Annotated in this window: 62 protein-coding genes (1 of these 62 running past the window's edge); 23 read left to right on the top strand and 39 right to left on the bottom strand. The window is 58.5% G+C overall.

Translation table 11 applies throughout. The features are described from left to right. Both ACM110_RS27075 and ACM110_RS27080 read left to right on the top strand, forming a co-directional pair. A partial coding sequence (locus ACM110_RS27075) for an RHS repeat-associated core domain-containing protein (RefSeq protein ID WP_416130167.1) occupies positions 1–1,637 on the top strand: 1,637 nt, incomplete at its 5' end. Further along, positions 1,621–1,920: a contact-dependent growth inhibition system immunity protein gene (locus ACM110_RS27080; protein WP_416130168.1), complete on the top strand. Its 300-nt coding sequence runs from the start codon at positions 1,621–1,623 to the stop codon at positions 1,918–1,920. The genes ACM110_RS27075 and ACM110_RS27080, both read left to right, overlap by 17 nt. A 106-nt stretch (positions 1,921–2,026) precedes the next feature. Here the strand turns inward: ACM110_RS27080 and ACM110_RS27085 are convergent, their stop codons facing one another. Then, the gene (locus tag ACM110_RS27085) at positions 2,027–3,817 is read right to left on the bottom strand and encodes a bifunctional diguanylate cyclase/phosphodiesterase (RefSeq protein ID WP_416130169.1); all 1,791 of its coding nucleotides are present in this window, start codon (positions 3,815–3,817) and stop codon (positions 2,027–2,029) included. 119 nt (positions 3,818–3,936) lie between these two features. After that, a complete protein-coding gene (locus ACM110_RS27090; RefSeq protein ID WP_416130170.1) occupies positions 3,937–6,018 on the bottom strand; it encodes a carboxy terminal-processing peptidase in 2,082 nt (693 codons plus the stop codon). A 138-nt stretch (positions 6,019–6,156) separates the two neighbouring features. On the opposite strand from ACM110_RS27090, the gene ACM110_RS27095 reads away from it, so the two are divergent. Next, entirely contained in the window at positions 6,157–7,119 is a 963-nt protein-coding gene (locus ACM110_RS27095; RefSeq protein WP_416130171.1) for a zinc-binding dehydrogenase, read from the top strand. 93 nt (positions 7,120–7,212) lie between these two features. On the opposite strand, the gene ACM110_RS27100 is transcribed toward ACM110_RS27095, so the two are convergent. The 6 genes from ACM110_RS27100 to ACM110_RS27125 form a co-directional block, all read right to left on the bottom strand. Next, positions 7,213–7,866 (bottom strand): HAD family hydrolase, encoded by a 654-nt coding sequence (locus ACM110_RS27100; RefSeq protein WP_416130172.1) that lies wholly within the window; start codon positions 7,864–7,866, stop codon positions 7,213–7,215. A 34-nt stretch (positions 7,867–7,900) separates the two neighbouring features. Next, on the bottom strand, positions 7,901–8,890 hold the full coding sequence (locus ACM110_RS27105) for an ABC transporter ATP-binding protein (protein WP_338585449.1): 990 nt from the start codon (positions 8,888–8,890) through the stop codon (positions 7,901–7,903). Then, complete coding sequence (locus tag ACM110_RS27110) at positions 8,887–9,687, bottom strand: ABC transporter permease (RefSeq protein ID WP_416130173.1); 801 nt, start codon at positions 9,685–9,687, stop codon at positions 8,887–8,889. Before ACM110_RS27110 ends, ACM110_RS27105 begins: the two co-directional genes overlap by 4 nt. Next, the gene (locus tag ACM110_RS27115) at positions 9,674–10,519 is read right to left on the bottom strand and encodes an ABC transporter permease (RefSeq protein ID WP_416130174.1); all 846 of its coding nucleotides are present in this window, start codon (positions 10,517–10,519) and stop codon (positions 9,674–9,676) included. Before ACM110_RS27115 ends, ACM110_RS27110 begins: the two co-directional genes overlap by 14 nt. Further along, on the bottom strand, positions 10,516–11,322 hold the full coding sequence (locus tag ACM110_RS27120; RefSeq protein WP_416130175.1) for an alkaline phosphatase family protein: 807 nt from the start codon (positions 11,320–11,322) through the stop codon (positions 10,516–10,518). Before ACM110_RS27120 ends, ACM110_RS27115 begins: the two co-directional genes overlap by 4 nt. A gap of 139 nt (positions 11,323–11,461) precedes the next feature. Next, the gene (locus ACM110_RS27125) at positions 11,462–12,526 is read right to left on the bottom strand and encodes an ABC transporter substrate-binding protein (protein WP_416130176.1); all 1,065 of its coding nucleotides are present in this window, start codon (positions 12,524–12,526) and stop codon (positions 11,462–11,464) included. A 362-nt stretch (positions 12,527–12,888) separates the two neighbouring features. On the opposite strand from ACM110_RS27125, the gene ACM110_RS27130 reads away from it, so the two are divergent. Next, positions 12,889–13,602 carry a UTRA domain-containing protein gene (locus ACM110_RS27130; protein WP_416130177.1) on the top strand — a complete coding sequence of 238 codons (714 nt, stop codon included), beginning with the start codon at positions 12,889–12,891 and terminating at the stop codon, positions 13,600–13,602. 71 nt (positions 13,603–13,673) lie between these two features. On the opposite strand, the gene ACM110_RS27135 is transcribed toward ACM110_RS27130, so the two are convergent. The 7 genes from ACM110_RS27135 to minC form a co-directional block, all read right to left on the bottom strand. Further along, positions 13,674–15,839 carry a mechanosensitive ion channel family protein gene (locus ACM110_RS27135; protein WP_416130178.1) on the bottom strand — a complete coding sequence of 722 codons (2,166 nt, stop codon included), beginning with the start codon at positions 15,837–15,839 and terminating at the stop codon, positions 13,674–13,676. A 77-nt stretch (positions 15,840–15,916) separates the two neighbouring features. After that, the gene (locus ACM110_RS27140; protein ID WP_338585456.1) at positions 15,917–16,093 is read right to left on the bottom strand and encodes a hypothetical protein; all 177 of its coding nucleotides are present in this window, start codon (positions 16,091–16,093) and stop codon (positions 15,917–15,919) included. Positions 16,094–16,245: 152 nt separating this feature from the next. Continuing rightward, positions 16,246–17,535, bottom strand: coding sequence for a M18 family aminopeptidase (locus ACM110_RS27145; protein ID WP_150772629.1), 1,290 nt, complete (start codon positions 17,533–17,535; stop codon positions 16,246–16,248). A gap of 219 nt (positions 17,536–17,754) precedes the next feature. Then, positions 17,755–18,390, bottom strand: a complete 636-nt coding sequence (locus ACM110_RS27150) for an RluA family pseudouridine synthase (protein ID WP_046027121.1) — start codon at positions 18,388–18,390, stop codon at positions 17,755–17,757. 181 nt (positions 18,391–18,571) lie between these two features. Next, positions 18,572–18,826 carry a cell division topological specificity factor MinE gene (minE, locus tag ACM110_RS27155; RefSeq protein WP_007974947.1) on the bottom strand — a complete coding sequence of 85 codons (255 nt, stop codon included), beginning with the start codon at positions 18,824–18,826 and terminating at the stop codon, positions 18,572–18,574. 3 nt (positions 18,827–18,829) lie between these two features. After that, positions 18,830–19,642 carry a septum site-determining protein MinD gene (minD, locus tag ACM110_RS27160; protein ID WP_218436028.1) on the bottom strand — a complete coding sequence of 271 codons (813 nt, stop codon included), beginning with the start codon at positions 19,640–19,642 and terminating at the stop codon, positions 18,830–18,832. Positions 19,643–19,841: 199 nt separating this feature from the next. Beyond that, positions 19,842–20,579, bottom strand: a complete 738-nt coding sequence (gene minC, locus ACM110_RS27165) for a septum site-determining protein MinC (protein WP_416130179.1) — start codon at positions 20,577–20,579, stop codon at positions 19,842–19,844. A 118-nt stretch (positions 20,580–20,697) separates the two neighbouring features. Between minC and ACM110_RS27170 the strand changes: the two genes are divergently transcribed. Together ACM110_RS27170 and ACM110_RS27175 are read left to right on the top strand one after the other, a co-directional pair. Beyond that, positions 20,698–21,630, top strand: coding sequence for a lipid A biosynthesis lauroyl acyltransferase (locus ACM110_RS27170; RefSeq protein ID WP_416130180.1), 933 nt, complete (start codon positions 20,698–20,700; stop codon positions 21,628–21,630). Between the two features lie 35 nt (positions 21,631–21,665). Then, a complete protein-coding gene (locus ACM110_RS27175; RefSeq protein WP_416130181.1) occupies positions 21,666–22,820 on the top strand; it encodes a patatin-like phospholipase family protein in 1,155 nt (384 codons plus the stop codon). Between the two features lie 88 nt (positions 22,821–22,908). Here ACM110_RS27175 and ACM110_RS27180 read toward each other — a convergent pair whose 3' ends face one another. From ACM110_RS27180 to puuE, 8 genes are all read right to left on the bottom strand, one after another. Then, positions 22,909–23,694, bottom strand: a complete 786-nt coding sequence (locus tag ACM110_RS27180) for an outer membrane protein OmpK (protein WP_416130182.1) — start codon at positions 23,692–23,694, stop codon at positions 22,909–22,911. Between the two features lie 373 nt (positions 23,695–24,067). After that, positions 24,068–24,853 carry an outer membrane protein OmpK gene (locus ACM110_RS27185; RefSeq protein WP_416130183.1) on the bottom strand — a complete coding sequence of 262 codons (786 nt, stop codon included), beginning with the start codon at positions 24,851–24,853 and terminating at the stop codon, positions 24,068–24,070. 94 nt (positions 24,854–24,947) lie between these two features. Beyond that, positions 24,948–26,306 (bottom strand): nucleobase:cation symporter-2 family protein, encoded by a 1,359-nt coding sequence (locus tag ACM110_RS27190; RefSeq protein WP_338585464.1) that lies wholly within the window; start codon positions 26,304–26,306, stop codon positions 24,948–24,950. A 156-nt stretch (positions 26,307–26,462) separates the two neighbouring features. Further along, complete coding sequence (locus ACM110_RS27195) at positions 26,463–27,767, bottom strand: urate hydroxylase PuuD (protein WP_416130184.1); 1,305 nt, start codon at positions 27,765–27,767, stop codon at positions 26,463–26,465. Between the two features lie 50 nt (positions 27,768–27,817). Next, complete coding sequence (locus ACM110_RS27200) at positions 27,818–28,321, bottom strand: ureidoglycolate lyase (protein ID WP_007960046.1); 504 nt, start codon at positions 28,319–28,321, stop codon at positions 27,818–27,820. A 144-nt stretch (positions 28,322–28,465) separates the two neighbouring features. Beyond that, complete coding sequence (gene alc / locus ACM110_RS27205) at positions 28,466–29,461, bottom strand: allantoicase (RefSeq protein WP_416130185.1); 996 nt, start codon at positions 29,459–29,461, stop codon at positions 28,466–28,468. An 86-nt stretch (positions 29,462–29,547) separates the two neighbouring features. Then, complete coding sequence (gene uraD, locus ACM110_RS27210) at positions 29,548–30,063, bottom strand: 2-oxo-4-hydroxy-4-carboxy-5-ureidoimidazoline decarboxylase (RefSeq protein WP_416130186.1); 516 nt, start codon at positions 30,061–30,063, stop codon at positions 29,548–29,550. Further along, a complete protein-coding gene (puuE, locus tag ACM110_RS27215; protein WP_416130187.1) occupies positions 30,060–30,986 on the bottom strand; it encodes an allantoinase PuuE in 927 nt (308 codons plus the stop codon). The genes uraD and puuE overlap by 4 nt, the downstream gene beginning before the upstream one ends. Before the next feature lie 420 nt (positions 30,987–31,406). Here puuE and uraH point away from each other — a divergent pair, with 420 nt between their 5' ends. Continuing rightward, the gene (gene uraH / locus ACM110_RS27220) at positions 31,407–31,760 is read left to right on the top strand and encodes a hydroxyisourate hydrolase (RefSeq protein ID WP_003223171.1); all 354 of its coding nucleotides are present in this window, start codon (positions 31,407–31,409) and stop codon (positions 31,758–31,760) included. A gap of 188 nt (positions 31,761–31,948) precedes the next feature. Here uraH and ACM110_RS27225 read toward each other — a convergent pair whose 3' ends face one another. Further along, entirely contained in the window at positions 31,949–32,575 is a 627-nt protein-coding gene (locus ACM110_RS27225; protein WP_416130188.1) for a LysE family translocator, read from the bottom strand. 72 nt (positions 32,576–32,647) lie between these two features. Then, on the bottom strand, positions 32,648–33,997 hold the full coding sequence (locus ACM110_RS27230; protein WP_015096117.1) for an NCS2 family permease: 1,350 nt from the start codon (positions 33,995–33,997) through the stop codon (positions 32,648–32,650). Positions 33,998–34,121: 124 nt separating this feature from the next. On the opposite strand from ACM110_RS27230, the gene ACM110_RS27235 reads away from it, so the two are divergent. Then, positions 34,122–34,376: a hypothetical protein gene (locus ACM110_RS27235; RefSeq protein WP_416130241.1), complete on the top strand. Its 255-nt coding sequence runs from the start codon at positions 34,122–34,124 to the stop codon at positions 34,374–34,376. Between the two features lie 182 nt (positions 34,377–34,558). Here ACM110_RS27235 and ACM110_RS27240 read toward each other — a convergent pair whose 3' ends face one another. From ACM110_RS27240 to ACM110_RS27285, 10 genes are all read right to left on the bottom strand, one after another. Beyond that, positions 34,559–34,930 (bottom strand): glutathione S-transferase N-terminal domain-containing protein, encoded by a 372-nt coding sequence (locus ACM110_RS27240; protein ID WP_104449810.1) that lies wholly within the window; start codon positions 34,928–34,930, stop codon positions 34,559–34,561. A gap of 105 nt (positions 34,931–35,035) precedes the next feature. Next, the gene (gene folE, locus ACM110_RS27245) at positions 35,036–35,581 is read right to left on the bottom strand and encodes a GTP cyclohydrolase I FolE (RefSeq protein WP_032832746.1); all 546 of its coding nucleotides are present in this window, start codon (positions 35,579–35,581) and stop codon (positions 35,036–35,038) included. A 22-nt stretch (positions 35,582–35,603) separates the two neighbouring features. Beyond that, on the bottom strand, positions 35,604–36,809 hold the full coding sequence (locus tag ACM110_RS27250) for a tyrosine-type recombinase/integrase (RefSeq protein WP_416130189.1): 1,206 nt from the start codon (positions 36,807–36,809) through the stop codon (positions 35,604–35,606). Between the two features lie 230 nt (positions 36,810–37,039). Beyond that, complete coding sequence (locus tag ACM110_RS27255; RefSeq protein ID WP_416130190.1) at positions 37,040–37,471, bottom strand: hypothetical protein; 432 nt, start codon at positions 37,469–37,471, stop codon at positions 37,040–37,042. A 50-nt stretch (positions 37,472–37,521) separates the two neighbouring features. Beyond that, positions 37,522–37,845: a hypothetical protein gene (locus ACM110_RS27260; RefSeq protein WP_416130191.1), complete on the bottom strand. Its 324-nt coding sequence runs from the start codon at positions 37,843–37,845 to the stop codon at positions 37,522–37,524. 135 nt (positions 37,846–37,980) lie between these two features. Then, positions 37,981–38,412 (bottom strand): hypothetical protein, encoded by a 432-nt coding sequence (locus ACM110_RS27265; protein WP_150733419.1) that lies wholly within the window; start codon positions 38,410–38,412, stop codon positions 37,981–37,983. Between the two features lie 51 nt (positions 38,413–38,463). Continuing rightward, the gene (locus tag ACM110_RS27270) at positions 38,464–39,354 is read right to left on the bottom strand and encodes a hypothetical protein (protein ID WP_416130192.1); all 891 of its coding nucleotides are present in this window, start codon (positions 39,352–39,354) and stop codon (positions 38,464–38,466) included. 74 nt (positions 39,355–39,428) lie between these two features. Then, on the bottom strand, positions 39,429–39,956 hold the full coding sequence (locus ACM110_RS27275) for a hypothetical protein (RefSeq protein WP_416130193.1): 528 nt from the start codon (positions 39,954–39,956) through the stop codon (positions 39,429–39,431). Continuing rightward, entirely contained in the window at positions 39,953–40,549 is a 597-nt protein-coding gene (locus ACM110_RS27280; RefSeq protein ID WP_416130194.1) for a hypothetical protein, read from the bottom strand. The genes ACM110_RS27275 and ACM110_RS27280 overlap by 4 nt, the downstream gene beginning before the upstream one ends. A 248-nt stretch (positions 40,550–40,797) precedes the next feature. Next, positions 40,798–42,603, bottom strand: a complete 1,806-nt coding sequence (locus ACM110_RS27285) for a DNA cytosine methyltransferase (protein WP_416130195.1) — start codon at positions 42,601–42,603, stop codon at positions 40,798–40,800. Between the two features lie 48 nt (positions 42,604–42,651). Here ACM110_RS27285 and ACM110_RS27290 point away from each other — a divergent pair, with 48 nt between their 5' ends. Beyond that, on the top strand, positions 42,652–43,305 hold the full coding sequence (locus tag ACM110_RS27290) for a hypothetical protein (protein WP_416130196.1): 654 nt from the start codon (positions 42,652–42,654) through the stop codon (positions 43,303–43,305). Between the two features lie 106 nt (positions 43,306–43,411). Further along, the gene (locus ACM110_RS27295) at positions 43,412–43,633 is read left to right on the top strand and encodes a hypothetical protein (protein ID WP_416130197.1); all 222 of its coding nucleotides are present in this window, start codon (positions 43,412–43,414) and stop codon (positions 43,631–43,633) included. A 10-nt stretch (positions 43,634–43,643) separates the two neighbouring features. Here ACM110_RS27295 and ACM110_RS27300 read toward each other — a convergent pair whose 3' ends face one another. The 3 genes from ACM110_RS27300 to ACM110_RS27310 all read right to left on the bottom strand — a co-directional run bounded on the left by ACM110_RS27300 (position 43,644) and on the right by ACM110_RS27310 (position 44,659). Further along, the gene (locus ACM110_RS27300; RefSeq protein ID WP_416130198.1) at positions 43,644–43,985 is read right to left on the bottom strand and encodes a hypothetical protein; all 342 of its coding nucleotides are present in this window, start codon (positions 43,983–43,985) and stop codon (positions 43,644–43,646) included. 81 nt (positions 43,986–44,066) lie between these two features. Continuing rightward, positions 44,067–44,381: a hypothetical protein gene (locus ACM110_RS27305; protein WP_416130199.1), complete on the bottom strand. Its 315-nt coding sequence runs from the start codon at positions 44,379–44,381 to the stop codon at positions 44,067–44,069. Then, positions 44,378–44,659: a hypothetical protein gene (locus ACM110_RS27310; protein WP_416130200.1), complete on the bottom strand. Its 282-nt coding sequence runs from the start codon at positions 44,657–44,659 to the stop codon at positions 44,378–44,380. The genes ACM110_RS27305 and ACM110_RS27310 overlap by 4 nt, the downstream gene beginning before the upstream one ends. Before the next feature lie 820 nt (positions 44,660–45,479). Here ACM110_RS27310 and ACM110_RS27315 point away from each other — a divergent pair. Beyond that, the gene (locus ACM110_RS27315; protein ID WP_416130201.1) at positions 45,480–45,800 is read left to right on the top strand and encodes a DUF1654 domain-containing protein; all 321 of its coding nucleotides are present in this window, start codon (positions 45,480–45,482) and stop codon (positions 45,798–45,800) included. A 49-nt stretch (positions 45,801–45,849) separates the two neighbouring features. Here ACM110_RS27315 and ACM110_RS27320 read toward each other — a convergent pair whose 3' ends face one another. Beyond that, complete coding sequence (locus ACM110_RS27320) at positions 45,850–46,695, bottom strand: S24 family peptidase (RefSeq protein WP_416130239.1); 846 nt, start codon at positions 46,693–46,695, stop codon at positions 45,850–45,852. A 111-nt stretch (positions 46,696–46,806) separates the two neighbouring features. Here ACM110_RS27320 and ACM110_RS27325 point away from each other — a divergent pair, with 111 nt between their 5' ends. The 12 genes from ACM110_RS27325 to ACM110_RS27380 all read left to right on the top strand — a co-directional run. Next, the gene (locus tag ACM110_RS27325; RefSeq protein ID WP_416130202.1) at positions 46,807–47,043 is read left to right on the top strand and encodes a hypothetical protein; all 237 of its coding nucleotides are present in this window, start codon (positions 46,807–46,809) and stop codon (positions 47,041–47,043) included. A 72-nt stretch (positions 47,044–47,115) separates the two neighbouring features. Next, the gene (locus ACM110_RS27330; protein WP_416130203.1) at positions 47,116–47,538 is read left to right on the top strand and encodes a phage regulatory CII family protein; all 423 of its coding nucleotides are present in this window, start codon (positions 47,116–47,118) and stop codon (positions 47,536–47,538) included. 491 nt (positions 47,539–48,029) lie between these two features. Beyond that, complete coding sequence (locus ACM110_RS27335) at positions 48,030–48,731, top strand: helix-turn-helix domain-containing protein (RefSeq protein ID WP_416130204.1); 702 nt, start codon at positions 48,030–48,032, stop codon at positions 48,729–48,731. Then, positions 48,724–50,103 carry a replicative DNA helicase gene (dnaB, locus tag ACM110_RS27340; RefSeq protein WP_416130205.1) on the top strand — a complete coding sequence of 460 codons (1,380 nt, stop codon included), beginning with the start codon at positions 48,724–48,726 and terminating at the stop codon, positions 50,101–50,103. Before ACM110_RS27335 ends, dnaB begins: the two co-directional genes overlap by 8 nt. Next, on the top strand, positions 50,103–50,312 hold the full coding sequence (locus ACM110_RS27345) for a hypothetical protein (RefSeq protein WP_416130206.1): 210 nt from the start codon (positions 50,103–50,105) through the stop codon (positions 50,310–50,312). Before dnaB ends, ACM110_RS27345 begins: the two co-directional genes overlap by 1 nt. Further along, a complete protein-coding gene (locus tag ACM110_RS27350) occupies positions 50,309–51,604 on the top strand; it encodes a tyrosine-type recombinase/integrase (RefSeq protein ID WP_416130207.1) in 1,296 nt (431 codons plus the stop codon). Before ACM110_RS27345 ends, ACM110_RS27350 begins: the two co-directional genes overlap by 4 nt. A 5-nt stretch (positions 51,605–51,609) precedes the next feature. Beyond that, positions 51,610–51,921 carry a hypothetical protein gene (locus ACM110_RS27355; protein WP_416130208.1) on the top strand — a complete coding sequence of 104 codons (312 nt, stop codon included), beginning with the start codon at positions 51,610–51,612 and terminating at the stop codon, positions 51,919–51,921. A 3-nt stretch (positions 51,922–51,924) separates the two neighbouring features. After that, positions 51,925–52,488: a hypothetical protein gene (locus ACM110_RS27360; protein ID WP_416130209.1), complete on the top strand. Its 564-nt coding sequence runs from the start codon at positions 51,925–51,927 to the stop codon at positions 52,486–52,488. A gap of 571 nt (positions 52,489–53,059) precedes the next feature. Next, the gene (locus tag ACM110_RS27365; protein ID WP_416130210.1) at positions 53,060–53,389 is read left to right on the top strand and encodes a phage holin, lambda family; all 330 of its coding nucleotides are present in this window, start codon (positions 53,060–53,062) and stop codon (positions 53,387–53,389) included. Further along, positions 53,389–53,727: an HNH endonuclease gene (locus tag ACM110_RS27370; RefSeq protein WP_416130211.1), complete on the top strand. Its 339-nt coding sequence runs from the start codon at positions 53,389–53,391 to the stop codon at positions 53,725–53,727. Before ACM110_RS27365 ends, ACM110_RS27370 begins: the two co-directional genes overlap by 1 nt. 130 nt (positions 53,728–53,857) lie before the next feature. After that, on the top strand, positions 53,858–54,334 hold the full coding sequence (locus ACM110_RS27375; protein WP_416130212.1) for a terminase small subunit: 477 nt from the start codon (positions 53,858–53,860) through the stop codon (positions 54,332–54,334). A 3-nt stretch (positions 54,335–54,337) separates the two neighbouring features. After that, positions 54,338–55,685, top strand: the 5' portion of a protein-coding gene (locus tag ACM110_RS27380; protein ID WP_416130213.1) for a terminase large subunit. The gene runs 329 nt beyond the window's last position; the window shows 1,348 of its 1,677 coding nt (coding positions 1–1,348); its start codon is at positions 54,338–54,340; the stop codon falls past the right edge of the window.

Genomic DNA, 55,685 nt, shown 5'->3' on the forward strand with positions numbered 1-55,685 from the left:
TCGATGACGGCCAGGACCATCCGCTGGAGTTCGAATACGACGTTCATGACCGACTGATCACCGAGCACCAAGGCTGGGGCACCTTGCGTTATGGCTACGACGTCAGCGGCCAGCTCAAGCATTTGCGTCTGCCGGACAACAGCCGTCTTGAATACCACCGCGCCGATGGTGGAGCGCTGACGGCCATCGACCTCAATGGCTCACGGCTCACCGGCCATCATTTCGAGTTCGGTCGTGAAAAAAGCCGCCAACAAGGCCTGCTGCACAGCGACTATGCCTACGACGACCAGGGCCGTTTGCAGGCCCACGCCGTCAGGCAAAACCAGCGTCCGCTGTACCGTCGCGATTATGCCTACAGCGCCAACGGCAACCTCGCACAGATCAGCGACACGCGCCACGGCCCACGGCGCTACCAGTACGACCCGCTCGACCGCCTGACCGGCGTGCGCCACGGCCGTGAGCAAGCCCCGGAAAACTTCACTCACGACCCGGCCGGCAACCTGCTGATCCACGACCGCCCCGGCCCTTGGCAGCTCAAGGGCAACCGCCTGCGCCGTCACGCCGACCGGCATTACGACTACGACGCCTACGGCAACCTGATCCGCGAACGGCGTGGCCACGACATCACCGCCTACACCTACGACAGCCAGCACCGCCTGACCGGCCTGACCTTGCCCGACGGCCGCACGGCGAGCTACCGCTACGACGCCTTCGGTCGCCGCATCAACAAAACCGTCGACGGCCACTGCACACAGTTTTTCTGGCAAGGCGACCAACTCGTTGCCGAAAGCAGCCCCAGCCACTACCGCAGCTACCTCTACGAACCGGGCAGCTTCCGGCCCTTGGCCATGCTCGACGGCAAAGGCCCGAAAAAAGCCTGCCCGTTTTACTACCAACTCGACCACCTCGGCACCCCGCAGGAACTCACCGACTACGGCGGCGAGATCGTCTGGTCGGCGAATTACACCGCCTACGGCAAAGTCAGCCAAATAACCCACGGTGGCGGCGAACAGCTGGAACAACCGCTGCGCTTCCAGGGCCAATACTTCGACGCCGAAAGCGGATTGCACTACAACCGCCACCGCTATTACCACCCGGATATCGGACGCTATCTGACGCCGGATCCGGTGAAGCTGGCGGGTGGCTTGAACAGCTATCGGTACACGCCGAATCCGGCGGGGTGGGTGGATCCGCTGGGACTAGCGTGTCAATGTCCGGGCGATTCAGATGCCGATGGGCCGTTCAGTGAAATTGTTCCGGGTGGTGGATTAGCTGCGCATGAAGCTCAGGGAGGTCATCTTATAGAGAAGCATATTGATAGGTCCGAAGCACAGTTGCGGGAAAGGCTCAAGGCTGAACCCCATATACCAATTGCGTCGACATTTCCTAATCGGACTGCTGCAGAAACCACAGTTTCAAGTGTTATTAGTAAAAATAAAAAGTTGATCGATGAGTTCATGAAAGGGAAAGCACAGAAGCTCGTTATTACCCAGCCTATGCCGGCACCCGTTGGCGTTGGCGTCGTTCGCGATAGTGGAAGGCTCGAAGCTTTGTCTACAGTAAAGTTGATACTTAAGAAAACTCCAAGCACGTCGTCTGGCCACTTTATATTAACGGGGTATGCAAGTGATAAATGACTCGTTTTGGAAGCTTTATCAGTTCTTGGGAGCCTATTTTAATGAGGACTGGATGTGTGAGTGCGAGGTGGCTGACGATGTTGTTAGGTCGTTCATGAACGACTCTACAGCTGAGACAATATCAGAAGTGAAAGGTGAAATTGTCGCTCTACTGCACATGCGTATGGCTGAGTTCGAGCTGAGAGAGTTTTTACTTAAAGATATGAGTTGTTCTTATTGTTATTGGCATGAGTGGGAGTCAGGGGAGGTATGGCTGAATCATCTTGTTGAGATGCTTGGTTAGTGAGGTTATCTGATTGATCGGCGGTTGGGGGGGCAGCCTACTTGAATGGGCTAGGTGAGAATCAATTCGAGATTTGGATTGTTTGGTCCGCCATCATCGCGAGCACTCACCGCTGCCCCATCAACCAAGCCCCCTCAGGCTCCGGCACCGCCAAGCTATCAATCACATGCACGCTATACCCCGGTACATTCTTCGCGTGGTGTTTAGCCTGTGAGGCCATCTCCGCCAATTGGCTGGCATCGATTTCCTCGCAGGCTTCCGGGTGCAGGTGCACCACGCCGATGGACAGCGACAGCAGCGGAAATTCCTGGCGTACGCCCTGGCGGTTGGGGGCGATGAAGCAGCCGGCTTCCAGGTGTTCGGCGCGGTAGAAGCGTCGGCACTGGCTCTGGAAGTCGTCCAGTAGCTGGTTCAAACGTTTGCCCCAGTCTTCCGGGCCGAGCACCAGCAGGAAGTCGTCGCCGCCGATGTGGCCGACGAAGTCGCGGGACGGGTCTACGCGGTCGTTAAGGCATTGCGCCAGGCACAGCAGGACTTCGTCGCCACGGCCGTAGCCGTAGATGTCGTTGAAGGGTTTGAAGCTGTCGATGTCGACGTAACAGATCACCGATTCGCGTTTCTGTTGCAGCAGTCGCGTGAGGCATTGCTGGATCGGCACGTTGCCCGGCAGCAGGGTCAGCGGGTTGGCGTAGCGGGCCTGCTGGATCTTCAGTTCGGTAATCAGCTTGAGTACATCGATTACCCGGCCAAGGCCCAGGTAGCTGCCGTTGAGGGTGATGATGAAGTCTTCTTCGATGCGTTGCCGGGCCCGGCTGGTGATCAGGCGGCTGACCTGTTGCAGCGACTGGCTCATCTCGACGGCGAGGAAGTCATCGCTCATCAAGCGGCTGATGGGTTTGCGGGCGAACAGGTCAGTGGCAAACGGCTTGAGCAAGGCGTCCGAGAGCGAGTGCCGGTGGACGATACCGCATGGCTGGTCTTGTTCATCCAGCACTGCCAGCGAGTTCAGATTGGCTTGGCGGCGGAAGGCCTCCAGAACGGTGGCGGTCGGCGTGTTGCGACCCACCGCAGGCTGGTCGTTGAGCAGGGCGCTGAGGTCGCTGGCTTCATCGTTCAGCGCCACGGCAGTGTTGTCCTGTCGCGGCATCAGGGTCCGGGCATCCCGTGGCGGATGTTCTTGCGGACGGCAGAGCAAATAGCCCTGAACCAGATCGATACCCATCTCGGTCAACACCGCCAGTTCTTCCGGCAACTCGATGCCCTCGGCGATCACTTGTGCCCGCGAAGCCTTGGCGATTTGCAGGATCGAGCCGACGAATTCGCGCTTGAGGGCATCCTGATGGATGCCGTCGATGAAATGGCGATCGATCTTCACGTAGTCTGGACGTAGCTCGGACCATAGACGCAAACTCGAATAGCCCGCACCCAGATCATCCAGGGCGATGGAAAAACCCATCGCCCGATAGTGATGCAGTGCGGTCTGCAGCAACTGGAAGTCGTCGATCGGCGTCTGTTCGGTGAGTTCGATCACCACCTGACTCGGCGGGATGCCGAAGTCCTGCAGCAGTTGCAGGGTACGACCTGGTTGGTGGGCGGCTTCGAGCAGGGATTCCGGGGACACGTTGAGGAACAACTTGCCGGGCAACTGCTGTTCGTTAAAACGCCGGCAAGCGCTTTGCCTGCAGGCAATTTCCAGCTCGCTCAAACGACCGGCCTGGCGGGCAACCGCGAACAAGGCGATGGGCGAGTGCAGCGGGCTGTTGGAGGGGCCGCGGCTGAGGGCTTCGTAGCCGAAAATTCTTCGCTCAGAGAGGCTGATGATCGGCTGGAACAGACTGTGCAAACCGCCTTGAGTCAGAATCGAGCTCAACGCACTCAGCTGTTCGGTTGTGGTCATGGCGTTCTCTGGCGATAAAAAAAGGACTGGGAGCCTTGGCTCCCAGTCCTCTATTGCACGACAGAATGATGACTGTTTGATGACGCCCAGCTGGGCATCAGCATTAAATTGCCATCATTTTAGTGCTTGGCCACCGCGGTATTGAGTTTGAGGTAGTCCAGCAAGATACGCCCGGTTTCGCTCAGGTAGGCATCGTCTTCCGGCTTGGTCTTGTCTTGCTCGGCCGCGATAGCGTCTTCGTCTTCTTTCTTCAGCTCTTTGAGCGGCTCTTCGCCCTTGGCCTTGCGACGAATGTTCTCCATCGCCAGTTGCTTGGCTTCGATATCGGTGTGTTGCGCGCGACGCTCGGCTTCGTTGAGGCTGACGGTTTTCTCGTTCATCAACTTCTGCGCCAGGGCCAGTTTGTCGCGAATGAACACGAACTCCGCATCTTTGGCTGTACGCACGTCATGCTCGGACTTGAGCTGGGTGATGTACGGTTTGAACGGGTCGACCGCAGGCTTGATCGCCGCGCGGATGGTGTCCCACGGCATGGCTTCCGGCAGGGCGCTTTCGCCGATTTCCTTGGTGTCGATGATCGACGGGTAATCGATGTCCGGCAGCACGCCCTGATGCTGGGTGCTCTGACCGGAAACCCGGTAGAACTTGGCCAGGGTCAGTTTCAGTTCGCCATGGTTCAGCGGCTGAATGGTCTGCACGGTGCCTTTACCGAAGGTCTGGCCACCGATGATCAGCGCGCGGTGGTAGTCCTGCATGGCGCCGGCAAAAATCTCCGAAGCCGAGGCGGACAAGCGGTTGACCAGCAATGCCATCGGACCTTTGTAGAAGGCGCCCGGGTTTTCATCTTCGAGAACGTCGACGCGGCCATCGGCGTTACGCACGAGTACGGTCGGGCCTTTGTCGATGAACAGGCTGGTCAGCTCGGTGGCTTCCTGCAAGGAGCCGCCGCCATTGTTGCGCAAGTCAATAACCACGCCGTCGACTTTTTCTTTCTGCAACTCGGTCAGCAGCTTCTTGACGTCGCGGGTGGTGCTCTTATAGTCCGGATCACCGGCGCGGAATGCCTTGAAGTCCAGATAGAACGCCGGGATCTCGATGACGCCGAGCTTGTAGTCCTTGCCGTCCTGTTTCAGGTTCAGCACCGACTTCTTCACTGCCTGATCTTCAAGCTTCACCGCTTCGCGGGTGATCGGCACGATCTTGGTGGTCTGGTCGTTCGGCGCGTTGCTGGCCGGAATCACTTCCAGGCGCACCACGGTGCCTTTCGGGCCGCGGATCAGCTTGACCACTTCGTCCAGGCGCCAGCCCACTACATCGACCATCTCTTTGTTGCCTTGGGCAACGCCGATGATCTTGTCGGCCGGAGCAACTTGTTTGGTCTTGTCCGCTGGACCTGCCGGCACAAGGCGCACGACTTTCACTTGATCGTTATCGCTCTGCAACACGGCGCCGATGCCCTCAAGGGACAGGCTCATGTTGATGTCGAAGTTTTCCGCGTTATCCGGCGACAGATAGTTGGTGTGCGGGTCGTAGGACATGGCGAAGGTATTGATGTACGCCTGGAAGATGTCTTCCGCGCGGGTCTGGTCCAGACGCGCCAACTGGTTCTTGTAGCGCTTGGTCAGGGTTTCCTGGATCTGCTTGGAATCCTTGCCGGCGATCTTCTGACGCAAAACCTCATCCTTGACGCGTTTGCGCCACAGGTCGTCGAGTTCTGCGGTGGATTTGAGCCAAGGGGCGTCCTTGCGATCGATCAGCAAGGTTTCCTTGGTGGTGAAGTCCATTTTGTCGACGCCCTTGTTCAGCTCGGCAAGGGCGAAGTCCAGACGCGCTTTGACGCGGTCCAGGTAGCGCTTGTAGATGGTGAACCCGGCGTTGAGGTCGCCGCTCTTGAGGAAGTCGTCGAACTGGGTTTTCCACTTGTCGAATTCGGTAATGTCGCTGGCCATGAAATAGCTGCGCGACGGGTCGAGCAATTTCAGGTAACTGTCGTAGATGATCACTGAGCGCGCGTCATCGAGCGGCGGCTTGCTGTAGTGGTGGCGCTTGAGCAGTTCCACGACGTTCAGACTGGCGATGACTTCGTCACGATCAGGTTGAAGCTTGTCCCAGCTATTGGCTGCGAAAGTATTGCCGGACATCGGCAACAGGCCGATGCCGATGAAAAGAGCGAGGGCGGTGCTGGGGAACAAACGCTTCATGTTGATTCGACGCGGGGACAATTGATAACGCATATTAGGCCGTCTTTGAAGTCGCCGGTTCCACATGGGCCGGTCGCATAATGCAAAAAGCCCGGCGCTACAGCTTCGGGCTCAGTCCAGACTCACTATGGAGGCACTGTGAAAGCATTGCAAGGCGTTGACGGTCAAGTGGAGTGGGTTGAAGCGCCGAGTCCTACGTGTGATGTAGGACAAGTTCGCATTCGTGTGGCGGCAGCGGGTCTTAATCGCGCCGATTTGTTGCAGAAGGCCGGCCTGTATCCGCCACCGCCGGGGGCCAGTCAGGTGCTCGGTCTAGAGTGTTCGGGAGTGATCTGCGAGGTCGGTCCGGGCTCGTCGTGGAAGGTCGGCGACCGCGTCTGCGCCTTGCTGGCCGGGGGCGGCATGGCCGAAGAGGTGGTTGTCGACGGACGGCACGTGCTACCGGTTCCCGACGAAATGTCGTTGGCCGAAGCAGCCGCGTTGCCGGAAGTCTATGCAACGGTCTGGTTGAATTTGTTTCAACTCGCAGCGCTCAAACCGGGTCAGAAAGTTCTTCTGCACGCCGGAGCAAGTGGAATCGGTTCAGCCGCCATTCAGCTGTGCAAGGCGTTCGGCAATCCGTGCTGGGTCAGCGTCGGCTCGGCCGAACGGCTGGCGTACTGCGAAGCGCTCGGCGCCCAGGGTGGCGTGGTGCGCACCAGTGATCCGGAGAGCCTGAGCGACCTGGGGCCGTTCGACGTCATCCTCGACCCTGTGGGCGGCAATTACGCGGCGCTGAACCTCAAGCTGATGGCGCTGGACGGTCGTTGGGTGTTGATAGGGTTGATGGGCGGCCGCGAGGCCAAGCTGGATCTGGCGCAGGTATTGGCCAAGCGTGTGCAGCTTTTGGGGTCGACTTTGCGTAGCCGCGACGATCAGTTCAAGGCGGACCTGTTCAGTGATTTGAGCCAGCATGTGTGGCCGTTGTTTGCTGAAGGGCGATTGAGCCCGCAGTTGGCCAAGGCTTTCCCGATCAAGGACGCCGAAGCGGCGTTTGCGGAATTGGCGAGTAATACGGTGGCGGGGAAACTGGTATTGGTGATTGATGCCAGCCTGACCTGATATCGGGTTGGCTTTGAAAAGATCGCAGCCTTCGGCAGCTCCTACATGGAACGCGATCCCCTGTAGGAGCTGCCGCAGGCTGCGATCTTTTTTTTATTTCCAGAGATGGATCGGCCAACCGGCCTTCTCGGCCTGCTCACGCAACACCGGGTCCGGGTTTACCACATGCGGGAAATCCACCTTCAGCAACAACGGCAGATCATTGCGTGAGTCGGAGTAGAAACTCGCGCCTTCCAGGTTTTCCTCTTCCGCATCCAGCCACTCCAGCAATCGGGTGATCTTGCCTTCGCGGTAGGTCAGGGTGCCGACGGTCTTGCCGGTATAAGAGCCGTGAGCCACTTCCAGTTCAATGCCGAGAATCTCGTCGATGCCCAGACGTTCCGCTATCGGTGCGACCAGGTGCGTGCCCGACGCGGAGATCACCAGAATACGGTCACCGGCCTTGCGGTGGGCGGCGATGGTTTTGGTGGCGTCGCTGAAGATGATCGGTTCGATGAAGTCTTCTACCCACGGACCAACCAGGTGCGCTACTTCTTCAGGTGTACGGCCAATCAACGGCTCCAGGCTGAAGGCCATGTAGTCTTCCATCGCCAGATGGCCTCGGCCGTAGGCGTCCATCAGTTCCTTGTCGCGACGCAGGAAAGATTCGCCGTCGACCCAGCCGAGGCGGACCATTTGTTCGCTCCACAGCGAGGCGCAGTCGCCGTGGATCAGGGTTTCGTCCAGATCAAAAATTGCCAGGGCCATCAGTGCAGTTCTCTCTTCAACGTCAGCAAGGTCATCAGGCTACCTCACACAGGGCTGTTGGATCGATGGAAAGTGCCAGGCGCTGACCATCGGGATGCAGGTCGGAGGCCGAACGGTTGAGCACATCCACCACCAGTTCCACACCACGTGCTTCGATGCGGTAGCGAATCACGTTGCCCAGCAGGCTATGGCTGCGCACCTGTGCGTCGAGCTCGCCGTTCAGACTCAATTCGATGGCCTCTGGGCGAATGGCGATGCGGTGGTTGATCGGTCGCTGCAGAAGTTTCGTCGCATTCTCGGCGTCCAGCAGGTTGTAGTTGCCGATGAACCCGGCGGCGAATACATCCACTGGCGCGGTGTAGAGGGTTTCGGCGTCGCCGCTTTGTACGATTTTTCCCTGATTCATCAGGAAAATGCGGTCAGACATGGTCAGGGCTTCTTCCTGATCGTGTGTGACGAATATCGTGGTCAGGCCCAGCTCGCGCTGGATCTGACGGATCTGTTCACGCAGGTGCTTGCGGATCCGCGCATCGAGAGCCGATAGCGGTTCATCCAGCAGCAACAGGCGAGGTCGGGTCACCAGTGAGCGGGCGAGGGCGACTCGTTGGCATTGGCCGCCGGACAGCTGATGCGGATAGCGCGCAGCAAAATCGTGGAGCTCCACCAGTCTCAGGACTTCGGCGACACGCTTCTGACTGTCATCGGCGTTGACCTTTTGCATGCGCAAACCGAAGGCGACGTTCTGTTCCACGGTCATGTTCGGGAACAGCGCATAACTCTGGAACACCATGCCGATCCCGCGCTTTTGCGGGCTCAACGGCACGATGTCGACCCCATCAAGCAGGATCTTGCCGCCGTCCACCGAGGTCAGCCCGGCGATGCAACGCAATAGCGTGGATTTGCCGCAACCGGACGGGCCGAGCAGGGTGACGAACTCGCCTTTCTGGATTTCGCAGTTGATGTCGCTGAACACCGTGGTGCCCGCGTAGTTTTTCTGAAGATGTTGGACGCTGACATAGCTCATTCGCTTTTGTCCCTGTTCAAGATGTTGGCAATCCAGGTCAGAATCAGCACAAAGAGGAAGTAGGAAATCACCAGCGCGCTGGTGAAATGGCCACTGCTGTTGCGCATGTTGTTGAGGTAGACCTGCAGGGTTTCGTAACGGGTGCCGACGAGGATGTTGGCGAAGACGAACTCACCGAACAGGAACGAGAACGACAGCAGCAACGCCACCATCAAGCCCTTGCGCAGGTTCGGCAACACCACCAGGAACGCCGCCTGAAAAGTGCTGGCGCCGAGCAGTTGGGCGGCGTCCATCAGGTCGCGCAGGTTGATCGCTTGCAGGTTGTTGGTGATCGCCCGGTACATGAACGGCAGCGCCACGGTGAAGTAGCAACCGATCAGGATCCACGGCGTACCGACCATCGCGAATGGCCCGGAACCGTAGAGCTGCAACAGCCCCACCGACGACACCACCGGCGGCACGGCGAAGGGCAGCAGGATCAGGATGTTCATCAGCGCATCGAGTTTCGGGAAGTGGTAATGCACCACGAACAGCAGCGGCAGAATCAGTACCACCGACAGAATCAATGCACCGACACACACCAACAGCGATTGGCCAAAAGCGTTCAGGAAGCGCGGATCGCTCCACAGCTGTGCATACCATTTGATACTGAAACCGCTGGGCAGAATGGTGGCCGACCAACTGCTGGAAATCGAGTAGATAAAGGTGCCGAGCAGCGGCAGCAACATAATCGCAAACAGCAGGTAAACCACCACGCGATGGTAAATGCCGGCGGGCCCCAATTCAGCGCGAGACATGGTAGCTCCTCTTCAACAGCAGTTGATGGACGATGGTCACCAGGGTCATTAACGCCACCAGTACCACGGCCAGGGCACTGGCCAGGTTCGGGTCCAGGGAAATGTCGCCCGAGACCATCGCTGCGATCCGGATCGTCAGCACGTTGAAGTTGCCGGTGGTCAGGGCGTACACCGTGGCGTAGGCGCCGAGGGCGTTGGCCAGCAGGATCACGAAGGTGCCGAGCAGCGCCGGGGTCAGCACCGGCAGACCGATGTGCCGCCAGTACTGCCAGCCGTTGGCGCCGAGCAATGCGGCGGACTCACGCCAGTCTTCGCGCAGCGCGTCGAAGGCCGGGTAAAGCAGCAGCACGCCGAGGGGAATCTGGAAGTAGGTGTAGAGAATGATCAACCCGGTTTTCGAATACAGGTTGAAGTCCTGAATGATCCCGGCCTGCTTGAGCAGGATGGTGAAGCTGCCGTTGAAGCCCAGCAAAATGATGAAGGCAAAGGCCAAAGGCACGCCTGAGAAGTTGCTGGTCATGTTGGCGAAAGCGTTGACGAAGTTGCGCAGCTTCGAGTCGACCCGGCGCAGGGAATAGGCGCCGAGCACCGCGATGACGATGCCGAACACGCTGGACCAGAAACTGATCTCGAGGCTGTACTGGATCGCCTGGAGGTAGAACTTCGAGCTGAAGATTTTTGTGAAGTTGGCAATACCCCAGCCGAACTCTTCCGATTCGAGGCTGTTGATCATCACCCACACCAAAGGGGCGATTTCGAACACGATGAAGAACAGAGCGAAGGGCACCAGACATAACGCTGCCAGCCATTTGCCGCGGGAGTTGGAATTCACTTGAGCAGCTCCCGACACACAGGTTTGTCATGAGGTACGCCCAGCAGTTCGCAGACGGTGCCGCAAATCTCGGTCTGCTTGGGCGTGGCGTCGGCGCTGAAGCTGAACGCGTCGCCGAGGACGAACAGCGGGACTTCGCGTTCTTCCGGTAGCAAGCCGTTGTGGGAGCGGTCGTTGTTCATGCCGTGGTCGGCGGTCACCAGCACCTGATAGCCGGCGTCGAGCCAGCCTTGCAGGTAGTCGGCGAGGTAGATGTCAGCGAAGCGTGCGCTGTTGCGGTATTGCGGGGTGTCGAGGCCGTGCTTGTGCCCGGCGTCGTCGATGTTCATCGGGTGGATCAACAGGAAATTCGGCGTATGGCACAGGCGCAGGTTTTCGGCGTCGGCGAACAGGTGCGAATCCGGGTAGTGATCACTCCAATAGAAATGCCCGTGCTGGATCGGCAGGTCGGGGTTGTCGGTATGACGATCCCGGGATGCCACGAACGGCGAACGGTTATACAGCTCGCTGACCCAGTGGTAAGCCGCCGCCGCGGTTTTAAGACCGGCCTCGGTGGCGTAGTGATAGATGCTGCGCTGGTTGGACAGGCGCGAGACGTTGTTGTGAACGATGCCGCTGTCGATCGGCGTGACGCCGGTTAGGATGCATTCGTAAAGCGGTCGGGACAGGGCCGGCAACTCGCACTCCAGTTTGTAGAGCGCTGCGCGTCCTGCGCCGACATATGCCTGCAGGTGTCCCATGGCGTGGCGGGCGACTTCGAAGTTGAGGCCGTCGAGCACGACAAGGATGACGTTGTGCTTCATGGGAATGGGACTCCGCAAATATTGAATATCGTCAAAGCCTGTAGGAGCAAGGCTTGCCTGCGATGGCATCACCCACGATCTACCGGATAGACCGAGTTGACTGCATCGCGAGCAAGCCTTTGCTCCTACAGATGAAGCATCACTTCATTTCGACTATGACTTCTTCGTTCCACTTCTGCGGCAGGGCCTTGGAAGTCTTCTCCCATGCATCCGCGTCCTTGATCGGCGTGACCTTTTTGTACTGCTCGTTCGGCAGCAGCTTGGCTTTCACGTCGTCTGGCAGCGTGATGTGCTCGGCGCGGATCGGACGGGCGTGGCCTTTGGCCAGGTTGATCTGGCCGGCGTCGCTGAAAATGTACTCGCGGGTCAGCTTGGCGGCGTTCGGGTTTTTCGCGTATTTGTTGATGATGGTGGTGTAGCCGGAAATCACCGAACCGTCGGACGGGATCAGCACCACGTAGTCATCCGGGTTGGCCATCTTGGCCTTGTAGCTCAGGCCGTTGAAGTCCCAGACCACGCCGACTTCGATTTCGCCTTTTTCCATGGCACCAATGACCGGGTTGGACATCGACAGGCGACCCTGCTTGGCGATATCGGCGAACAGCAGCAGCGCAGGTTGCAGGTTCTTCTCGTCGCCACCGTTGGCCAGTGCCGCGGCCAGAACGCCGTTCGCAGCCTGGGCAGCGGTGCTTACGTCACCGATGGAAACCTTGTATTTGCCGGTCTTGAGGTCAGACCACTTGGTTGGCACTTCGGACCCGTGCAGCAGTTTTTTGTTGACGATGAAGGCGATGGTGCCGGTGTAGGCCAATGCCCAGTTGCCGTCCTTGTCCTTGGCCCAATCAGGAATCTGATCCCAGGTCGAAGGCTTGTACGGTTGCACCACGCCTTGCTTGACCGCGATCGGGCCGAAGGCGGCACCGACGTCGCCGATGTCGGCGCTGGCGTTGTCTTTCTCGGCGGCGAACTTGGCGATTTCCTGTGCCGAGCTCATGTCGGTGTCGATATGTTTCAGGCCGTATTTCTTGGCCAGGTCTTCCCAGGTGCCTTTCCAGTTGGCCCAGTCATCGGGCATGCCGACGCTGTTGACTGCGCCTTCCGCTTTCGCAGCGGCTTCCAGGGTTTTCAAATCATCAGCCGCCATGGCGGCGGTGCACATGGCAATGGTCGAGCCTAACAGTGATGCCAGGAAAAACTGTTTCATTCCGAAGCTCCTTGGGTCGTGTTCAACGCTGCGATTGCGGTTGGTGTTGGTCTAGGTCAGCAATACCTGAGCCAATCTAAGGGGGCTGGATGACACTTTGATGTCGTTCGTCGCCCGGCAAGACGTTTATTTGCTCGATATTGGCGGCTGCCAGCTAAGCGTAGACCATAGGCAAAGGCCCGCTACGCAAGGACTTGGCCGATGTATTGCACGGTTTTTAAATGACCGCCGGGATGACCGTCCGCAGACTTGTCATCTCTCAGTCATCTGCACTGCCTACGCTTGCAGGACATTGATTGAATCGATTTTCAGCGCGGTTCTGCCCCGAAACAGTGCTGGTCTAGTCCAGATAGGTAACGTTGATGCGCGATGAGGCTACAAAAGCGGTGACAGCGATTGGCCAGGTTCTTCAGGAACAGCTCGATCACGGGTTGTTGGCGCCTGGCAGCAAATTGCCGGCCGAACGCAAGCTCAGTGAGTTGTTTGGCACAACGCGGATCACTGTGCGCGAGGCGTTGTTGCAGTTGGAGTCTCAGGGGCAGATTTACCGCGAGGAACGCCGGGGCTGGTTCGTATCGCCGCCGCGCCTGGCCTATAACCTGATGCAGCGCAGTCACTTTCACGCGATGGTTGGCGCTCAGGGGCGGGTGCCATCCACCGAGGTGATTTCTGCGCGTTTGCAGCCGGCGTCGGCGGCGGTCTGTGCCTGGTTGCAGTTGCCGGCGCTGTCGAGCGTGATTCAGATCTGCCGTTCGCGGCGCATTGATGGGCGGCTGGTGTTGTATGTGGAGCATTACCTGAACCCGCAGTATTTCCCGGGGATTCTGGATTTTGATTTGAACCAGTCAATTACCGAGCTTTATGCGCGGCACTACGATCTGCATTACGGGCGGGTGCGGTTCGAGATTGTGCCGACGGCGTTGTCGGTGGATGCGGCGGCGGCCTTGCGCGTGTCAGTGGGCAGCCCGGGCTTGCGCATTGCCCGGGTCAATTACGATCAGCATGAGCGGTTGATCGATTGTGATCTGGAGTTCTGGCGGCATGACGCGATTCATGTCGGCGTTGATGTCCTGTAGGAGCTGCCGCAGGCTGCGATCTTTTGATCTTTTTAAAAACAAAATCAAAAGATCGCAGCCTGCGGCAGCTCCTACAGAGGCTGTTCTTTTTCTGGGCCACCACCAGCAGTCACCACCTGCACACTCAACCGCGGCGTCGCCAGTTCCATTCCCGCTTCATCCAGATGCCGTTTCAGTGACAGATTGAACGCCCGCGAAACTTCCCACTGTTTGATCGGCGCAGTCTTGAACCGAGCGCGGAGTATTGCGTTGCCGGACTCGAAACTTTCCACGCCTTGAATCTCCAGCGGCGACCAGATGTTTCGTCGTTGCAGTGGGTCGGTGCGCATTTTCTGGCCGACTTCGCGCATCAGTTTGATCGCGCTGTCGATGTCCATGCTGGCAGGCACCGCGACCCGGAAGATCGCGTAGCCGAATTCCCGGGAGTAGTTCTTGATGCTTTTGATTTCGCTGAACGGGATGGTGTGGACGATGCCATCGATGTCCCGCAGGCGGACGGTGCGGATGGTCAGGCCTTCGACGGTGCCGAGGTGGCCGCCGACGTCCACGTAGTCGTCGATGGCCAGGGAGTCTTCGATGATGATGAACAACCCGGTGATCAGGTCGGCCACCAGCGATTGCGCACCGAAACCGATGGCCAGGCCGATCACGCCGGCACCGGCCAGCAGTGGCGTGACGTTCATCCCCATGTTCGCCAGGGCGACGATCAGCGCAATGATGAAGATCGCCACGAACAGCACGTTGCGGATCAGCGGCATCATCGTCTGCGCGCGGGCGTTGGCCAGGCCTTTGCGTGAGCGGGTGAGGGCGTGGTGCACGGCGGTGTCGCTGAGGATCCAGACCAGCCAGGCGAAGATCAGCGTGCCGATGAGGCTGAACAACTTGACGCTGACTTCATGGCCTTCGCCTTCGGTGAACGCAATCAGCGACATGCCCCATACCCGCAAGCCGAGTTCGATGAACGCCAGCCACACCAGCAGATGCGCGAGGGTGTAGAAGAAGCTTTTCAGGCGCTCGGAATACAGTGCGTGGCGCTTCACACCGCGTTGCGGTTTGAGCGCGTGGCGGCGGACCAGGCCGTTGATGACCATGCACAACACCAGCAACACGGTGCAGATCAGCGATTGGCGCAACGCAGTGCTGGTATCGCCAGCGGAAACGAACGTGGCGAACAGTGAAATGCCCACCAGTACCAGCGCCGGGACGTACCAGAAGGTGCCGAGGATTTCGATGGTGTCGCTGAGGGCGCGGCGGGTCAGGCGTCGGGACAGCGGCTGGTTGCGGATCAAGTGGGCGATCGGACGGCGGAATCGCAGGATGAACAACCCGGTGGACAGCGCCGCCAAAATATTGGCCACCGTCGCCGCGGTATGTGCCAGATGCACGCCGAGGCTTTCGATCAGACGCGGGTCGTTCAGGGCTTCACCAAACGCGGCGAAGCTGCCGATCAGCCACAACGGACGGAAGGCCTGATGCCGCAAAATGTACAGGGCGCGGTGGCGGTGTGGGCCGTCGAGCAGGGAAAAAGCGATTACGCAGATCGCGGAGAAACAGGTGCCAACCACTAGCGCATAGGCCAGGACCATGGCCAGGCTTTTGCCCAGTGATGAAGGCAGGGCGTAGCTCATGTAGACCGTGATCACCAAGGCAATCAGCCATGGCCCGAGCTTGCGCAAAGCGAAGCGCAACATGTCCAGGGCCCTGGGGTGTTGTGGCAGTTCTTCGGTCAGGCCGAAGCGCATGCGCACCCGGTGGCTGACCCAGATCAGCGCCGCTGCCAGCAGGCTCCAGACCATCAGAATCACGGCGAAGGCGAAGATGATCGGCAGCCATTCGTTGGCGGGCAGCACCAGCGCTGTCAGTTCGTCGCTGGCCAGGTCGAACTCGTTGGTCCAACGGGTGAGCGGACTGTCGGCACCGGAAAATTGTTTTTCGAAGCTGGCCAGTGTCCCGCCAATCAGGCCCAGCACGCCTTGTTCGGTGGCCGGTTGGGCTTTTTTCGTGGCGTCGCGCAGTTTCTTCAGATCGGCCAGCAATTTGCTTCGCTGCTGATCGTTCTCCAGCGACTTGATGACTTCGTCCAGGGACTGCCCTAGAGGTTCTTGTGCCTCGGGTTGGGTTTTCGCCGAACTGTTGAGCAGGCTCGGCAAGCCGACAGCCTGGGCCGGCGCCATCGGCAGCAGCGTCATCAGGCAGACAAGGAAAAAGCACGGCAGGGCAAACAGACGAGCGAACACTAGGCGGTCAACCTCGGAGTGAGCGGGTCGACCGAGTGTACGAGCCCGTCAAAATCAATGCGAGTCAGGGTACGTATTTATTCGTTGAGTTTGGCGAGGATCTTGATAACCACGGTGGCGAAGATCGTCAGCATGCCGATCCACATGGCGAATACGCCGAGGTTCTTGTCACGAAAGTTGAAGCCGATCGCCAACAGGAGCATTCCGGCAAGAATCGGGATCAGCATGGCGTGGAAGGTGGACATCGAGATCATGGCGACTGCCTTGTCGAAAGGAATGATTGAAGTCTAGGTGGCTTTTGGATGGTCGGTAGTGAGGTGTGTAGGAGCTGCCGCAGGCTGCGATCTTTTGACTTTGCCTTAAAACAAGATCAAAAGATCGCAGCCTGCGGCAGCTCCTACAGGTACTACGGCAATTCGCGGCAGGCGTAGAACGCGCTCAGCACTTTGACCAGATGCGCCAGGTCATGGCTGCCGCACAGTTCGCGGATCGAGTGCATGGCGAACGTCGGCAGGCCGATGTCCACGGTGCGCACGCCCAGGTGGCTGGCGGTGATCGGGCCGATGGTCGAGCCGCAGCCCATGTCGCTGCGTACCACGAAACTCTGCACCGGCACTTCTTCGGCCATGCACAGGTGACGGAAGAATCCGGCAGTTTCGCTGTTGGTGGCGTAGCGCTGGTTGCTGTTGACCTTGATCACCGGGCCGGCATTGAGTTTCGGGCCGTGGTTGGCGTCGTGCTTTTCCGCGTAGTTCGGGTGCACGCCGTGGGCGTTGTCGGCGGAAACCAGCAGGGATTTCTGAATGGTGCGTACGAATTCATCACCTTCGGGCAGCAGGCGACGCAGCGTTTGCTCAAGCATCGGGCCGTCGGCACCGCAGGCCGAGCATGAACCGACTTCTTCGTGATCGTTGCACACCAGCACGCAGGTTTCGTCGGTGTCCGCAGTCAACAATGCTTGCAGGCCGGCGTAGCACGACAGCAGGTTGTCCAGGCGCGCGCCGGCGATGAAGTCACCGTGCAAACCGATGACGGCGGCGCTTTGGGTGTCGTAGAAGCTCAGCTCGTAATCGAGCACCACGTCGGCATTCAGACCGTGTTCGCGGGCGAGCTGGTCGGTGATCACCGCACGGAAATCCACGCGTTCGTCACCGGCAAACTGCGCCAGCACTGGCGGCAATTCGGTCTGGGCGTTGATCGCCCAACCCATGTTGGCTTCACGGTTGAGGTGAATGGCCAGGTTCGGAATAATCGCGATCGGTGCCTTGAAGTCGATCAACTGGCTCTCGACCTTGCCGTCACGGCGAAAGGTCACGCGGCCCGCGAGGGACAGGTCGCGGTCGAACCACGGTGCCAGCAGTGCGCCGCCGTAGACTTCGACGCCCAGTTGCCAGAAGCCCTGGCGTTGCAGTTCCGGTTGCGGCTTGACCCGCAGGCACGGGCTGTCGGTGTGGGCGCCGACCAGGCGAATGCCGCCGTGCAGTGGCGAGTGGCGACCCATTTTGATCGCGACGATCGAAGAGTCGTTACGGGTGACGTAGTAGCGGCCATTGGCTTCGGTGTGCCATGGCTCGCGTTCGTCGAGGCGTTGATATCCCGCCGCTTCCAGACGCTGAACAAGGCTGGCGGTGGCATGGAACGGGGTAGGGGAGGCCTTGAGGAAGTCGATCAGGCCTTGGTTCAACTCTTCGCGCATAAGTAGCTCCAGACAGCAGTGGGGCCAGTTTAACGTATTGGTCAGAGAATTGGCGGGGGAGTGCTGGGTAGGCGGTCCCTGGTATCGGGCCTGGAGGAGATCTCTGTAGGAGCGAGCTTGCTCGCGAAGGTCGTGAACGATGACGCGGAAACCCAAATGCGCTGCGGCGTCCTTGGGTTTTTCGCGAGCAAGCTCGCTCCTACAGGGATTGCTTTTGCTTTAGAACGGGGCCGGGCACTCGAAACGCAGGCGCTCGCCGGTCTGGGGATGGGTGAAGCTGAGCATGCTCGCGTGTAGGCACAGGCGCGGCCAGGCAGCCAGCGCCTGCTCGTGGGCGTAGAGCCCGTCACCGAGCAGCGGGTGGCCGATGGAGAGCATGTGCACGCGTAGTTGGTGCGAACGGCCGGTGATCGGCGTGAGCTCCACGCGGCACCAGTCGCCGCAACGCTCCAGCACACGCCAGAAGGTCAGGGCGTTCTTGCCGAACTCATGGTCAACCACATGGCGAGGCTTGGTCGGCGGGTCGTAGCGCAGCGGCAAGTCGATGCTGCCGCTGTCGAGTTCCGGTTGGCCCCAGCACAGTGCGGTGTAGGCCTTTTCGGTTTCGCGGTCGTGAAATTGCCGGGACAGTTCACGGTGCGTATCGGGATCGCGGGCCAGCAGGATGATGCCGGAGGTTTCCCAATCCAGCCGATGGACGATTCGCGCTTCCGGGTAACCGTTTTCCTGCAGACGAGTAATCAGGCAGTCCTTGTTGTCATCGGCCCGGCCTGGGACGGAGAGCAACAAAGTCGGTTTGTTCACCACCAGTACGGCGGCGTCCTGATGAATGATGTGGACATTGGACAACGGCATTAAAACAGCCTCGTAACAAACGCCAACGGCGGCTCAGGCGTCCCGTTCTCTGTGGGAGCAAAGCTTGCTCGCGATTCAGGCAACTCGGTATTCAGACAAACCGAGGTGATGCTATCGCGAGCAAGCTTTGCTCCTGCAAATGCAGGAAAGCCTGAGCCGCCGTGGCTCCAGCCGGATCGACTCAGCGATCTGGCAGGGTGATATTGAGTTCCAGAATCGAGCAGCTGCCCTGGCTTTCCAGTGCGACATGCACGTCATCGGACCCGATATTGACGTACTTGCGAATCACCTCGACCAGTTCCTTCTGCAAGGCCGGCAGGTAGTCCGGGGTGCTGCGTTGGCCGCGTTCGTGCGCCACGATGATCTGTAGACGCTCTTTCGCTACCGACGCGGTGCTTTGCTTTTTGTTGGCACGAAAGAAGTCAAAAAGGTTCATTGCTTAGTTGCCTCCAAACAGGCGCTCGAAGAATCCCTTCTTCTGTACATCAAGGAAACGATGCTCCACGGTTTTGCCCAGCAGGCGGTCAACGGTATCGCTGTAGGCCTGGCCGGCATCGCTCTGGTCGTCGAGGATCACGGGAACGCCCTGGTTGGATGCCTTGAGCACCGCCTGGGATTCCGGGATCACGCCGAGCAGGGTCACCGACAGGATTTCCTTGACGTCTTCGACGCCAAGCATTTCGCCTTTTTCGACACGCTCCGGGTGGTAGCGGGTGATCAGCAGGTGTTCCTTGATCGGGTCTTCACCGCGTTCGGCGCGACGGGACTTGCTGGCCAGCAGGCCGAGCATGCGGTCGGAGTCACGTACCGAGGACACTTCCGGGTTGGTCACGACGATCGCTTCGTCAGCGAAGTACATGGCCAGGTGGGCGCCTTTCTCGATGCCCGCCGGGGAGTCGCAGACCACGAACTCAAAGTCTTCCTTGAGTTGCATCAGGACTTTTTCCACGCCTTCGACGGTCAGCGCGTCTTTGTCGCGGGTCTGGCTGGCGGCCAGTACGTAGAGATTCTCCAGGCGCTTGTCTTTGATCAGGGCCTGTTGCAGGTTGGCTTCGCCGTTGACCACGTTGACGAAGTCATACACCACGCGGCGCTCGCAACCCATGATCAGGTCGAGGTTACGCAAGCCCACGTCGAAGTCGACGATCACTGTTTTGTGGCCGCGCAGAGCGAGGCCGGTACCGATAGCGGCGCTGGTGGTGGTCTTACCCACACCACCCTTGCCGGATGTAACCACGAGAATCTTGGCCAAGGTGTTTCACCCCTAAGGAAAAAGGACTTTTAGCCCCTGAAAAACATCTCTTGAAAACTACTGCAGTCGGACAGCCTTGGCTGGAATTCGGTTTTAGCGGCGTTTACCCCCGGTAAACACTGCTTTTGGCCTGTTTCCTACTTCGTTTGAGCCGTTTTCGCTACGTTTTAGAGATGCTTGGAAAATGCGGCAGTATCCGTTAAAGACGAATGATGTTCAACACATCGCCCGACAGGCTGACCTGCACGCCCGAACCCCATAAAGGGTCGCGGCGCAGATCTTCGGAAACCTTGTAATGCCCTGCGATCGAGACCAGTTCAGCGCTCATTTGCTGACAGAATATCCTGGCTTTCGTGTCGCCCTTGACGCCGGCCAACACTCGACCACGCATGGGGCCGTATACATGGATGTTGCCATCGGCGAGAAGTTCCGCCCCCGGGCTGACCGAGGAGATCACCACCAGATCGCTGCCCTGGGCATAAATCTGCTGGCCACCTCGTACTGGCGACGTGATGATTTTCGTCGGTTTGATGGTCGGTTCCGGCGGTTTTTCCGGTTTTTTCGCAACCACGCCTTCATTCAGGTCCAGCGCACGCTCGCGGGCGCCGGAGGGCGGCAACACCGGCAGGTCGACGGCGATGGCGGCGGCGATGTCTTCGATGCGGCTGGCACGGATCGCCAGGGTGCGCAGGCCGTGCTGGCGGCACACGCGCATCAGCCCCGGCAAATCCACCGCGCCTTCACTGGCCGGGAGTTTGTCCAGGGCCAGTACCAGCGGCGCATTGCTGAAAAAACCAGGCGCCTGGGCGACCTTGGCGGCCAATTGCCGGTCGAGGCCTTCGAGGTCGTTACGGGCCAGTTCCAGCACCGTAATGGCGAGCATGCTGCCCTTTAGCTGGAACACGGGATCTTGGTCTAGCAGTTCGGTTTGGCTCATGGTCGGCATACAACGACTTGTCACTAAAAGTGCCGAGACTTATAACGAGAACGCCCGCAGGCCGCAAGCCGGGTCGAACGATGTAGAATGCGCGGCCATTGTCTTTCCGGATGCATTAATGGATCGCCCGCGTTTTCAAAAAACTTTTCTGTCTCCACGTTTCTGGCCGCTGTGGTGTGGCTTGGGGTTGTTGTGGCTGATCGTGCAGCTGCCATATCCGGCATTGCTGTGGCTTGGTCGCGCGCTCGGTGCCTTGATGTATCGCGCGGCGGGCGACCGACGGCGCATTGCCAAGCGTAATCTGGAGCTGTGTTTCCCGGAAAAGTCGGCTGCCGAGCGAAAGCGCCTGCTCAAGGAAAACTTTGCTTCAACCGGCATCGCTTTCTTCGAGATGGCGATGAGCTGGTGGTGGTCGCGCGAACGTCTGGCGAAGCTGGCCCATATCGAAGGGCTGGAGCATTTGCAGCAGGCCCAGCGCGAAGGCAAGGGCGTGATCCTGATGGCGGTGCATTTCACCACCCTGGAAATCGGCGCCGCATTGCTCAGTCAGCAGCACACCATCGATGGCATGTACCGCGAGCATAAAAATCCGCTGTTCGACTACGTCCAGCGTCAGGGGCGCGAGCGTCACAATCTTGATTCGCTGGCGATCGAGCGCGAGGACGTTCGCGGCATGCTCAAGTTGCTGCGCGCCGGCCGCGCGATCTGGTACGCACCGGATCAGGACTACGGCGCCAAGCAAAGCATTTTCGTGCCGCTGTTCGGCATTCAGGCCGCGACCGTCACCGCCACCAGTAAATTCGCCCGGCTGGGCAAGGCGCTGGTGGTGCCGTTCACTCAGGAACGCCTGGCCGACGGCAGCGGTTATCGCCTGGTGATCCATGCGCCGCTCGAAGGCTTCCCCTGCGAAACCGAAGAAGCCGATTGCCTGCGCATCAATCAGTGGATCGAAGGCGTGTTGCGCGATTGTCCTGAGCAATACCTCTGGGCCCATCGCCGCTTCAAGAGCCGTCCACCGGGCGAGCCCAAGCTGTACGCAAAACGCGGTTGATCAATCGAACCCAATAAGCACCATGGAGTGTTGCGATGAGTCCTGCTGAACCGGTTACAGGGTTGATTCTTTCCGGCGGCGGGGCTCGGGCGGCCTATCAGGTGGGGGTTCTGGCGGCGATTGCCGAGCTTTTGCCATTGGGCGCGGACAATCCGTTTCCGGTGATCGTCGGCACTTCGGCCGGGGCGATCAACGCCGTCAGCCTGGCCAGCGGGGCGACGGATTTTCGCGCGGCCATCGAGCGGTTGACTGCCTTCTGGCAGGGCTTTCGCAGTCATCTGGTTTTACGCAGTGATTGGCCAGGTGTAATGCGCCAGGCCAGCCGCTTTGTCAGCCACAGCTTGCTGGGCCTCGGCTCGCAAGTTCCGGTGGCGCTGCTCAACAGCTCGCCTCTGCGCCGCTTGCTCAACGACAAGTTGCACATGAACGGCATCGCCGAATCCATCGCGCAAAAGCAATTGCAGGCGGTAGCGGTGACTGCGTTTGGCTACGAGTCCGGTCAAGCCGTCACGTTCTACCAGGGCGGCGGCACCATCGACGCCTGGTTGCGCCATCGGCGAATCGGCGTGCCGACCAAACTGTCCGTTGACCATTTGCTCGCCAGTTCGGCGATTCCATTGCTGTTCGCCCCGGTGAAAATCGGCGAGGAGTATTTTGGGGATGGCGCGGTGCGGCAATCGGCGCCGATCAGCCCGGCGTTGCACCTGGGCGCCAGTCGGGTGCTGGTGGTGGGTGTCAGCGGCAACCCGCGCGGCGTCGATCCCGAGCAACCGCTGCAACGCGCCTATACAGGGCAACAACCCACGCTGGCGCAGATCGGCGGGCACATGCTCAACAGTACGTTCATTGACAGCCTGGAAAGCGACATCGAGCTTTTACAGCGTCTGAATCAGTTCAGTCATCTCATGCCCGACGGCACGCCGACCCGTGCGTTGGGTGTGGCGCCTGTTGAGGTTTTGGTGATTTCACCGAGTCAGCCTATCGACGAGATTGCCGCGCGCCATCGCCAGGAGTTGCCGGCGGCATTGCGCCTGTTTCTGCGTGGGCCGGGGGCGACCAAGACCAGTGGAGCGGGGGTGTTGAGTTATCTGTTGTTCGAGGCGGGGTATTGCAGCGAGTTGATTGATCTGGGACGGCGGGATGCGCTGGCCAAGAAGGATGAGTTGTGCCGGTTTCTGGGGCTGCCATAAAACAAAGATCGCAGCCTTCGGCAGCTCCTACAGAGGGAACGCATTCCAATGTAGGAGCTGGCGAAGCCTGCGATCTTTTGATGTTAAATCAGAAGTGAACCTTGACCAGGAAGCTGGTCACGCTCTGATCGGTCTTGAAGCCCTGGCTGTCTTCGATACCGTACTTGTTCTTCCAGTAGTCATACTCGACACCGACGTACAACTGCTTCTCGCCCAGGTTCAGCGCTTTGCCCAGGTCGTACTTGATCTGCGGATTGAAGTGCAGGTTGGCGTGGTATTCGCCTTTTTTGTTGACGTCGTTGTCGACCACCCAGTCCATGAAACCATCGATCAGGATGTTCGAGTCGCCGACCGGAATGGTGTAGGACCAGACCGGCGTGACCTGCCAGATATTGTCGCCCGGACGGTCGCCTTCGGTGTGACGGTTGTAGAAGTTCAACTGGAAGTAGTCGAAGCCCGGGATGGCCAGGTCGAAACCAGGACCGATCAGGTAGGACTCGGTATCGTCTTCACCGAACTCGTACGTCATGGCCAGCAGCACGTCTTTGATCGGGCCTAGCTCGAACTTCTGATCGAAGATCTTGTTGAACGACAGGCGTGGGCTCAATTCGCCGTAGTAGGTGTTCTCACCCGCGAAGGAATCTTCCTTGCCGTTGTAGAAAATCTTGTCGATGAAGAAGAAGTTGTCGCCGTATTTCCAGCCATCGGCGTGCTCGAAGGTCACCGTCTGCTGGATGCGCGGATTGACCTGGAAGTCCTTGCCATACAGGTAGGTCAGGCTGTTGTTCTGCCATTGCAGCAAGTCGCCGGCCATGGCCTGCCCCCCAGCCAGCATTGATCCCGCCAGCATCAGGCTAGTGCACGTACGTTTCATTCGGTTGCTCCCAAAAAGTAGTGGTTTCACGTTTTTTTTAAGGTCGACGCTCTGGTGTGGCGCCTTTTTCTGAAGCGGAAAATATTCATCCAATCGGTCAGCTTTAGTGCTGTTAGCAAGAGCTGCGCCAAGGCTTTCACAAAGCAAAAAAACTCCCGCTCGGCTGCTCAAAAACAGTCGATTGAGAGTCATTCGGGAAGGCCTGGGGACCGTCCAGAGCCGGGATAAGTTGGCTTTCTGGTCAGGAATTAAATCCGGGCTTTTTTTTAAAGCGGATTCAGGCGGCCGCGGAGAATACTGACTCCTTGGCCAGGTCTCAAGTGCCCCGCAACAGCGCACCGACGACAGGTTTGGGGCACGGTTGCGGGTCATCTTAGAAATGCACCTTCACCAGCAGGCTGGTGGTGTTTTCATTGGTGTCGAGGTTGCCGTTGTTTTCGATGCCGTACTTGTCTTTCCAGTAGCTGTACTCGGCGCCGACATACACCTGTTTCTCCCGCCAGCCGAGGGCTTTGCCCAGGTCGTATTTGATCTGCGGGTTGAAGTGCAGGTTGGCGTGGTAGGTGCCGTGCGAGTTCTGGTCGTTGTCCACGACCCAGTCGATGTAACCGTCGATCAACACGCTCGAATTGCCCACTGGAATGGTGTACGACCAGGCTGGGGTGATTTGCCAGACATCGTCGCCGGCGCGCGAGCCTTCGGTCCGGCGGTTATAGAAGTTCAAGGTGAAAAAGTTGAAGCCCGGGATCGCGAGGTCGAAACCGGGGCCGATCAGGTAAGCCTCGGTGTCGTCTTCGCCGTTCTCGTAGGTCATGGCCAGCAGCACGTCCTTGATCGGGCCGAATTCGAAACGGCGGTCGAGGATTTTGCCGAGAGAGAGGCGCGGGCTGAACTCGCCGTAATAGGCGTGGACGCCTTTGTTGCGGTCTTTCTCGCCGTTGTAGTAGGTGCTGTCGATAAACATGAAGTTATCGCCGTACTTCCAGCGGTCGGCGTGTTCGAAGGTAATCGTCTGCTGGATCGACGGGTTGACCGCGAAATCCTTGCCGTACAGATAGCTCAGGCTGTTGGTCTGCCACAGCAGCAGATCGCCGGCCATGGCCTGACTCGCGGCCAGCAGGCCACCACTCAACAGCAAGTTGGTTTGTGTCCGAATCATCTGTTGCTCCCTCTTGTTTTTATTTTTCAGGCGCAGAGTTGCCAACCCTGTGGGAGCGAGCAGGCTCGGTCCCACAGGTTCTGTGGTTGCTTTGTTAATGCGAGTTAGCGTGACAGTCGTTGATCGCCGCGCGTTCGGCGCCGCCAAGGATGTTGAACAGCAAGTTCAGCGTCAGCGCACTGAGGGTGGCCATGGCGATACCGCTGTGGGTAATCGGGCTCATCCACAGGGGCAGGTGGGCGAAAAACTCCGGACGCACCACCGGGATCAGGCCCATGCCGATGCTCACCGCCACCAGCAACTGGTTGCGACGGTCACCGATGTCGGCTTCCTGGAGAATCTTGATCCCGGTGGCGGCGACCATGCCGAACATCGCAATCGCGGCACCACCGAGCACCGCTGGCGGAATCGACGCCACCAGGAACGCGGCTTTCGGCAGCAGGCTCAGGACAATCAGCAAACCACCGGCGACGATGGTCACCGAACGGCAACGCACGCCGGTCATTTGCACCAGGCCGATGTTCTGCGCGAAAGAGGAGTGGGTGAAGGTGTTGAAAAAACCAGCGAAGAACGAAGCGCCGGCATCACACAGCAAGCCGCGACGCAGCATCCGTGGGCAGACTTCCTGGCCGGTGATCTTGCCCAGCGCGAGGAACATCCCGGTGGACTCGACGAAAATGATCACCACGACAAGGCACATCGACAGAATCGGCGCGAGTTCGAATTTCGGCATGCCGAAATGCAGCGGGGTAACGAATTGCAGCCATGGCGCCTGAGCCATGCCACTGAGGTCGACCATGCCGAGCACGCCGCAGAGCACGTAGCCCAGGCACATGCCGATCAGCACGGAAATGTTGACCCAGAAACCGCGCATGAAGCGATGCACCAACAGGATGGTGCCCAGCACCAGCGCGGCGATGGTCAGGTAAATCGGCGAACCGAATTGAGCGGCGCTTGCTCCGCCGCCGGCCCAGTTCACGGCCACGGGGAACAACGATAAACCGATCGAGGTGATGACCGTGCCGGTCACCAGCGGCGGGAAGAAGCGGACGACCTTGGACATGAACGGCGCGATGAGCATGCCGAAGAACCCGGCGGCGATGGTCGCGCCGAAGATCCCTTGCAGGCCGATACCGGGCATGCCGGCCATGGCGACCATGCTGCCGACAGCGGCGAAACTGGCACCCATCATCACCGGCATGCGAATGCCCATGGGGCCGATGCCCAGCGATTGAACGATGGTGGCGATGCCGGCGACCAGCAGGTCGGCGTTGATCAGGAAGGCGATTTCTTCACGACTCAGGCCAGCGGCCTGTCCGATGATCAGCGGCACCGCGATGGCGCCGCCGTACATCAGCAGAACATGTTGCAGACCGACCAGGATCAGTTGCAAAAGGGGTAAACGCTGAATGGCGGGTGCGTCGGGGATGCGCGCTTTGGAGAGCTCGGACATGCAACACCTCGGATCTTTTTTATTCTTGTGATTAACAGCTGCTGGCAGCTGTTTCGCATCAGGTGGACCGCATTGCGGCCATTCGCGGGCAAGCCCGCTCCCACACAGGCAATGCAAAACCTGTGGGAGCGAGCTTGCTCGCGAAGCTTTTAACGATTAATTGGTCGGAGCTCCCTGAGCAATCCAGGCACCGATCAGGTCACGTTCCTGCTGGGTCATCTGCGTGATGTTGCCCAGTGGCATGATCTGGCTGGCGACGGCTTGAGCCTGGATGCGCGCAGCGTTCTGGCGAATCTGCTCGGGAGTGTCGAACATCACACCGGCCGGGGCTGCACTGAACAGTGGGCTGGTCGGTTTCGCCGAATGGCAGACCGAACAACGTTCCTGAATCACGCTGTGCACCTTGTCGAAACCAGGACCGGCGTTGGAGGCCTGAGCCGGAGCGGCTGCTGGTGCCTCGGCAGGTTTGGCTTCAGCTGGTTTCAAACCACCACCTACTGCAGTTTCCGGCAGTGGCTGGTATTCGATGGCAGCAGGAGCCTTGGCCACTTCAGGGGCGCTGGACATCGGCTTCGGACCGGACACATAAGCCAGGCAGATCATGCCCACCGCTGCCACGGGCAGGGTCCAGGCAAACTTGTGGCTGTCGTGACGGGTGTTGAAGTAGTGACGTACCAACACCGCCAGCACCGCGATCCCGGCCAGGATCAACCAGTTGTACTGGCTGCCGTAGGTGCTCGGGAAGTGGTTGCTGATCATGATGAACAGCACGGGCAAGGTGAAGTAGTTGTTGTGACGCGAACGCAGCAAACCTTTGGCTGGCAGCGCCGGATCAGGCGTGCGGTTCTCGGCGATGGCCGCTACCAGTGCGCGTTGCGCCGGCATGATGATGCGGAACACGTTGCCGACCATGATGGTGCCGATGATCGCGCCGACGTGCAGGTACGCACCGCGACCACTGAACACTTTGCTGAAGCCATAGGCTGCGGCGATGATCAGCACGAACAGGATGGCGCCAAGCAGGGCAGGGCGTTTGCCCAGGGCCGAGTCGCAGAGGAAGGAGTAGATGAACCAGCCGACGAACAGCGAGCCGATGCCCAGCAGTACACCTTCAGTACCGCTCAGGGTACTGCCCGGAGCCAGCAGATAGAGCGTCGGGTTGGAGTAGAACACCACGCACAGCAGCGCGATACCCGACATCCAGGTGAAGTAGGCTTCCCATTTGAACCAGTGCAGGTTGTCCGGCATGGTCGGTGGAGCCAGTTTGTATTTTTCCAGGTGGTAGATACCGCCGCCGTGGATCGCCCACAAATCGCCGGCCAGACCGCTTTTCGGGTTGACCCGATTGAGGTTGTTTTCCAGCCAGACGAAGTAGAACGATGCGCCGATCCAGGCCACACCAGTAATCATATGAACCCAGCGCACGCTCAGGTTCAGCCATTCCAACAGATGTGCTTCCACAGTCTTTACCTCTCGCCTGTCACTCTGTTGTCGAGTGATCAGACCTTCTCTTATTGGTGGGGGGCGAGGATCAAACGCTCATCCTCTTTGAAAAAATGCTCATCGCAGTTATTGCCTGTGCCACTGCGATCAACCACCAGGAAGTCATCCCGCTTTTCGATCGTCAGCACCGGGTGGTGCCAAACGCCGCGATGGTAATTAATGCCCTGCCTGCCGTTGGTGACGAAGGCGCGGACCAAGCCTGATACAGGTTCATCGCCAAGTGGCGCGACCACGATCAGAAAGGGGTTGCCGAGCAGCGGAATGAAAGCCTGGCTGCCCAACGGGTGACGCTCCAGCATGCTCACGGTCAGCGGCATGTCCTGCGCGTCGGCGCGGAAAATGCTGATGATCGCGTTGTCCTCAGGCGTAGCGGTTTCGACCGTCGCCAGTTTGTGGAAGCGCATGGTCGAACCGTTGTTGATCATGAAATGATCGCTGCCGTCGGTTTCGATCACGTCACCGAAAGGGGCGAAGGCTTCTTTGGTCAGCGGTTCAATCGTCAATGTGCGCATGCTGTTCTTTTCCGAATTCTGTGTTGTTGAACTTGTCAGTGCGTCTTGCGCGATCCCTGTAGGAGCTGGCGAAGCCTGCGATCTTTTGACTTTGTTTTTAAGATCAAAAGATCGCAGCCTGCGGCAGCTCCTACAGGCTCAGCATTACTTTGCGACCTTGCCCAGTACGCGCAGGCGGCTCACACCACCATCCGGGAACACGTTCAGCCGGATGTGGGTGATCGGGCCCAGTGCCTTGATCTGCTCGGCGAAGGTGTGTTCGGCGTGCATTTCCAGTTTCTGGCTTGGCAGCAGTTCGCGCCAGAACAGCGATTGGGTTTCGATCTGGCTGTCGGTGCCGCCCTTGACGAACGCGCCCTGGATCGAGCAGGTATCCGGGTAGTTGCCTTTGAAGTGCAGGGTGTCGACGATGATTTTCTCGATCTCGCCCGGGTGACCCAGTGCGACGATGACCCAGTCATTGCCCGGTGTACGACGACGCGCGGTTTCCCAGCCGTCGCCCATGTTGATGCCACGGCCCGGGTTGAGGATGTTGCTCATGCGGCCGAAGTGTTCGTCAGAGCAGGCGAGGGCGCGGCCGCCGTTCAGGGCTGCGGCCAGGTCAACTTGCTCGTTGTCGCCAACAGCCGACCAGTCGCGGTGCGGAATGCCGTACACGCGCAGACGGGCAACACCGCCATCCGGGTAGATGTTGAAGCGCAGGTGACTGAACGCCTGGTCGTTGCTGATTTCATGGTAGTGGTGGCTGTTGCCTTGCAGTTCGACGGCGGACAGCACTTCAGTCCACTGGGTGTTTTCGTTCGGCTCGCCTTCAGCCAGGAAGCAGGCTTCCAGGGAGGCCGATGGCGGGAAGTTGCCGGTGAAGAATGAAGTGTCGATGTCGACGCCCTTGATCGAACCCGGGACACCCAGGCGGATCACAGCGCTGTCGTAGCCTTCGAAGCGCTTGCGGCGCGACTCCCAGCCGTCCATCCACTTGCCGTTGTCATCGAACACGCCCTCCTTCCATACGGCCGGGGTCGGTTGGAACAGACGATTGGCGTCTGCGAACCAGTCATCGGTGACCGAGATGATTTTGGTGCCCAGGCGGGCGTCGGCCAGGTTGACGAACTTTTCGAAAGGTACGGCGTAAGCTTTCATTCTTCTTGTCTGCCTTTAAATAAGTGGCTTGGGATGCTTGCAGTGCCCTGGGTATTTTCGCGTTTTTAATACTCGGGCAAGGCTTGCTATAGGGTCAGTAATCGGAACAGGGCGATCTTGTTGATCTCCGCCAGCGCGCATTTGAATTCGGTCTCGACCGAGTTGTGGATGCGCGTTTCGAACGCTGCGAGGATCTGATGCCGGTTGCTGCCTTTTACCGCCATGATGAAGGGAAACTTGAACTTGGCCTTGTAGGCATCGTTCAGCTCGGTGAAGCGTTGGAACTCTTCGGCCGTGCATTGGTGAATACCGGCGCCAGCCTGTTCATTAGTGCTGGCTTCGGTCAGTTGGCCCTGGACGGCCGCACGGCCTGCCAGGTCCGGGTGAGCGTTGATCAGGGCCAGTTGGCTTTCATGATCGGCGCTCAACAGGATGTCGCTCATGCGCTGGTGCAGGGTTTCGATCTCGTCGATCGAAGCGTCCTGACCCAGGTCGAAGGCCTTCTCGGCCACCCATGGCGAATGTTCGTAGATATCGGCAAAAGCGGCGACGAAAGCGTCGCGGCTCAGGCTCGAAGGTTTGACGGTTTGAAAGGTGCTCATTTGGCAGCCCCTGTGTACGGGTGAGTTTCTTGCCAGTGGCGCGCGATGTCGACGCGACGGCTGAACCACACCTGTTCATGACTTTTAGCGTATTCGATAAAGCGCTTGAGCGAAGCCAGACGCGCCGGACGGCCGATCAGGCGGCAGTGCAAACCGATCGACAGCATTTTCGGTGCTTCGGCGCCTTCCGCGTAGAGCACGTCGAACGCGTCTTTGAGGTATTCGAAGAAATCGTCGCCCTTGTTGAAACCCTGGACCTGGGTGAAGCGCATGTCGTTGGTGTCCAGCGTGTACGGGATCACCAAGTGCGGCTTGCCGGTCGGGTTGTTCGGTTCCCAGTAGGGCAGGTCGTCGTCGTAAGTGTCGCAGTCGTAGAGGAAACCGCCTTCTTCCATCACCAGGCGACGGGTGTTCGGACCGGTGCGGCCGGTGTACCAGCCCAGTGGGCGCTCGCCAGTAATTTCAGTGAGGATGCGGATCGCTTCGAGCATGTGCTCGCGTTCCTGGTTCTCGTCCATGTACTGGTAGTCGATCCAGCGGTAGCCGTGGCTGCAGATCTCGTGGCCGGCATCGACCATGGCGCGGATCACATCCGGGTGGCGCTGGGCGGCCATGGCCACGGCGAAGATGGTCAGCGGAATGTCGAATTCCTTGAACAGTTTCAGAATCCGCCAGACGCCGGCGCGGCTGCCATACTCGTAAAGGGATTCCATGCTCATGTTGCGCGCGCCTTGCAGCGGCTGGGCGGACACCATTTCCGAGAGGAAGGCTTCGGACTCTTTGTCGCCGTGCAGGATATTGCGCTCGCCACCTTCTTCGTAATTGAGTACGAACGACAGGGCGATGCGGGCATTGCCCGGCCAGTGTGGGTGCGGAGGGTTACTGCCGTAACCGATCAGGTCGCGAGGGTAGTCAGCGCTCACTGCAGTCTTCCTTCTTATTCGTGATGACAGTTTGTGTGATACGCCTTGGCTGGCGTCACAGCGATGGGCTGATTGTATACAACTTTATATTTACTTTGTAAGCCTGATTTTTTGCATTTTTCTTTAACGGTCATCTTTTCGTGCTATTGGGATCAGCCTGCAAGAAATCTGCCTGATTGGTCAGCTAATGATTGCGGGGTTCAGCAACGGTGCGCTTTGGCTGTTAATCAGCGGGAAATCCACGGATGGCGCCAGTGGCGGTAAAAATGTCGTTTTTATTGTGTACAATTTTTTTGAAAAGTGTCTTAATCAGTCGCTCGCCGCAGCTTTTCGTGCTCCGAATCGGTGCGGTCTCCTTTTCAACTGACTTCGGGAGGCGCGAGGTCTGACTGCTTCCACGCAGGCAGGCGCGCAGAATCAATGGGACGTTTGACTACACACGTTTTGGACGCTGCACACGGTTGCCCGGGCAGCTCGATCAAGGTCGAGTTGTACCGTGTTGAAGGTTCGCACCTGGAATTGGTCGCCAGTGCGATTACCAACAGCGATGGCCGTGTCGATGCACCGTTGCTGCAAGGCGATGACTACCGCACCGGGGTCTATCAGGTTCAGTTCCATGCGGGCGATTACTACCGCGCCCGTGGCGTTCAGCTGCCGGAACCGGCGTTCCTGGATGTGGTGGTGCTGCGTTTTGGCATCTCCGCCGAACAGGATCACTACCATGTGCCGCTGCTGATCTCGCCTTACAGCTACTCCACGTACCGCGGCAGCTGATCCCCCAAGCAGCTGCCATCACCTGGAAGCGACTGCGCATATAGCTTCTTTGGTCTTTCGCCCGCTCACACTGCGGGCTTTTTTTCGTCTGGAGAAAAGTCAAAAGATCGCAGCCTTCGGCAGCTCCTACATGGGACCGCATTCCATGTGTAGGAGCTGCCGAAGGCTGCGATCTTTTGATCTTGCTGTTAGCGGCTCAGCAGGGAAGCCGCACCCGCACCACTGAACAACCCCGCACTGATCCGGTTAAACCAGCTCTGCCCCTTGCCGCTGCGCAGATACCGCGCCGCACCATGGGCGCCGAGGCCGTAGGCCAACTTGCACAGCAGATCCAGCACCGTCCAGGTTGCGATCATCACCAGCAGTTGCGGTAGGAACGGTTGCTCTGCACTCAGGAACTGCGGCAGGAAAGCCGCGAAGAAAAGGATGTCTTTCGGATTGCTGGCACCGAGCATGAAGGCGCGGCCGAACAATGCGCGAAAACGAGGCACCGGGGCTGCCAGCGGCACTTCAGCGCCGTGGGAAGGCTGGCGCGATTGCTGCCAGCTCTGCCAGGCGAGGTAGAACAGGTACAGCGCGCCGACGACTTTCAGTGCGCTGAACAGTTGTTCCGACGCCAGCAACAAGGCACCCAGGCCCAGCGCCGACGCACTCAGCAGGCAGATCGATGCAATCACACCGCCGAGAAACGCCGGGTAGGAACGGCGCAGGCCGTAGTTCAGGCTGTTGCTGATCATCAACAACGACAATGGCCCCGGGATCAGGATCACTACCAGCGCAGCGCCGCTGAACAGCAGCCAGGTTTCCAGACTCATCACTTTCCTCCATTTGCACAAAAGCCTCACCCGACGGGGTGAGGCTGTTTTGAAACGTGTCTCGCGTAAGGCTTACAGGAAGATGAACTTGGCGATGAAGATCGCGCAGAGCACCCACAGGCTGACGGAAATTTCCTTGTACTTGCCGGTACCGGCCTTCAACGCCACGTAGGTGATGAAGCCCAGCGCGATGCCGTCGGCGACCGAGAAGGTCAGCGGCATCATGATTGCGGTAACGATCGCCGGAATGCTGTCGGTCGCTTCGTCCCATTCAATGTGGGCCATGCCGCCCATCATCAGCATCGCTACATAAATCAGCGCACCAGCGGTGGCATAGGCAGGGATCATGCCGGCCAGCGGAGCGAAGAACATGGCTGCAATAAATAGCACACCTACGGTCACTGCGGTAAGACCAGTCCGACCACCCGCTGCTACACCCGCGGCACTTTCCACGTAGCTGGTGACCGGTGGCACGCCAACCACTGCACCAAATACGCTGGACGCACTGTCGGCTTTCATAGCACGGGAGAGGTTTTCGATCTTGCCGTCAGCGCCCACCAGGTTGGCGCGCTGGGCTACGCCCATCAAGGTGCCGGCGGTGTCGAACATGTGCACGAAGAGGAACGCCAAGACCACGCTGATCATGCTGACGTTGAACACGCCGGCGACGTTCATGGCCATCCAGGTCGGGGCCAGGCTCGGCGGTGCCGACATGATCCCTTCGTAATGCACCAGGCCCAGGCCCCAACCGGCGAGGGTGACGGTGATGATGCTGATGAGGATCGCACCGAACACTTTGTGATAGCTGAGGATGGCGATCATCAGGAAGCATACGGCCGCGAGCAGTGGGCCAGGTTCGCGCAGGGAGCCGAGCTTGATCAGGGTGGCCGGGCTATCAACGACGATGCCCGCAGTTTTCAAACCGATCAGACCGAGGAACAGACCGACGCCGGCGCCCATGGCGAAGCGCAGGCTGACCGGGATGCTGTTGAGCAGCCATTCGCGAATCCGTGAGAAGGTCAGAATCATGAACAGCACACCGGAGACAAACACCGCACCGAGGGCGGTTTCCCAGTTGTAGCCCATGGTGCCGACCACGGTGTAAGTGAAGAACGCGTTCAAGCCCATGCCCGGCGCCAGGCCGACCGGCCAGTTGGCGTACAGGCCCATCAACAGGCAGCCCAGTGCAGCGGCGATACAGGTGGCGACGAACGCCGCGCCGTGATCGATCCCGGCGTCAGCCATGATGTTCGGGTTGACGAAGATGATGTAGGCCATCGTGATGAAGGTAGTCAGACCGGCAATCAGCTCGGTCTTCACCGTGGTGCCGTGCAAGCTGAGTTTGAACAGACGTTCCAGCAAGCCATTGCGTAGTGGCGGCGAGAGATCCAGCGTCGATGCTTCGGATTTGCGGCTTTCCACAGCGAGTACTCCTCAAGAGTTTTATTTTTATTTCCAGGGCCGGATCCGAGAGGGGTGGCAGCGGCCCTTTGAGGTACTTGCGAATTTGTTGACCGTCTGGTCAGGAACTCGCACGAGGTGGATTATGCTTTTGTATACAAAGAAAGCAAATAATGTTTTTGATTTTGTCGACGAAAAATTTGGCTTTAGTGATATATCGCCTGACAGGGCGGCATCGCGGGCAAGGTTTGCGCGTTGGCTACCTGATCGCCAGCCCGGACCTGTTCTCGAATTTGCTCACGGATATTTGCGGGTGAACTTCAGCCATATCGACTCGGCGCGATTGGACGAGGGGCTTGGGCGATTGGCGGCAGTGGTGCGACAGGCGCAAGCGGCCTGAAACAAATAAACCGGCGCAAGGGCCGGTTTATTTTTGTCTGGAATTTGCGGCGTCTGTGCGGGCCTCATCGCGGGCAAGCCATGCTTCTACAGAGTTGGAGTCGTTATCGAGTCGATGTACGCCTCGAATCTGTAGGAGCATGGCTTGCCCGCGATAGCGTCCTTGAAGACACCGAAAAATTGTCAGGCTGCAGCGAACCGCTTATCCAGATAATCAATAATCACCTTGGACTCATACATCCAGGTCGTCTGGCCGTTCTCTTCAATGCGCAGGCACGGCACCTTGATCTTGCCGCCTTGCTCCAGCAGGGTCTGGCGATCCTGTTCGTTGTTCTTCGCATCACGCAACGCCACCGGCACATTCAGGCGGCGCAGGGTGCGGCGGGTTTTCACGCAGAACGGGCAGGCGTGGAACTGATACAGGGTCAGGCCTTTGGCGGCGGATTCGACCTGAGCCTGAGCGGCAGCCGGGCGTTGCTTCTTGCTTGGGCGAGTCAGGAAGTCGATGAAGATGATCAGTTGGCCAAGGCCGACACGAAGCGCTTTTACGAACACGTTGAAAGCCTCACGGGGCGAAATGAAGAAAGGCGCGCAGCTTACCTGATTTTTCACAGGCGAAAAAAAACCGGCGATGAATGCCGGTTTTCCTTGTGTTGCAAATTACTTGATGAGGCTGAGGAATTCGCTGCGGGTCGCGGCGTTCTCGCGGAACTCACCGAGCATCACCGAGGTGATCATGGTCGAATTCTGCTTTTCCACACCGCGCATCATCATGCACATGTGCTTGGCCTCGATCACCACGGCAACGCCCAGCGCGCCGGTGACTTGCTGGACCGCGTCGGCGATCTGGCGGCTGAGGTTTTCCTGGATCTGCAGGCGGCGGGCGTACATATCGACGATCCGCGCGACTTTCGACAAACCCAAAACCTTGCCGCTCGGGATATAGGCAACATGCGCCTTGCCGATGAACGGCAGCAGGTGGTGTTCGCACAACGAGTACAACTCGATGTCCTTGACCAGCACCATTTCGCTGTTGTCGGAGCTGAACAAGGCACCGTTGGTGACTTCTTCGAGCGTTTGTTCATAACCGCGGCAAAGGTACTGCATGGCTTTGGCGGCACGTTTTGGCGTGTCGAGCAGGCCTTCGCGGGAAACGTCCTCGCCGAGCTGGCCGAGGATCGCCGTGTAATTCTGTTCCAGTGTCACAGAGCTTTATTCCGTATGGGTTCTAGAGGGGTACGGTTTCTGTCTGTACCAATTTTGTACCATTCAGGCTTTGCTCCAGCTTCCCGACTTCGCTCCAGTCTTCACTGGAGTTGATCCATCGGGCATAGGTCGACAGTAGCATTTGCACGCTGTGGCCGAGCTGATTCGCAATGAACCCGAGGTTCATGCCTGCCATTAGGCACATGGTAGCGTAAGTGTGCCGGCAGTTGTATTGCCGTCTGGCCCTGATGCCCAAAGCCACCAGTGCCGCCTTGAAGTGTTTATCGGTAACGCTGGCCTGTTGAATGAACTCGAAGTTCTTGGTCGGTGGGAACACGTAAGGCGACTGCTTGTGTTGTCGCCGGCTCTGCTTCGCCCTCAACTCGGCCACATTCTTGGCCACCTCAATCGCATTTAATGCCCTGCTGTTCAGCATGACCCGCCGCGTTTCGCGGGTTTTTGTGCGCTCCTCTATCTTGTAGTCCGCCACGATTCGACACACGTTGGCTACTCGCCCCTCCGTATCTACCTCATCCCAACGCAGCGCAGCTATTTCCCCTGGACGCATGCCGGTATAGAACGCGAACTCGAAGTAAGCCGCGTACACCTGCATTGAACCGCTCAGCTGTTTATATAGGTGTCCGATTATCAAATCTGCCTCAGCCACGGTGAATGGATCGACGAGTTTCTTCGCTTTGGATGGCAGTTCAATCGAACCGGCTGGGTTACGCGTGATCAATTCATCGTTCACCGCGCTTTCAAACATTGTGTGCAGGCGCTGGATCGCCGACCGCTTTACAGTTGGAGACTTCCACGCGGTTTCGCTTACGATTTTTCTAAGCAATGCCGAGGTGATCTGGTCAATCGGGATCATTGCCAGTCGAGGCATCCAGTAGATGTTCAGGGATATCCGGTAGTTTTTGCGGGTGCCTTTCACTACTTCGCGGCTGTCGAGCCAGGTTTGAGCGTAGCCCCCGAACAGAGGCGTAGCTGAGTAGGTGGCGTAAGTGGAGTTTGGGAAAAGCTCGGCGTAACGCTGGTCATCCATTACGCCATGCTTGATCAGGCTGACTACTGTAGCGCGTAGATCTGCGGCTGCTTTAATGCCTTTTGGCGTTTGGGGATAGGGGAGGGTCTCGCAGCGCCGGAACTTCCAGGTGAAGCGAATCCTGACTGACTGACCCGCGAATTCAACTCCGGCGGGCAATCCCAAAGGCTTTCTAGCCATGCCTCATATCTCCTGATGCTGTAGTAAATCTGGCCATCTATTTCGTTCCACACCCCTCTCGGGATGATGTTGCGCTGGCGCTTACCCTGGAGAGCACGCCGAGTTGTGCCGACCATCTCCGCGAAGTTCTTCTCCGCGACCTTGTCGGACAGGTACTCAACCGGTAGCTGTTCTGCTGCTGCCATGATGATGCTCCATGCCGCGCGTGGCGGCAGAAGGTGGTGATGGGTTTATTCGTCGTCCGAGTCAGCGTCGTCTTCACCGTCATGGCTGACGCTGATAGGGAGTTTGCCCAGACGCTCCAATGCCACGACGAGTCCGATGCGCAGGCCCTTAGCCATATCTTTTGTGAGCATGATTTCGACCGGGTCTTCGGTACCTAGCTGAAGCGTCACGCCTTCCTTGGCGTTGTCGCTGATCAGGCGCAATTGGTCGGCCTGCCGCTTGTGCCACGCAAGCAACGACTCGATCATTTCGCCGACGTCTTGGGGGGCGCTGATCGACCCCTCCAGCGCGCCCGTGACCAGCTTCTTCAGTTCCGCTTTTTCTTCTTCTGCGCGCTCGAGCTGATCGTCGGCGGCGAACGGCCCGCCAACCATTGACCAGCTGCTGGCGAATACCTGGGCTTGATCCATGATGGCTTTAACAGTTTTCTCAGACATGCGAATTCCTCGCCCGCCGTTCACCGGCAGGCTGGTAGGTGGAAGAGGGGTTAGGGAAGCGTGCTGCCGATTTGTGCTGCTACGACGGTGATTGCCTGGCGGAGAGCGCCGCCTCGTTCGGCGTCATCGGTCCAACCGATGTTCTCGCCGAAGCTGCGCCGCTCGACCATCACGTATTGCAGCTTGGTGAACCAAAGGATGCTGAGCTGAAGCTCTACAGCAATGCGCACTGCCTGGCCTTCATCACCGAGCGGATTCCATTGCTCCCGGCCGGAGTCTGGATCGTCGTAGTAGAAGGCATCGCTTCCGCGCCGATACTCCAGTTCGAAGCCCATGGCCTTGGCTGAGAGCCGCAACAGTTCATTGTCGTTCATCGCCACGGCCCCTTGTAGATGAGCCAGAGCATGTAGAGCGGGGCTGCTATTGGGATGATCATGTGGCCACCGCTGCGACAGAGAGGAAGATGGCGCCCCAGATGCAGGCGCTTACAGCCATGCATTTCAGGATCATCAGCACTCGCTCCAGTTCATGGCTTGGATGTATTCGCACGGAATCACCAGCCTGTCGGTTGGCACTGTGCTTTCGGTCTTGGCGTCGCCGAAATATGCAATGGCAGCCTGGGCGCGCTCGAGCGATAGTTGGGCATGGCGCATCTGCCAGGACTTGCGGTGTTTGAACGATCGCAGCGCCAAAGCCTTATCGGTGTAGGCGAATCGCCGACCGTGCTCGCCTCCATCCTTCAGGACCCGCTTGCGGTACTTCTTCAGCAGGTATTCACGCTGCGAACCGCCGAAGAGGTTGTTGTCGAATTCATCCACGATGTACCAGCACTGCTCGGTTTCACCGATAACCACGTACTTTCTGCAAATTACTTCCAGGCCTTTTGGGTCCAGTTCGTCGACGTAGCGATAATGGTCCGGGCCGAGCTTTTTCTTTTCCATGGGCGCACTCGTCCTTGCCGCTATAGCGGCTGACTTTGAAGGGGGAGGGAGTTACTGGATCGATGCGGCTTCGAGCGCTTCGTCGATCTCTGGATATTCAGGGCGTGCGGGCGGATAGGCCGGAGCTTTCATTGCTTGGTCAATGGCGGCGCGAAGGTTCTCGCTGTAGTCCTCGCCGATCACGCGCTCGTTTGGCTTGTCCATCCAATGGCCGACAATTTCGATGCTGATGCTGCTGTCACCTGCATCGCCGTTGGGACTGCTGTCGTAGCGGACATCCCAGCAATTCGATTCCAGTGCATCGAGACGGGCCTTGTCTCGCTCCAGCTCATCAATCCGCTGATCCGCTGCGTTCAGGCGCAGCTGCAGGGCGTCACGCTCGGCGGTGACCCGGTCGAATTCTGCAGTGCTTGGGCTGACTTCGATCATCGGCAGCCATCCGACAGGCGTGCCGACGCCCTGCGTGAAGTGGTCATGAGTCCAGCACCATCCGGCGAAACGCCAAGCATCCTCCCCATCGTTGTCGAAGTTGTTCGCGCCAATGGTCGGAGCCTCATCAGCATCTTCAGTTGAATGTTCATCGAAGCTGACCAACAGGCGAAGCAGCGTTCCATCCTTTGGTGCGCTTTCCATGCCGCGCCATTTCGGATCGTGGTTTTCTTGAGTTCCGCATTTGGTGCAGACCAGCAAGAACTCGCCGTCGTCAGTCCATTCGTGATCGCACACCGACTTTGCATCGGCTTTCGGCGCGGCAGGGGCGGATCCAAGCATGGCAGCCCAGCAAAGTTTCGCGCGGAATGCCGCTTGCTGGCATCCGCTCATCTCCTGGTACTGCTCCCAGACTTCCTCATCGGTAAAGCACTCATCTGGCACTGACTCGAAACCGTTTATCACCATGGTTTCGGTCGGTTCGACCGGCACCAGCTTCCATTGACTGTTCATCCTGCGATCTCCGATATCAGCCTCACTGGCCGGGCCGAGGTAAGTAATTGTTGGCTCGCTCACTTTGAACCCCCTCAATTGTCCGTACCCGTGTAGGTGCGCCAAGGGACCTTGACGCCGTTGACCAGAAAGCCCCAGTCACCGCGCCACTTGCTGGTGATGAAGAGGGTGATGACGCCGCTGGGGGATACCTGGTCGATGCGGTGGTATTCGCCGTGGTTGAGTCGCGCGGTGTCGCCGGCGGGTCGCTTGTATTCCAGATCGGTGTGGCCACCGACTGACCAGAAGTGACGACGCTGTTCCATGTACCAGCCGCGCAGGATGATGGTCCGGGCATTCCACGGGTGGTCATGCAGATCCCGATCTTCGTCCGGCCGCATGATGTGATGGATGCGAAACGACCACGGGAACCACCAGAACGCCGGCTTGTGCGTTTCCCTGCTGTACGGGTTGAACAGCCACCAGCGGCCCATGTACATCTCGGAGCCATCGGCGGACATGATGTGCAGGTACGGTGTGCGCTGGGCGCGGGCGATGATCCAGGCGGCAATAGCCGGGCGGGCAAGCAGCTTGGCGACCAGGCGCCAGAAGAGATTGATCATGCGGCCTCCTTCGGCGTGTAAGTCAGCGTGCCGTCGAGGATCGCTTCCTTGATGGCGTTGAACTCCCAGGCGTAGTACTGCGATTCGACGTAGACCCGCATCCCATCGCGGTAGTCGTGCTTCTTGCGCCTGATGAACGCCTCGGCGGCAGCGTGGGTGAAGTGGGCGTTGACGTATTCCCAGCGATCGTCCCAGCCGGTGACACTGTGTTCGGGTAGCTCTCCGAGCACGTACCACTGATCGTCTTCGCCGGCCTTCATGAATTGGCACTCAGACCAAGCCTGCATCTTTTTGTTGAGTTGGCTTTTCTCGTAGCTGGACAGGCCATCCCAGTACTCTTTGACCGAGTAGGCTACCGACTCACCGCTGTCCCAATACACCAGGCGCTTGTCGGTGTAGTCCATGTCTAGCCCGGAGACGATGCGGCGAGCTTCAACAATGAAGATTGCGTCAGCGGTGCAATGATCGTGGACCCGCTTGCCTTTGCAGTCATAGCGCAGACGCTGGACGAAGTCGGCCCAAGTCGCCGCATCGAGGTAATGACCGGTCGCCAAGCTCGGTGCTGGCTCGGCCGGATTGTTTTCTGTGGGCATGGGGCGTCCTATGCCGGGGCATGCCCGGCAGTTATCAACAGGGGAAATGTTGCAGAAAGGCACTGTTTCGCAGCTATTTGAAATTGAGGGTGCATAGTCCTTCGCTTCAAATAGGCCAGAGACTTACTGCATGAAACGAATCATTGAAGAGCTGTTGTTTCAGATGTTGACCGACCAAGTGATGAGGCTTTTTTGCCACCTGATCGAATGGCTCAATACGACACCTTGGCAGGTGTGGATTGCGTGAGTCAGGCCGCGAGGCGTTGGTAAAGCTCGATGATGTCGGCGGCGTTGGCGCTGACCAGTGCTTCGGCCTCATCCGGACACACGCTGTTGCCGATCAGCCTGACCTGATCGGTCTTGTTGATGTCGCGCCACTCTTCGGCGCCCGTCACGGGATCAACGAACAGACCTCGATCAATGATGTAATCCTTGTCAAAGCCCTGTGCAGCCTTCAGCTCAGGCGGTTGCAGCATGCGCAGGGTGATATCAACCAGCACATAGCCGCCGACCATCACCAAATCGGCCGGGTCTTTGAAGTGCTCTGGCAGATGTTCATGCATGAAGGCGGCGCAACGGCGGGCGCCTTCCAATTGCTCCGGCGTCAGGGTGTCCGGCACCTGCACCACCTCAACCAGTGCGACCCGGTCCTTCGTCGGCAGGGTGTGCATCGGCTCGGTGAGCGATATACCGTCCTTCTCGTTGCCGTAGTACTTCACCAGGTAGGCGTTCACCAAGCGCTGGTTGGCGCCGGATTGGCAGATGGTGGAGAGCGGTGAGTCAGCGGCGCGGCCGTCACCGTCGTAGAATCCGCCATTTGCTTGCTCGAAGAACGCAGCAACGACTCCGTGCCGTGTGGCTCCGGCCATGACAGTCTGTATCGGTTCATCTGGTGAGGTTCCGGCAGCGTTCTGGCCGAAAGCCGTCATGTGTGCGGCGACCATGGCGAAGTGTCCGCCTTTAACCTGTGCAACCTGAGTGCGCAGCGGCTCCTGCACGTCGAAGTTGCGTTGGGAAGATCCGTTGGCGCACTCGGTGAGGAATGGCGCCGCTACCGGCTGCACCAATGCGTGATGCGTGCCGCCGGCGCTGATCGTCGATAGCGCTTCGTCGACGCCGTGGGTGCTGGTGTGTGCGTCCGAGGTGCCGCGCATTGGCACGATGAACGGCTTTGGACTGGTCAACACGTGTCGGAAACAGCCTTTGGCAACCCGGCGCATGGTGTTCTTGGCCATTGGTTTCTCACGGAAGATAGTCCGCCCGACGTTGCTCCAGTCGATGCATTCCGCTGCAGCCCGCCATGGATGCTGTTTGGCAGTAGGCTTTTTGTGACGCTTTGGCACCGGCCAGACAATTGGCTTCCCATCGCTTCGAGCTACCAGGTACAGGCGTTTGCGGATGGTTGGGGTGCCGGCGTTGGCCGCGATCCGCTCGCGCCACTCAGCGTTGTATCCAAGTCCTCTCACCAGTGCTTCCATCGGCACGAACTCCCCAATGGCCAGCATGATTTCCGGCATGTCCGGGTGATCGGCGGGCAGCCCGGTACTGATCGCGGAAATGAACGCTTTGAAGGTCCGGCCGCGCTCGGCCTTGATCGGCTGGCCATCGTCATCGATCGGGCCCCAGTCGCAGAACTCTTCAACATTTTCGAGGAAGAGCAGGCGTGACCTGGTGACGAACAGCCAGCGGATCACCACCCATGCCAGCCCACGCACACCGCGATCGCGCGGCGCGCCGCCTTTCGCCTTGCTGTGATGGCGGCAATCAGGTGACGCCCAGATGATCGCCACCGGTTGCCCGCCAGTGGCTTCGCGTGGGTCTACCTCGTACACGTCGGCAACATAGTGCGCTGTCTGCGGGTGGTTGGCGCGGTGCACAGCCAGGGCGATTGGGTTGTGGTTTACCGCCACGTCCGGCTCACGATACGCCCGGGCAATGCCGGTGCTGGCGCCGCCGCCACCGGCAAACAGGTCCACCACCAGTTCTTTTTCGAACGGCAGGCCCATGCTTGGCTGGCCATGGATGAACTGGGGTAATTTCTGTTGTGCGGACATAGGGGATCCTCGCCGGTATATTTGCGGATTATTTATAAGGAGATAACGATGAGTTTTTGTCTGGCTGTAACGGATGCTGATTGGGCGCTGACGAAGGATGTCTTTTCGATCATCGGAACGATTGCCAGTGTTTTTGGAGTAGGTCTCGCCTGTTACGTCGGGCTTGCAGGGCTCTCGACTTGGAAGAATCAGCTCAAAGGTACGGCCGATCACAAACTTGCAAGAGACTCAGCAATCGCTCTGCGTAAGTATAGAAACGAGTTATCAACGCTATGGAATTATGCGGAATCTGCTGCAGTGCAAATCAAAGGTGAATCTTGGATCGGTTCCACAGGCGAAGACTCATTCACGATCTCGATTTACCAACCACAGATCGATAAGGTAAGACAGGCAAGAGCCGAACTCGAACCGGTCGCCCTAGAGTGTGCGGCGATTTTCGAAGGTGTATTTATTTCTGGTTTTGACAGGCTGTATTTGTTCGAAGAGGCTTGTTGCAACGTTATCGATAGCTATCTTCAACTTGTTAGAAGAGGAGGATTTGACGCTCGAGCAGAATTCATTTCTGAGGGCGCACTCAAAAATTGGAAAAAATTTGAAGATGCCGGAGTCGTAAACGATGGGACTTCGAAACAATTCATCGAGAGTTTAATAGCCCCGCTGCTCGGTGAAATTAATAAAAAACAGCTTAAAGAGTCGAGTTGAGAATCAAAGTCATACAAGGTGACACCCTGCGTGGCCGGTGGTGGCATTTTGTTTCGGGTTGGGGTATTACGGGTGACCGGCATGGAGCCGGAATTAGGAGAGCGATATGGGTGTTAGTGGAAAAACAACCGGGGATCTCGTGAGAATTGCTGCAGCCGGGGCGTCTATAGAGATTGATAGTCAAAAAACTACCGGTGACTTGGTTCGCATTGCGGCAGCAATTGCTAGCGGCGGTGGGCACTTGACGATCATTGGAAGCAGTAAAACTACCGGCGATATGGTTCGTATCGCAGCTGCTGCACCAGGTAAGGTAACGTTCAGAGATTGATTTCTGGCGGCTATAGATCGCCCGGGTCTATCGCAAGTTCGGCGATACTCCTTACATAAAATGCTCGCGACACCTTTTCGCTCGGCTCGTAAGGTGTCGTGACACACCGAAGCATCTGGGCGGCGGTATCAAAGTCTGCGGCGATAACATTACGCAGCAGGTTCTGATACACCTCCTGCTGGTTGTTGAATCCATGCTCTTGCATCAGTCGCTTGATGTCAGGCTTGAAAACCCCGGCGACCTCAACAGTAAACTTCTCAATGCCCAGCGCGGCTTTCTTGGCCGAGTCCTTCTCGCGTTTTCGGCGTTGCTTGATGGCTTCCGCCGTCGGCTCCTGCTGTTCCTTGGCCATGGACTGCCTCTTCAATTCCGTGGGCCGGTATATCCAGCCATGTCTGTCGTCGGCGCTGGCGCACCTGGTTGCTAATTCGTCTCACGGTGGCCCCGGGAACTTGATGTCGTTTTCGCGGGCGATGGTCCGGGCGCGCTTTGTCTCCATCTTCATCTGTTTCGCCGCTTCGATCACGGTCTTGCCCTCGGCGGCCAGTTCGCGCAGCCGCGGTGCATCCTTGTCGCGGGCTGCGCGGAGCTTGTTGCTGTGCGCGCTGCCGAACATCATCTCCCGCTCGCCGCTGACGCCCGGGGCGACCTCCTGCACCGTCTTGCCGGCGCCGAAGAAGCGATCCAGCTTTCGGTTCAGGTCGTCGATGAGCGAGTCACGCTGGTTGGGCATTGGTACGCCGATCATTTCAGTTCACCTGACAGCGAGAGCTTGATGCCGTCGGCGCGCGCTTCCAGTACCTGGGCGAAGTTGATGGCGTCTACCCACGTCCAGCGAAAGCCCTTCACCTTGCCGGTGGAGCGCTCGACGATGTGGAAGGCGTTGCCCTTCGATTGAACCTGGTAGCGAATCTCGGGCACAGGCTGATCCTTGCCGATCATGGCGTAGAGCTCGGTGGTGGCGATGCTTGCCCGCACACGGAGGGCGGCAAGTCCGGCATTGCGTTGTTGCATTGATGGGTGCATGGCTGATCCCTCGGTGTGGGTTGCGTGTATTCGTCAGCACTCGGGCTGCCTGCTGGTTGCCGTTGGGCGCAGGGGAGAGTGCTGACGGATAAAGGCAGGCGAAAAAAAGCCCGAGATCACCCGGGCTTTTGTTGGTGTCACGAAGACCTCCCTACGTGACAGCCTCCCAGGCCCGCTACTGGCGACGGCCTGGGTTTGTTTCATCAGCGGTGACCTTGAACTTTGGGGTGGCCTACCGGTTGCCCGGATGGTGCGCGGTGACACCGACGGCCCAGATGTCCGCTGCCTGCCAGGGTGAAGAGCGCAGCCTTCAGGCTTACTGCGCCACGCGGGTGAATCCGTTAATGCTGCATTGGTGCAAATCCTCCGCGCTTGAGATGGAAAAAGTATTCCAGTTAGGTGCAATTTCTTTCCCATTGCCGCCGGAAGGGGCGGGGCGCATTGCATACCGGGTCATTCACACGGTTCTGGCGTTTCACCATCGAGCAGCCGTCCAGGTTGTTCCTGTCGTTGGCAGGCTTTCGGGCCTGTCTGCTCGCCGGTCGCCGGTAGAGGCAATGCGGTCTGTTTTTTGTTGCGCTGGTTGTTAAAGAGCTGCGAGCTGGTTTGCTCTGGCGCCCTGTTCGCTGGCGTTGAGGTAAATTTAGCCATGAGCTAAAGATGAGTCAATAGCTCAAAGCTAAATAATTTAGCGATGGGTGAAATATTTCATCGGGTCGGTCAATCGATGGGAAATTTCCAGGCAGTCTTTACGTCTGCATTAGCATCAAGCTAATATCCTAAAGCACTGTACGTTCATCCAGTTATCAAGGAGTGGCTGATGGCAAGCCCGCAGAAGAAAAAGCCTCAAGAGTCAAAGCCGATGTCGGGAGTGGAGCGCCTGACCATCAGGGTTTCGAACATGATCAACCACCCAATAGCTCAGGATCGGAAGTGGGCGACGATTCATCGGCTCGATACCGATGGCGACAGGGAATGGGATGAGGTGATGAGCGCTCTCTCCGATGTAGACGGCATCGAAATGACCTTCAACGACGAGGACGAGTCCGTCACTCTTCGATGGGAAGCACCAGCGGATGAAGACCCGCGCGTTGAGGCTCAGGAAGAATTTGATGCAGTGGAAGAGCTGGTTCCTTTCTGACGGGCGAAAAAAAGCCCGCTCAATGGCGGGCTTTGGCCTAGGCGGTCCGTCAGGCTTTTCTGGCATTCCAGATCAGCAGAACCTTGGCATGAATGGCCACATCGTCGATCCGAGCTGTCTGGTTTTCATAGAGAGGGTTGTCGGAGATAAGCCGGTAATTCTCTTCGTCCAGACGCATAACCCGTTTGATATAAAGCTCGTTGTGCCAGGTCAAAACGTAGATCCCCTCGCCGATAAAATCCCTTACGCCCTTATCGACGATGACTAAATCCTTGTCATTGATGGTGCCTTCCATGCTCTGGCCCCACCCGTTGATCATTCCAAGAGATGTCTTGGACGTGTAGGTGATGCCTTTCTCGCGCAAGATTTCCTCACGCACCACTAGATTTCGAACAACCTCGGTGTATTCAGGCGGGACCTGTCCGTGGCCCATTGCAGCACGAATGTCGTACTGAGGAATGACGATCTCTTCGTTGGTAGGGCGCAGAGTTGCGAGACTCGCAGACAGTTTATGGGACACGCCATCATCAGGTTCCTCGGCGGCAGCAACAATTCGATCTCGCGCCTCCGTCGTGAGTCCCTTTACCTTTGCGAGCATCAATTTCACTTGATCAGCGGCTGATGAGTTTGTCTCAGCCACGGGCGCCACACTGATTTCATTCGAAGGACTGATGGACTCGTCAGTGTTCGGTAGAGAGTCGAACCACCCGCGCGGCAACTTCTCAACCAATTCAATTCGGCGAGCAACATCGTCGCCCAAGTTCTTGGCGGTCTTATCCGAAAGGATCTGACTTAGATGTGCAGGCGCCATCCCCCAGCGCTCGGCACAGGCGCCTTTCTTTTGATCGCCGATCAGTGTGATCAGTTGGCGCTTGCGAATCGCATAGATATCCATGCGGGCAAGAATGCCATTCTTTAGCTCGATGCTAAATGTGCCCACAGCTAAATATTCCTTGCTCTGATATTAGCCCTGAGCTAAATTTCTCCTACGTTTAGGAGATTCCCTATGAATGACCACTTGCGCGATTGGCTCGCCAACGCTACCGCCGACCGACGTCAAACCGTAGCTGACGCTGCGAAGACGACTGTCGGACATCTTTGGCAGCTTGCTGGGGGTCATCGCAAAGCCTCTGCCGATCTTGCCGAGCGTCTTCAGGACGCTTCAGAAGGCGAGATCACCATCGCAGGATTACGGCCGGACCTTGTAGATCTCGCTCACAAGGTGCTTCGCGGCGCGGCCTGATCTTTATCCCTGAGAAACATTTTGCAACCCGTGGTGGCAAGCAGCCACTGAAACAAAACAGAGGTTTTACGAATGGACGAATTTCTGCGGGCTTGCCAAAGCGCGGTCCTGGACAACGAAGCGAAGGTATTGGCCGGCCAGATGGGGGTTCCCCACGTCAGCCTCTTGCAGCGTGCTAATCCAGACAACGATGCGCATCACCTGACCATCGAGCACCTGTTCGGGATCCTGCTGCATACCGGTGACATGCGCCCGCTTGCCGCCTTGGCTGATCAGTTCGGCTTCGATCTTGTGAAAAAAGAAACCCCGGCCCCGAAGGCGCTTACGGCTTCGATGATGCAGGTCGGCAAGGAAATCGCGGACCTGACCTTGGCTGTGCACACCGCGCTGGATGACGGCCGGGTGACTCAGATCGAGAAACAAGCCATCCGCAAAGAAGTCGAGCATGTCCGTCACGAACTGAACGTTATGGAGCAGTCGGTAAAGGTCGCCTGAGAGGCTGGCATTTACTGAGCAAAGCACCGACGGGGGTCGGTGAGCAATGAAGGCGTAGCAGCCGTTTAGCCGCTCGCACCAGGAAGACCATTAGGGGAAAGGAAATGGACGGCAACACAACAGGACGCAAGGGGACATTGAACGCTGAGGGCAGCAGCTCAGTCGGCGGGATTGGTCGCGTCTGCGGGAAAGCAAGCGCCTGAATTTCAGGCAAAAAAAAGCCGGGTCGCACCCCGGCTTCTTCAACAACTTGTACAACAATGCGGGGCCATTATGAGCATGAACACTGTTCCAGGCAACACCGGTCGTGCTCCGACACGATCTGCGAACTCTCCAAGGGTGTCGCAACACCTCATAGCCCACCAATCCGCCGCGATGTATGCCGCCCTGATGGTGCGTAGCCAATATTCGCGCGCGTCCAAATCACACTTCAGCCGTGAATGTCTTGATCACCTCAAGGCATCGCTGGTTCCTGTCCAGGATGTTTCCGCATGAGCACCGTCATCATGAGCGCGTGCTGGCCTCTGCACGGAATGAGCCCAGCTCAGAAGGCAGTTCTAATTTCCTTGGCCGATAACGCCAATGACGAGGGCGTTTGCTGGCCTTCCGTTGCCACTATTGGCGTGCGCACTTGCCTGTCAGAGCGTGCCGTCCGCAATGCACTGCGTTGGCTGGAAGAGGCCGGCATATTGTCGAGCAATCAGCGCTTTGGCCGTTCGACTTGGTATTCCATCACCCCGGCACGATATGCCCCCGGCAGTAAATGCCCCCCGGCACCAGATGCCCCATCACCCCGGCAGGATATGCCGGTCACCCCGGCACCAGATGCCCCCAGAACCGTAAAGGAACCATCAATTGAACCGTCACCTGATGGGAATCGCGTTCCGCGCTCCCCGTCTTGCCCGGTTCAGGACATCGTCGATTTGTTCAACCGACTGCTCACACCGGTGCTGCCTACCGTCGTTTTGGTATCCGAGGCCCGCAAAAAGCAAATCCGGTCGCGCTGGAACCAGAGCGAGGTTCACCAGAGCCTCGAATTCTGGACAGAGTACTTCGCCACTGTCGCCCAATCCGATTTCCTGATGGGGCGTGCATCGGGCAAAAGCGGCGGCGCACCTTTCCGGGCCAGCTTCGACTGGCTGATCGCCCCGAGCAACTTCGTCAAGGTTGTGGAGGGCAATTACAATGCGTGAGCCACACAGCATCGAGGCCGAACACGGCCTGCTGGGCGCGATGATGCAGCGTCCTGAGCTGATCGACTCCCTGAGCGATGACCTTTCCGCCGAATCGTTTTTCTTTCCTGAGAATGCTGAGGTGTACCGCGGAATCATGGCGGTTCGCACTGCTGGCAAGGCTGTCGACTTCCTCACAGTTGGCAATCACGTCGGCACTCTGCTCGATGGTAGCCCCGCGTTCGCCTACTGCGCCGAAATCGTTAACGGCACTCCCAGCGTTGCCAACGCCAAGACCTACGCGGCAATCGTCCGTGAGCGGGCGGTCGAGCGTTCCCTGTTTGACCTCGGCACCCAAGCCATGGATATCGCGCACAGCGACCAGGATGTGCAGGCGAAAATCGCCGCCGTCCAGGCTGCAGCGATGGCGATTGACTGCGGTTCGGGTGATGACGACATCGTCAAAGTCGGTGACGTGCTGGCCGACCAGCTGGAAGTGTGGCAGGAGCGACACGATCGCCATGCCCGCGGTGAAACGCTGATCGGGCTATCGACTGGCCTGAAAGACCTGGACGAAAAGCTGGGCGGCCTGCAACCGGATCACCTGTATGTCGTTGCGGGCCGTCCTGCCATGGGCAAAACCACGCTGGCCATGGGGTTTGTGATCGAGGCAGCCGTGCGCCAGAGCAAGTCGGCGCTCGTCATCAGCCTCGAAATGAACAAGGGCCAGTTGCTGGATCGGGCAGTGGCGTCCGAGGGGCGTATTCCGCTCACGTTGGTGAAGAACGGCACCGCTTGCCAGAGCCATGGCGCGGAACTTTCTGCTGCGGCCGGCGTGCTTCGTCGCGCTCCGCTGTACATCGCTGACCGTGCCGGCTCGTCGATTGGTCGCATTCGCTCGCTGGCCCGCCGCCACAAGCTGCGTTACGGCCTGGACCTGCTGATGATCGATTACCTGCAGTTGCTGGAAGGCGAGGGCGGTAACCGCACCGAAGAGGTCAGCAGCATCAGCCGCGGTTGCAAGCTGCTCGCCAAGGAGTTGGGCATTCCCGTTGTCCTGCTCAGCCAGCTCTCGCGCAAATGCGAAGAGCGCCCAAACAAACGCCCAATCCCCTCGGATTTGAGGGAATCCGGCGCAATCGAGCAGGACGCCGACGTGATCCTGTTCGTGTACCGCGACGAGGTCTATCACGAAAACACCGAGGCCAAAGGCATTGCCGAAATCATCATTGGCAAGGGCCGCGACATCGAAATGGGCACCATCCGCACGGCCTTCCTTGGCCAATACAACCGATTTGAAAACCTCGCTGCCGGGTGGAAGCCAGAGCCTGTTGAGCAGCCGGAAAAGGTCACCAGTCTGGCCGACCGCTACCGAAAAAAGGAATCGTTCTGATGAGCACAAGGCGACTCGCTGTTCCCGATCCGTCCAACTACCGCTTCGCGGTGTTCTGCTGCTCTTTCAAGATGGAATTGGGCAGTACTCCTGATCATGCGTTGGCGCTGTTTGCCGATGAGGGCATGGCCAATCGTTATGGTGCGTGGATGTGGCCTTCAACGTTCGAGGTGGTGGACCGTTTCAACCAGGTGGAGAAAACCGATTGAGCGCACTGATCAAGACCCTGACCGTGAAGCTGTCAGATGCCGAAATTCAACGCAACGCCAAGCTCGAGCACGTGCGCGACCTGCGTGATGCCAGCCATCCCGCGCTGCACTTCCGTTATGCGAAAAATCGCGGGCGCGGGTCTTGGTACCTGCTGAACAAACGCCAATGGCACCGCATTGGCGGCTTTCCAGACCTGAATACCAAGCAGGTGGTTGCGGCGCTGCCAGCTGTGCGCCTGCGAGTGGCGGCCGATGGCGCTGCCAGCGTTTCAGGTTGGGTGACCGTCGGCGAGCTGCTGGACTGGTTTGCCGATCGCATGGCCCGTTCGCGCGCGCTCTCTGCCAAACGGCGCTCGGCCGGCAAGTCGGCCATCAGCTGCCAGCTGAAGCCGCGCCTGGATGATCTGCTGCTTCGCGATGTCAGTGCCCAGACCCTCGACAAACTGCTGATGTGGCCGGCACAGGAAGAACTGTCGCTGTCGTACGTCCAGCAGCTGTATCGCCTGCTCGCCGTGGCCTTCCGTCAGGCCCGCAAATTGGATTTGATCCCGGTCAACCCGATGGCCGAGCTCAAGTTCATCCACTTCACAACGGCGCGCATCCTGCCAAAGCCGGCGCGCCTGCGCGATGTCCAGTTGCCCGAGCTGGTGGAGCAGCTGACCGAGCGCTTCGAGAGTGCACCTGCTGACGCCATGCTGGCCCTGATGATGTTGTGTCACGGCACCCGCATTGGCGAAACCCGGCAGGCTCGCTGGGCGGATATTGCACTTCCTGAGCGTGAATGGTTTTTGCCAGCCGAGCACACCAAGAGCAAGACCGAGTTGCGGGTGCCACTGACTGACCAAGTCTGCGCGCTGCTTCGCCGGTACCGGGACAGACAGTCCACCCAAGGCTACGAGGGGCCGTTCCTGTTTCCTTCCCGGCGGGGCAAGGCGCTGAGCGACAACCAGGCCAGTGCCGTATTCACCCGATTGGGGCAGGGCGCTTGGACCAGTCACGACCTGCGCAAGGTAGCCCGCACGGCATGGACTGACCTCGGCGTCGACGGCCACATCGGCGAGATGTTGCTGAACCACTCGCTGGGCAAGATCGCGTCGACCTACATCAACACCCAGGCGAAAGAGCAGCGTCGTCTGGCGCTGGTGAAGTGGCACAACTGGTTAGATGAGCGCGGCTTCAAGTCGATCCACCAGCAGACAGACGTTAGATATGAAGAATCGCAAAACCTCGTAGACGCCTTGAATAGCGTGGCCTGCGAGTCAATTCCGCAATTTGTTAAGGGCGAGGTTTAAAAACGATGAAAAAGCAGCATGGCCCCGCCTTTGTGCGTTGCCTGATCCCACTCACCGACTGCCCGTCATGCGCCGGGAAGGGGATCATCGAAGGCGTGTTTCACCAGCTCGACTGCATCGGTTGCCACGCTTCGGGCCTGGTGCACGCCATCACCCTGGAGCCACTGCCGGTGGAGGACCTGGTGGTGCAGTTGGGCATGCTGCTGCGTCGGGAGCGTCACCTCGCAACCCTGGCTCCTGCAGCGAACGACACCGTCGAGCAGTATCAACAGAACAACAGTCGCGGCGCCGGCCGCTCGTCTTTCAAGGGGGATTAAGGCATGGGCATCTATAAGGACGTGATGGGCACGCTAGTCCGGGTACTGGCAGCCGACAACATCGACAACAGCACCAAGCAGTCATGGCAGAAGCTGATCGACGCTGACCTTCGTTCGGGTGGCACCGACAGTTCGCTCTCGGTGCGTGACAAGTTCGATTACGACTGCTGCCTCTATGCGCTGCTGCATCGTCACCTTGAGCCGGCTCAGTGGGATGTGCTGGTCGCCAAGTACTCCACGCACAAGGCCAACAAGGTGGCAGCCATCGGCCGTCTAGTGGCTCGCATGGTTTCCCCGGCACCTCAACTGTTCATCTATAAGGCGCTCACTGCCTGGGCCATTCCGAAGTTGAAGGGTGTCCAGACTGGCAAGCGATCCACTGACATGATCGTGCTGCCCTCCGAGTTTTACGACATGAACACCTGGGACCTTGCCGCCTCGCCGGAGCGCACTCGGCGCAACTGGCGCGGTGGCATTCACAAGCGTCTGGAGCAGCTGGAAGAGGCAGCCGTGATCCATGCGACCGAGATATTCGATCAGGAAGAAATTTTCGTCGACGCTGCTTGACCGTGATGGCCGATTGGCCGTAAATTAACCCCATCCTGTCATTCCTGTGCGTTACAGCGGATTGACGCGAAAAGCCCGACCATAGAGTCGGGCTTTTTTGTTTGCGTGGCAGACATGTATCCTAGAGCTTCAATGATTGCTCAATTAGGAAGGCGCACCACATGAGACGGGATTTTCAATTGGCGAGGCTGATACTCGCTCAAGTGCAGAGTAATGCAGGTATCGATGGGATTCGGGAAGCGTCGGTAAAGGTATACGCGCAAGAGGCTTCTTCGCTTGAACAGAAGGTGATCGACTATCACTTTGACCTTCTTGCGAACGACGGGTATCTGTTGCGCAGCCAGGGTCATATCCAGTTGACTTGGTCGGGCCACGATCTGTTGGACTCCATATTATCAAGCTGAAACTGCATTACTCGGATCGCATGATTTAAGAAGCGTTCTGCTAACCATACTAAAGCCTCGGCGTTTGCCGGGGCTTTTTCGTTTTCGGTTCCACCACACCCATTGCTCCGAGCTGGGAGTGCTGCTGGGACCGAACTTACCTCGCTCCCCGCAAGGGAGGAATCCGGATGCCAAACATGCCCGACAAACCAGACACTTGGCTGCTCGTTCTCGCGTGGCTGGGTCAGCATGCGCCGACGATCTATGCCGGCGCGCTGGCCTTCGTCGTCAGTGCATTGCGCATCATCTATGGCGGTGGCACTCGGCGACAGGCGCTGCTCGAGGCCTCGCTCTGCACGCTGATCACCATTGGCCTGATCCCGCTGCTGGAGTATTTCGGTCTACCTCAGAACTTCGCCACGGCGGCCGGTGTGTTCATTGGCTTCCTCGGCGTGAAGAAGATCGCCGACTTGGCTGATCGGTTCGCAGATTTCAAGTTGCCGCGGCGGGCCGATTGATGGTCAGACTCAAGACGTTGGGCTCAAGGGTTAAGGAAGGTGCAGGCTCTCGGTTGAAGACTATCAATCCAGATAGTTGGCGAAGCGACAAGACCAGCACTCAGCGTGGCTACGGCTACAAGTGGCAGAAGGCTCGAGAGCGGTATCTCCGTGATCATCCGCTTTGTGTGTACTGCGCGCGCCAAGGTCTGACCGCTGCGGCCGGAGTGGTTGACCACAAGGTTCCACATCGTGGTGATCAGGACCTGTTCTGGGATGAGACCAACTGGCAGCCCCTCTGCAAGCCGTGTCATGACTCGGTCAAGCAGGCTGAGGAGTCCGCCGGGCTCGCGGGTTGATCTGGTGCCCCGTCGTAGTGCGCTTTTTGGGTGGGGGCCAGGGGGGGGTGGAAAACCTGGCTCTGGTCGGTGACTAGACCGCCCTCGACCACACGCACACATTTTTTCCCAAATTACGGAAAAGTTAACCATGGCTTTAACCGACAAAAAGCGACGGTTTGCTGACGCTTTGCAGTCGGGAGCCTCAAAAAGAGATGCGGCAATAGCCGCAGGATACTCTGAGAAAACCGCGTCGCAGGCGGGCTCCAAGCTTGCGAAGGATCCCGATGTCGTTGCCGCGATTGCTCGCAAGGTGCGAGCGAAGAACGCTACCCCGGCAGAAGTTAAAGCTGCGGCGAAAGTTAACTCGCCAGCGGCAGTTGAGGCACCTGAGGACGGGCTGGTTTTCGAGGAGTTCGACGACCCTCGCGACTTCCTGGTGGCGGTTATGAACGAGCAGGCCGCTGAGCCAAGGCTTCGGGTCGACGCCGCGAAAGCGTTGATGCCCTACATCCACGGCAAGGTTGCCGATCAAGGGAAGAAAGAAGCTCTTGCTGACGCTGCCAAACAGGCAGGGAAGGGCAGGTACGCACAAGGCAAGCCGCCCCTCACTGTCGTCAAAGGATGATCTATGCAGTGGACTACCGCTTGCCCTGACTGGTGGCGGCGTCTCTCTGCGGGTGAGTCGATTATTCCGGCGCCGCTGTTTCCATTGGAGGCCGAGGAAAGCCTCGAAGTTTTCAAGGGCCTGAAGATTGTCGATGCACCCGGTAGCCCAACGATTGAGTCTGCATGCGCGCCTTGGGTTCTGGCGTTTGCCGGTGCCGTGTTCGGTAGCTACAACAGTGAGACCGGCGAACGGCTGATTCGGGAGTTCATGCTTTGCATCCCGAAGAAGAACAGTAAGTCGACGATCGCGGCGGCGATCATGCTGACCGCCTTGGTACGCAATTGGCGGCTCTCGGCCGAGTTCATCATCCTGGCTCCCACCAAGGAGATTGCGGATAACGCCTTCGTCCCGGCCAAGGACATGGTGAATAACGATGATGAGCTGAAAACGCTGCTGCACGTCCAGCCGCACCTGCGGCTCATTACCCACCGAGAGACGGGAGCCACGCTTAAGGTTGTGGCAGCAGACAGCGACGTGGTCGGTGGTAAGAAAGCCGTCGGCGTTTTGATTGATGAAACATGGCTGTTCGGCAAAAACCCGAAAGCGGCGGACATGATCCGCGAGGCTACCGGTGGCCTGCTGTCCAGGCCCGAAGGTTTCATCATTTGGTTGACGACGCAATCGAACGAACCGCCGGCCGGTGTCTTTAGGTCGAAGCTGAACTATGCCCGCGGCGTGCGGGATGGCCGGATCGATGACAACCGCTTCCTGCCGATCATCTACGAATTTTCTCAGGAGATGATCAAAAGCGGCGACGCGCGCAAGCCTGAAAACTTCCACCTGGTCAATCCGAACATCAACTACTCAGTCGACCGGCCAACGCTGGAACGCTTGTTTATGCAGGCGGATATAGACGGCGAGGCAGAGGTCCGGGGGTTCCTGGCCAAGCATCTGAATATCGAGATCGGCTTGGCGTTGATGTCTGATAACTGGGTCGGCGCCGAGTTCTGGGAACCGCAAGCAAAGCCCGGCCTGACGCTGGACCAGCTCATTGAGCAGTGTGAAGTAATTTCCGTTGGTGGGGACGGTGGCGGTCTTGACGACCTGCTTGGCCTCGCTGTGATTGGTCGAGTGCGTGAGTCGCGAACCTGGTTGCACTGGGCTCACGCGTGGGCACACCCGTCTGTGTTGGAGCGACGTAAGTCTGAGGCGCCTCGCTTGCTGGACCTCAGCGCAACGGGCGACCTCACCCTCGTTGACAAGATCGGCGATGACGTTGAGCAACTGGCCGCCGTGGTGGCGAGGATTAACGACGCCGGTCTGTTGGATAAGGTCGGCCTAGACCCCGCGGGAATCGGCGCAGTACTCG

Origin of the sequence: Pseudomonas sp. NFX98, from assembly GCF_047784845.1 — a bacterium.
GTDB lineage: Bacteria > Pseudomonadota > Gammaproteobacteria > Pseudomonadales > Pseudomonadaceae > Aquipseudomonas.

Coding starts and splice junctions, on each gene's coding strand:
- ACM110_RS27145 (WP_150772629.1), bottom strand. CDS start 17,535: ATGCGCGAAGAGTTGAACCAAGGCCTGATCGACTTCCTCAAGGCCTCC.
- ACM110_RS27335 (WP_416130204.1), top strand. CDS start 48,030: ATGAGCACCGTCATCATGAGCGCGTGCTGGCCTCTGCACGGAATGAGC.
- ACM110_RS27080 (WP_416130168.1), top strand. CDS start 1,621: ATGCAAGTGATAAATGACTCGTTTTGGAAGCTTTATCAGTTCTTGGGA.
- ACM110_RS27365 (WP_416130210.1), top strand. CDS start 53,060: ATGCCAAACATGCCCGACAAACCAGACACTTGGCTGCTCGTTCTCGCG.
- ACM110_RS27310 (WP_416130200.1), bottom strand. CDS start 44,659: ATGCACCCATCAATGCAACAACGCAATGCCGGACTTGCCGCCCTCCGT.
- ACM110_RS27100 (WP_416130172.1), bottom strand. CDS start 7,866: ATGGCCCTGGCAATTTTTGATCTGGACGAAACCCTGATCCACGGCGAC.
- ACM110_RS27120 (WP_416130175.1), bottom strand. CDS start 11,322: ATGAAGCACAACGTCATCCTTGTCGTGCTCGACGGCCTCAACTTCGAA.
- ACM110_RS27285 (WP_416130195.1), bottom strand. CDS start 42,603: ATGTCCGCACAACAGAAATTACCCCAGTTCATCCATGGCCAGCCAAGC.
- ACM110_RS27190 (WP_338585464.1), bottom strand. CDS start 26,306: ATGTCCGAGCTCTCCAAAGCGCGCATCCCCGACGCACCCGCCATTCAG.
- ACM110_RS27305 (WP_416130199.1), bottom strand. CDS start 44,381: ATGATCGGCGTACCAATGCCCAACCAGCGTGACTCGCTCATCGACGAC.
- ACM110_RS27265 (WP_150733419.1), bottom strand. CDS start 38,412: ATGGAAAAGAAAAAGCTCGGCCCGGACCATTATCGCTACGTCGACGAA.
- ACM110_RS27355 (WP_416130208.1), top strand. CDS start 51,610: ATGAAAAAGCAGCATGGCCCCGCCTTTGTGCGTTGCCTGATCCCACTC.
- ACM110_RS27270 (WP_416130192.1), bottom strand. CDS start 39,354: ATGAACAGTCAATGGAAGCTGGTGCCGGTCGAACCGACCGAAACCATG.
- ACM110_RS27295 (WP_416130197.1), top strand. CDS start 43,412: ATGGGTGTTAGTGGAAAAACAACCGGGGATCTCGTGAGAATTGCTGCA.
- uraH (WP_003223171.1), top strand. CDS start 31,407: ATGGGACGTTTGACTACACACGTTTTGGACGCTGCACACGGTTGCCCG.
- ACM110_RS27275 (WP_416130193.1), bottom strand. CDS start 39,956: ATGATCAATCTCTTCTGGCGCCTGGTCGCCAAGCTGCTTGCCCGCCCG.
- ACM110_RS27125 (WP_416130176.1), bottom strand. CDS start 12,526: ATGAAACAGTTTTTCCTGGCATCACTGTTAGGCTCGACCATTGCCATG.
- ACM110_RS27250 (WP_416130189.1), bottom strand. CDS start 36,809: ATGGCTAGAAAGCCTTTGGGATTGCCCGCCGGAGTTGAATTCGCGGGT.
- ACM110_RS27360 (WP_416130209.1), top strand. CDS start 51,925: ATGGGCATCTATAAGGACGTGATGGGCACGCTAGTCCGGGTACTGGCA.
- ACM110_RS27330 (WP_416130203.1), top strand. CDS start 47,116: ATGGACGAATTTCTGCGGGCTTGCCAAAGCGCGGTCCTGGACAACGAA.
- ACM110_RS27130 (WP_416130177.1), top strand. CDS start 12,889: ATGCGCGATGAGGCTACAAAAGCGGTGACAGCGATTGGCCAGGTTCTT.
- ACM110_RS27235 (WP_416130241.1), top strand. CDS start 34,122: ATGCTTTTGTATACAAAGAAAGCAAATAATGTTTTTGATTTTGTCGAC.
- dnaB (WP_416130205.1), top strand. CDS start 48,724: ATGCGTGAGCCACACAGCATCGAGGCCGAACACGGCCTGCTGGGCGCG.
- ACM110_RS27255 (WP_416130190.1), bottom strand. CDS start 37,471: ATGTCTGAGAAAACTGTTAAAGCCATCATGGATCAAGCCCAGGTATTC.
- ACM110_RS27175 (WP_416130181.1), top strand. CDS start 21,666: ATGAGTCCTGCTGAACCGGTTACAGGGTTGATTCTTTCCGGCGGCGGG.
- ACM110_RS27140 (WP_338585456.1), bottom strand. CDS start 16,093: ATGATCTCGATGTCCACCTTCCACGCCATGCTGATCCCGATTCTTGCC.
- ACM110_RS27320 (WP_416130239.1), bottom strand. CDS start 46,695: ATGGATATCTATGCGATTCGCAAGCGCCAACTGATCACACTGATCGGC.
- ACM110_RS27300 (WP_416130198.1), bottom strand. CDS start 43,985: ATGGCCAAGGAACAGCAGGAGCCGACGGCGGAAGCCATCAAGCAACGC.
- ACM110_RS27260 (WP_416130191.1), bottom strand. CDS start 37,845: ATGAACGACAATGAACTGTTGCGGCTCTCAGCCAAGGCCATGGGCTTC.
- uraD (WP_416130186.1), bottom strand. CDS start 30,063: ATGAGCACCTTTCAAACCGTCAAACCTTCGAGCCTGAGCCGCGACGCT.
- ACM110_RS27370 (WP_416130211.1), top strand. CDS start 53,389: ATGGTCAGACTCAAGACGTTGGGCTCAAGGGTTAAGGAAGGTGCAGGC.
- ACM110_RS27180 (WP_416130182.1), bottom strand. CDS start 23,694: ATGAAACGTACGTGCACTAGCCTGATGCTGGCGGGATCAATGCTGGCT.
- ACM110_RS27325 (WP_416130202.1), top strand. CDS start 46,807: ATGAATGACCACTTGCGCGATTGGCTCGCCAACGCTACCGCCGACCGA.
- ACM110_RS27105 (WP_338585449.1), bottom strand. CDS start 8,890: ATGAGCTATGTCAGCGTCCAACATCTTCAGAAAAACTACGCGGGCACC.
- ACM110_RS27090 (WP_416130170.1), bottom strand. CDS start 6,018: ATGAAGCGTTTGTTCCCCAGCACCGCCCTCGCTCTTTTCATCGGCATC.
- minC (WP_416130179.1), bottom strand. CDS start 20,579: ATGAGCCAAACCGAACTGCTAGACCAAGATCCCGTGTTCCAGCTAAAG.
- alc (WP_416130185.1), bottom strand. CDS start 29,461: ATGAAAGCTTACGCCGTACCTTTCGAAAAGTTCGTCAACCTGGCCGAC.
- ACM110_RS27315 (WP_416130201.1), top strand. CDS start 45,480: ATGGCAAGCCCGCAGAAGAAAAAGCCTCAAGAGTCAAAGCCGATGTCG.
- ACM110_RS27290 (WP_416130196.1), top strand. CDS start 42,652: ATGAGTTTTTGTCTGGCTGTAACGGATGCTGATTGGGCGCTGACGAAG.
- ACM110_RS27085 (WP_416130169.1), bottom strand. CDS start 3,817: ATGACCACAACCGAACAGCTGAGTGCGTTGAGCTCGATTCTGACTCAA.
- ACM110_RS27225 (WP_416130188.1), bottom strand. CDS start 32,575: ATGAGTCTGGAAACCTGGCTGCTGTTCAGCGGCGCTGCGCTGGTAGTG.
- ACM110_RS27150 (WP_046027121.1), bottom strand. CDS start 18,390: ATGCCGTTGTCCAATGTCCACATCATTCATCAGGACGCCGCCGTACTG.
- ACM110_RS27185 (WP_416130183.1), bottom strand. CDS start 24,853: ATGATTCGGACACAAACCAACTTGCTGTTGAGTGGTGGCCTGCTGGCC.
- ACM110_RS27375 (WP_416130212.1), top strand. CDS start 53,858: ATGGCTTTAACCGACAAAAAGCGACGGTTTGCTGACGCTTTGCAGTCG.
- ACM110_RS27200 (WP_007960046.1), bottom strand. CDS start 28,321: ATGCGCACATTGACGATTGAACCGCTGACCAAAGAAGCCTTCGCCCCT.
- ACM110_RS27170 (WP_416130180.1), top strand. CDS start 20,698: ATGGATCGCCCGCGTTTTCAAAAAACTTTTCTGTCTCCACGTTTCTGG.
- ACM110_RS27110 (WP_416130173.1), bottom strand. CDS start 9,687: ATGTCTCGCGCTGAATTGGGGCCCGCCGGCATTTACCATCGCGTGGTG.
- minE (WP_007974947.1), bottom strand. CDS start 18,826: ATGAACCTTTTTGACTTCTTTCGTGCCAACAAAAAGCAAAGCACCGCG.
- ACM110_RS27345 (WP_416130206.1), top strand. CDS start 50,103: ATGAGCACAAGGCGACTCGCTGTTCCCGATCCGTCCAACTACCGCTTC.
- ACM110_RS27280 (WP_416130194.1), bottom strand. CDS start 40,549: ATGCCCACAGAAAACAATCCGGCCGAGCCAGCACCGAGCTTGGCGACC.